Source organism: Hyphomicrobium sp. 2TAF46 (assembly GCF_052114865.1).
In the GTDB taxonomy this organism is placed as follows: domain Bacteria; phylum Pseudomonadota; class Alphaproteobacteria; order Rhizobiales; family Hyphomicrobiaceae; genus Hyphomicrobium_B.
Genome location: NZ_JBFRFO010000011.1, coordinates 1 through 55,711, shown reverse-complemented (window position 1 = coordinate 55,711; position 55,711 = coordinate 1). Strand labels below are relative to the sequence as shown.

General features: G+C 58.7%; 57 protein-coding genes (1 of these 57 cut by a window edge). 33 read left to right on the top strand and 24 right to left on the bottom strand.

Annotated features, from left to right (window positions below):
• Both AB4Z24_RS20115 and AB4Z24_RS20110 read left to right on the top strand, forming a co-directional pair.
• Positions 1-549, top strand: partial view of a response regulator gene (locus AB4Z24_RS20115; RefSeq protein WP_441711055.1) — the 3' portion only. Its footprint begins 156 nt before the window's first position; 549 of the gene's 705 nt are visible here — the last part of the coding sequence; the start codon falls outside the window, past its left edge; it ends in the stop codon at positions 547-549.
• A complete protein-coding gene (locus AB4Z24_RS20110) occupies positions 546-1,010 on the top strand; it encodes a PTS sugar transporter subunit IIA (RefSeq protein ID WP_441711053.1) in 465 nt (154 codons plus the stop codon). Before AB4Z24_RS20115 ends, AB4Z24_RS20110 begins: the two co-directional genes overlap by 4 nt.
• A 25-nt stretch (positions 1,011-1,035) precedes the next feature.
• Here AB4Z24_RS20110 and AB4Z24_RS20105 read toward each other — a convergent pair whose 3' ends face one another.
• Both AB4Z24_RS20105 and AB4Z24_RS20100 read right to left on the bottom strand, forming a co-directional pair.
• Positions 1,036-2,574: an acetolactate synthase large subunit gene (locus AB4Z24_RS20105; protein ID WP_441711051.1), complete on the bottom strand. Its 1,539-nt coding sequence runs from the start codon at positions 2,572-2,574 to the stop codon at positions 1,036-1,038.
• Between the two features lie 211 nt (positions 2,575-2,785).
• The gene (locus tag AB4Z24_RS20100) at positions 2,786-3,112 is read right to left on the bottom strand and encodes a hypothetical protein (RefSeq protein WP_441711049.1); all 327 of its coding nucleotides are present in this window, start codon (positions 3,110-3,112) and stop codon (positions 2,786-2,788) included.
• Positions 3,113-3,166: 54 nt separating this feature from the next.
• On the opposite strand from AB4Z24_RS20100, the gene AB4Z24_RS20095 reads away from it, so the two are divergent.
• The 5 genes from AB4Z24_RS20095 to AB4Z24_RS20075 are packed head-to-tail and all read left to right on the top strand — an operon-like array spanning position 3,167 to position 6,417.
• Positions 3,167-3,508 carry an ArsR/SmtB family transcription factor gene (locus AB4Z24_RS20095; protein ID WP_441711047.1) on the top strand — a complete coding sequence of 114 codons (342 nt, stop codon included), beginning with the start codon at positions 3,167-3,169 and terminating at the stop codon, positions 3,506-3,508.
• Positions 3,505-3,960 (top strand): SRPBCC family protein, encoded by a 456-nt coding sequence (locus AB4Z24_RS20090; protein ID WP_441711045.1) that lies wholly within the window; start codon positions 3,505-3,507, stop codon positions 3,958-3,960. Before AB4Z24_RS20095 ends, AB4Z24_RS20090 begins: the two co-directional genes overlap by 4 nt.
• Positions 3,961-3,994: 34 nt before the next feature.
• Positions 3,995-4,231, top strand: a complete 237-nt coding sequence (locus tag AB4Z24_RS20085; RefSeq protein WP_441711043.1) for a hypothetical protein — start codon at positions 3,995-3,997, stop codon at positions 4,229-4,231.
• The gene (locus AB4Z24_RS20080) at positions 4,231-5,745 is read left to right on the top strand and encodes a sodium:solute symporter family protein (RefSeq protein WP_441711041.1); all 1,515 of its coding nucleotides are present in this window, start codon (positions 4,231-4,233) and stop codon (positions 5,743-5,745) included. The genes AB4Z24_RS20085 and AB4Z24_RS20080 overlap by 1 nt, the downstream gene beginning before the upstream one ends.
• A gap of 18 nt (positions 5,746-5,763) precedes the next feature.
• A complete protein-coding gene (locus AB4Z24_RS20075) occupies positions 5,764-6,417 on the top strand; it encodes a pyridoxamine 5'-phosphate oxidase family protein (RefSeq protein ID WP_441711039.1) in 654 nt (217 codons plus the stop codon).
• Positions 6,418-6,463: 46 nt separating this feature from the next.
• Here AB4Z24_RS20075 and AB4Z24_RS20070 read toward each other — a convergent pair whose 3' ends face one another.
• From AB4Z24_RS20070 to AB4Z24_RS20050, 5 genes are all read right to left on the bottom strand, one after another.
• Positions 6,464-6,901 carry a DUF3617 domain-containing protein gene (locus tag AB4Z24_RS20070; protein ID WP_441711037.1) on the bottom strand — a complete coding sequence of 146 codons (438 nt, stop codon included), beginning with the start codon at positions 6,899-6,901 and terminating at the stop codon, positions 6,464-6,466.
• A gap of 13 nt (positions 6,902-6,914) precedes the next feature.
• Positions 6,915-7,559: a hypothetical protein gene (locus AB4Z24_RS20065; protein WP_441711035.1), complete on the bottom strand. Its 645-nt coding sequence runs from the start codon at positions 7,557-7,559 to the stop codon at positions 6,915-6,917.
• A gap of 78 nt (positions 7,560-7,637) precedes the next feature.
• Positions 7,638-8,327, bottom strand: coding sequence for a response regulator transcription factor (locus AB4Z24_RS20060; protein WP_441711033.1), 690 nt, complete (start codon positions 8,325-8,327; stop codon positions 7,638-7,640).
• Positions 8,324-9,808, bottom strand: coding sequence for an ATP-binding protein (locus AB4Z24_RS20055; RefSeq protein ID WP_441711032.1), 1,485 nt, complete (start codon positions 9,806-9,808; stop codon positions 8,324-8,326). The genes AB4Z24_RS20060 and AB4Z24_RS20055 overlap by 4 nt, the downstream gene beginning before the upstream one ends.
• A 4-nt stretch (positions 9,809-9,812) precedes the next feature.
• Positions 9,813-10,316, bottom strand: coding sequence for a hypothetical protein (locus AB4Z24_RS20050; protein ID WP_441711030.1), 504 nt, complete (start codon positions 10,314-10,316; stop codon positions 9,813-9,815).
• A 387-nt stretch (positions 10,317-10,703) separates the two neighbouring features.
• On the opposite strand from AB4Z24_RS20050, the gene AB4Z24_RS20045 reads away from it, so the two are divergent.
• The 13 genes from AB4Z24_RS20045 (at position 10,704) to AB4Z24_RS19985 (ending at position 22,898) form a co-directional block, all read left to right on the top strand.
• On the top strand, positions 10,704-12,563 hold the full coding sequence (locus tag AB4Z24_RS20045) for a methanol/ethanol family PQQ-dependent dehydrogenase (protein WP_441711232.1): 1,860 nt from the start codon (positions 10,704-10,706) through the stop codon (positions 12,561-12,563).
• Positions 12,564-12,782: 219 nt separating this feature from the next.
• The gene (gene moxJ, locus AB4Z24_RS20040; protein ID WP_441711028.1) at positions 12,783-13,691 is read left to right on the top strand and encodes a methanol oxidation system protein MoxJ; all 909 of its coding nucleotides are present in this window, start codon (positions 12,783-12,785) and stop codon (positions 13,689-13,691) included.
• Between the two features lie 54 nt (positions 13,692-13,745).
• Positions 13,746-14,327 carry a cytochrome c(L), periplasmic gene (moxG, locus tag AB4Z24_RS20035; protein WP_441711027.1) on the top strand — a complete coding sequence of 194 codons (582 nt, stop codon included), beginning with the start codon at positions 13,746-13,748 and terminating at the stop codon, positions 14,325-14,327.
• Positions 14,328-14,427: 100 nt separating this feature from the next.
• Complete coding sequence (locus AB4Z24_RS20030) at positions 14,428-14,733, top strand: methanol dehydrogenase (protein ID WP_441711026.1); 306 nt, start codon at positions 14,428-14,430, stop codon at positions 14,731-14,733.
• 169 nt (positions 14,734-14,902) lie between these two features.
• Positions 14,903-15,961 carry an AAA family ATPase gene (locus AB4Z24_RS20025; RefSeq protein WP_441711024.1) on the top strand — a complete coding sequence of 353 codons (1,059 nt, stop codon included), beginning with the start codon at positions 14,903-14,905 and terminating at the stop codon, positions 15,959-15,961.
• Positions 15,958-16,815, top strand: a complete 858-nt coding sequence (locus tag AB4Z24_RS20020; protein ID WP_441711022.1) for a DUF58 domain-containing protein — start codon at positions 15,958-15,960, stop codon at positions 16,813-16,815. Before AB4Z24_RS20025 ends, AB4Z24_RS20020 begins: the two co-directional genes overlap by 4 nt.
• Positions 16,815-17,795, top strand: a complete 981-nt coding sequence (locus AB4Z24_RS20015; protein WP_441711020.1) for a nonribosomal peptide synthetase MxaA — start codon at positions 16,815-16,817, stop codon at positions 17,793-17,795. The genes AB4Z24_RS20020 and AB4Z24_RS20015 overlap by 1 nt, the downstream gene beginning before the upstream one ends.
• Entirely contained in the window at positions 17,792-18,796 is a 1,005-nt protein-coding gene (locus AB4Z24_RS20010) for a vWA domain-containing protein (RefSeq protein ID WP_441711018.1), read from the top strand. The genes AB4Z24_RS20015 and AB4Z24_RS20010 overlap by 4 nt, the downstream gene beginning before the upstream one ends.
• Entirely contained in the window at positions 18,786-19,367 is a 582-nt protein-coding gene (locus AB4Z24_RS20005; RefSeq protein WP_441711016.1) for a hypothetical protein, read from the top strand. The genes AB4Z24_RS20010 and AB4Z24_RS20005 overlap by 11 nt, the downstream gene beginning before the upstream one ends.
• Entirely contained in the window at positions 19,364-20,389 is a 1,026-nt protein-coding gene (locus AB4Z24_RS20000; protein WP_441711015.1) for a vWA domain-containing protein, read from the top strand. The genes AB4Z24_RS20005 and AB4Z24_RS20000 overlap by 4 nt, the downstream gene beginning before the upstream one ends.
• Positions 20,379-20,921 (top strand): SRPBCC family protein, encoded by a 543-nt coding sequence (locus AB4Z24_RS19995; RefSeq protein WP_441711013.1) that lies wholly within the window; start codon positions 20,379-20,381, stop codon positions 20,919-20,921. The genes AB4Z24_RS20000 and AB4Z24_RS19995 overlap by 11 nt, the downstream gene beginning before the upstream one ends.
• Positions 20,918-21,883, top strand: coding sequence for a YVTN family beta-propeller repeat protein (locus tag AB4Z24_RS19990; protein ID WP_441711011.1), 966 nt, complete (start codon positions 20,918-20,920; stop codon positions 21,881-21,883). Before AB4Z24_RS19995 ends, AB4Z24_RS19990 begins: the two co-directional genes overlap by 4 nt.
• Positions 21,867-22,898 (top strand): TraB/GumN family protein, encoded by a 1,032-nt coding sequence (locus AB4Z24_RS19985; RefSeq protein ID WP_441711009.1) that lies wholly within the window; start codon positions 21,867-21,869, stop codon positions 22,896-22,898. Before AB4Z24_RS19990 ends, AB4Z24_RS19985 begins: the two co-directional genes overlap by 17 nt.
• Before the next feature lie 374 nt (positions 22,899-23,272).
• Here the strand turns inward: AB4Z24_RS19985 and AB4Z24_RS19980 are convergent, their stop codons facing one another.
• The 5 genes from AB4Z24_RS19980 to AB4Z24_RS19960 form a co-directional block, all read right to left on the bottom strand.
• The gene (locus AB4Z24_RS19980; RefSeq protein ID WP_441711007.1) at positions 23,273-23,656 is read right to left on the bottom strand and encodes a hypothetical protein; all 384 of its coding nucleotides are present in this window, start codon (positions 23,654-23,656) and stop codon (positions 23,273-23,275) included.
• 213 nt (positions 23,657-23,869) lie between these two features.
• Complete coding sequence (locus AB4Z24_RS19975) at positions 23,870-24,274, bottom strand: EF-hand domain-containing protein (RefSeq protein ID WP_441711005.1); 405 nt, start codon at positions 24,272-24,274, stop codon at positions 23,870-23,872.
• 358 nt (positions 24,275-24,632) lie between these two features.
• Positions 24,633-25,250, bottom strand: coding sequence for a response regulator transcription factor (locus tag AB4Z24_RS19970; protein ID WP_441711004.1), 618 nt, complete (start codon positions 25,248-25,250; stop codon positions 24,633-24,635).
• A 365-nt stretch (positions 25,251-25,615) separates the two neighbouring features.
• Positions 25,616-25,771 carry a hypothetical protein gene (locus tag AB4Z24_RS19965; RefSeq protein WP_441711002.1) on the bottom strand — a complete coding sequence of 52 codons (156 nt, stop codon included), beginning with the start codon at positions 25,769-25,771 and terminating at the stop codon, positions 25,616-25,618.
• A 341-nt stretch (positions 25,772-26,112) separates the two neighbouring features.
• The gene (locus AB4Z24_RS19960) at positions 26,113-26,553 is read right to left on the bottom strand and encodes a group III truncated hemoglobin (RefSeq protein WP_441711000.1); all 441 of its coding nucleotides are present in this window, start codon (positions 26,551-26,553) and stop codon (positions 26,113-26,115) included.
• Between the two features lie 88 nt (positions 26,554-26,641).
• Between AB4Z24_RS19960 and AB4Z24_RS19955 the strand changes: the two genes are divergently transcribed.
• Together AB4Z24_RS19955 and AB4Z24_RS19950 are read left to right on the top strand one after the other, a co-directional pair.
• Positions 26,642-27,079: an Rrf2 family transcriptional regulator gene (locus AB4Z24_RS19955; protein WP_441710998.1), complete on the top strand. Its 438-nt coding sequence runs from the start codon at positions 26,642-26,644 to the stop codon at positions 27,077-27,079.
• A 23-nt stretch (positions 27,080-27,102) separates the two neighbouring features.
• On the top strand, positions 27,103-28,086 hold the full coding sequence (locus tag AB4Z24_RS19950; RefSeq protein ID WP_441710996.1) for an NAD(P)H-dependent flavin oxidoreductase: 984 nt from the start codon (positions 27,103-27,105) through the stop codon (positions 28,084-28,086).
• Between the two features lie 116 nt (positions 28,087-28,202).
• Here AB4Z24_RS19950 and AB4Z24_RS19945 read toward each other — a convergent pair whose 3' ends face one another.
• Positions 28,203-28,508 carry a hypothetical protein gene (locus AB4Z24_RS19945; protein WP_441710994.1) on the bottom strand — a complete coding sequence of 102 codons (306 nt, stop codon included), beginning with the start codon at positions 28,506-28,508 and terminating at the stop codon, positions 28,203-28,205.
• Between the two features lie 547 nt (positions 28,509-29,055).
• A complete protein-coding gene (locus AB4Z24_RS19940) occupies positions 29,056-29,253 on the bottom strand; it encodes a hypothetical protein (RefSeq protein WP_441710993.1) in 198 nt (65 codons plus the stop codon).
• 152 nt (positions 29,254-29,405) lie between these two features.
• Here AB4Z24_RS19940 and AB4Z24_RS19935 point away from each other — a divergent pair, with 152 nt between their 5' ends.
• Complete coding sequence (locus AB4Z24_RS19935) at positions 29,406-30,851, top strand: tetratricopeptide repeat protein (protein ID WP_441710991.1); 1,446 nt, start codon at positions 29,406-29,408, stop codon at positions 30,849-30,851.
• A gap of 94 nt (positions 30,852-30,945) precedes the next feature.
• Here the strand turns inward: AB4Z24_RS19935 and AB4Z24_RS19930 are convergent, their stop codons facing one another.
• Complete coding sequence (locus tag AB4Z24_RS19930) at positions 30,946-31,563, bottom strand: OmpA family protein (protein ID WP_441710989.1); 618 nt, start codon at positions 31,561-31,563, stop codon at positions 30,946-30,948.
• 594 nt (positions 31,564-32,157) lie between these two features.
• Between AB4Z24_RS19930 and AB4Z24_RS19925 the strand changes: the two genes are divergently transcribed.
• Positions 32,158-33,636, top strand: a complete 1,479-nt coding sequence (locus tag AB4Z24_RS19925; RefSeq protein WP_441710988.1) for a hypothetical protein — start codon at positions 32,158-32,160, stop codon at positions 33,634-33,636.
• A gap of 23 nt (positions 33,637-33,659) precedes the next feature.
• Here the strand turns inward: AB4Z24_RS19925 and AB4Z24_RS19920 are convergent, their stop codons facing one another.
• Both AB4Z24_RS19920 and AB4Z24_RS19915 read right to left on the bottom strand, forming a co-directional pair.
• Positions 33,660-36,392, bottom strand: coding sequence for a CHAT domain-containing tetratricopeptide repeat protein (locus AB4Z24_RS19920; RefSeq protein WP_441710987.1), 2,733 nt, complete (start codon positions 36,390-36,392; stop codon positions 33,660-33,662).
• Positions 36,393-36,937: 545 nt separating this feature from the next.
• Positions 36,938-37,360, bottom strand: coding sequence for a MerR family transcriptional regulator (locus tag AB4Z24_RS19915; protein WP_441710985.1), 423 nt, complete (start codon positions 37,358-37,360; stop codon positions 36,938-36,940).
• A gap of 1,048 nt (positions 37,361-38,408) precedes the next feature.
• On the opposite strand from AB4Z24_RS19915, the gene AB4Z24_RS19910 reads away from it, so the two are divergent.
• Together AB4Z24_RS19910 and AB4Z24_RS19905 are read left to right on the top strand one after the other, a co-directional pair.
• Complete coding sequence (locus AB4Z24_RS19910; protein WP_441710983.1) at positions 38,409-39,722, top strand: efflux RND transporter periplasmic adaptor subunit; 1,314 nt, start codon at positions 38,409-38,411, stop codon at positions 39,720-39,722.
• Between the two features lie 14 nt (positions 39,723-39,736).
• Positions 39,737-42,979: an efflux RND transporter permease subunit gene (locus AB4Z24_RS19905; RefSeq protein ID WP_441710981.1), complete on the top strand. Its 3,243-nt coding sequence runs from the start codon at positions 39,737-39,739 to the stop codon at positions 42,977-42,979.
• A 146-nt stretch (positions 42,980-43,125) separates the two neighbouring features.
• On the opposite strand, the gene AB4Z24_RS19900 is transcribed toward AB4Z24_RS19905, so the two are convergent.
• Positions 43,126-43,473: a hypothetical protein gene (locus tag AB4Z24_RS19900; RefSeq protein WP_441710979.1), complete on the bottom strand. Its 348-nt coding sequence runs from the start codon at positions 43,471-43,473 to the stop codon at positions 43,126-43,128.
• Between the two features lie 790 nt (positions 43,474-44,263).
• Here AB4Z24_RS19900 and AB4Z24_RS19895 point away from each other — a divergent pair.
• Both AB4Z24_RS19895 and AB4Z24_RS19890 read left to right on the top strand, forming a co-directional pair.
• Positions 44,264-44,521, top strand: coding sequence for an XRE family transcriptional regulator (locus tag AB4Z24_RS19895; RefSeq protein WP_441710977.1), 258 nt, complete (start codon positions 44,264-44,266; stop codon positions 44,519-44,521).
• A 118-nt stretch (positions 44,522-44,639) separates the two neighbouring features.
• Positions 44,640-46,874: a heavy metal translocating P-type ATPase gene (locus AB4Z24_RS19890; protein ID WP_441710975.1), complete on the top strand. Its 2,235-nt coding sequence runs from the start codon at positions 44,640-44,642 to the stop codon at positions 46,872-46,874.
• 128 nt (positions 46,875-47,002) lie between these two features.
• Here AB4Z24_RS19890 and AB4Z24_RS19885 read toward each other — a convergent pair whose 3' ends face one another.
• Positions 47,003-47,743 carry an acetoacetate decarboxylase gene (locus AB4Z24_RS19885; protein ID WP_441710973.1) on the bottom strand — a complete coding sequence of 247 codons (741 nt, stop codon included), beginning with the start codon at positions 47,741-47,743 and terminating at the stop codon, positions 47,003-47,005.
• 44 nt (positions 47,744-47,787) lie between these two features.
• Positions 47,788-48,570, bottom strand: coding sequence for a 3-hydroxybutyrate dehydrogenase (locus tag AB4Z24_RS19880; protein ID WP_441710971.1), 783 nt, complete (start codon positions 48,568-48,570; stop codon positions 47,788-47,790).
• Between the two features lie 210 nt (positions 48,571-48,780).
• Here AB4Z24_RS19880 and AB4Z24_RS19875 point away from each other — a divergent pair, with 210 nt between their 5' ends.
• A complete protein-coding gene (locus AB4Z24_RS19875; protein WP_441710969.1) occupies positions 48,781-49,962 on the top strand; it encodes a patatin-like phospholipase family protein in 1,182 nt (393 codons plus the stop codon).
• Between the two features lie 155 nt (positions 49,963-50,117).
• On the opposite strand, the gene AB4Z24_RS19870 is transcribed toward AB4Z24_RS19875, so the two are convergent.
• Positions 50,118-50,618: a hypothetical protein gene (locus tag AB4Z24_RS19870; RefSeq protein WP_441710967.1), complete on the bottom strand. Its 501-nt coding sequence runs from the start codon at positions 50,616-50,618 to the stop codon at positions 50,118-50,120.
• Positions 50,619-50,836: 218 nt separating this feature from the next.
• Complete coding sequence (locus tag AB4Z24_RS19865; RefSeq protein ID WP_441710966.1) at positions 50,837-51,124, bottom strand: hypothetical protein; 288 nt, start codon at positions 51,122-51,124, stop codon at positions 50,837-50,839.
• A 139-nt stretch (positions 51,125-51,263) separates the two neighbouring features.
• Between AB4Z24_RS19865 and ada the strand changes: the two genes are divergently transcribed.
• From ada to alkB, 4 genes are all read left to right on the top strand, one after another.
• A complete protein-coding gene (gene ada, locus AB4Z24_RS19860) occupies positions 51,264-52,382 on the top strand; it encodes a bifunctional DNA-binding transcriptional regulator/O6-methylguanine-DNA methyltransferase Ada (protein WP_441710964.1) in 1,119 nt (372 codons plus the stop codon).
• Positions 52,379-53,113: a 2OG-Fe(II) oxygenase gene (locus AB4Z24_RS19855; protein WP_441710962.1), complete on the top strand. Its 735-nt coding sequence runs from the start codon at positions 52,379-52,381 to the stop codon at positions 53,111-53,113. The genes ada and AB4Z24_RS19855 overlap by 4 nt, the downstream gene beginning before the upstream one ends.
• Positions 53,114-53,310: 197 nt before the next feature.
• On the top strand, positions 53,311-53,838 hold the full coding sequence (locus tag AB4Z24_RS19850) for a methylated-DNA--[protein]-cysteine S-methyltransferase (RefSeq protein WP_441710960.1): 528 nt from the start codon (positions 53,311-53,313) through the stop codon (positions 53,836-53,838).
• 6 nt (positions 53,839-53,844) lie between these two features.
• Entirely contained in the window at positions 53,845-54,504 is a 660-nt protein-coding gene (gene alkB, locus AB4Z24_RS19845) for a DNA oxidative demethylase AlkB (protein WP_441710958.1), read from the top strand.
• Between the two features lie 264 nt (positions 54,505-54,768).
• Here alkB and AB4Z24_RS19840 read toward each other — a convergent pair whose 3' ends face one another.
• Together AB4Z24_RS19840 and AB4Z24_RS19835 are read right to left on the bottom strand one after the other, a co-directional pair.
• Positions 54,769-54,936 carry a hypothetical protein gene (locus AB4Z24_RS19840; protein ID WP_441710956.1) on the bottom strand — a complete coding sequence of 56 codons (168 nt, stop codon included), beginning with the start codon at positions 54,934-54,936 and terminating at the stop codon, positions 54,769-54,771.
• A gap of 314 nt (positions 54,937-55,250) precedes the next feature.
• A partial coding sequence (locus AB4Z24_RS19835; RefSeq protein ID WP_441710955.1) for a filamentous haemagglutinin family protein occupies positions 55,251-55,711 on the bottom strand: 461 nt, incomplete at its 5' end.

Below are 55,711 nucleotides of genomic sequence, written 5' to 3'. Positions count from 1 at the left end.
CTGGACCTCGGACTTCCCGACATGCAAGGTCTCGATTTGCTGCGCGAACTGCGCGCGAAAAACGAATCCGTTCCAATCGTGGTGCTTTCAAGCCGAGCCGACGAGGGTGCCAAAGTCCATGCCCTCGATCTCGGCGCAGACGACTACGTTACGAAGCCGTTCGGTATCAACGAGCTTCTTGCGCGCATCCGCGCGGCGCTGCGTCACCAGCTGCAAAGCCAAGGCGAGCGCCCCATTTTTCGCACTGGGGATTTATCGGTCGATCTCGTCCGGCGCATCGTCAAAGTTGGGGAGCGCGAGGTGAAGCTATCGCCGAAGGAATACGACCTGCTCCGCTTGTTCGTTCAACATGCAGGAAAAGTCTTAACCCATAATCTATTGTTGCGGGAACTCTGGGGGCCGTCGGCGGATTCACAGTACGTGCGCGTCTACGTCCGGCAGTTGAGGCAAAAGATCGAAACTCAGCCGGACAGCCCGGAGTACATTCTGACCGAAACAGGCGTTGGATATCGCCTGCGCATCCCCGACGAACTCGAGCAGGCGAAATGACGAACAGCATCTCAAATTTCCTCTCGCCGAGCGACGTGCTCCTCGATTTCCGCGCACCGGATAAACTCTCTCTGCTGCGTGACTTGGCGCGACACGCTGCGCCATCCACCGGCTTGAGCAGCGATGTCATCGTCACGGAACTCATGAAGCGCGAGCAGCTCGGATCGACGGGCATGGGCGGGGGTGTAGCCATTCCGCACGCGCGTTATCTCGGGCTGAAAAAGCCCTTCGGACTCGTCGCGCGTCTGAGGCCTGCGATGGATTTTGAAGCGATCGACAATCTGCCGGTCGACCTGGTTTTCGTTCTGCTCGTTCCAGCAGCCGCCGAAGGCGATCATCTCAATATGCTGGCCGCGGTGTCGCGACGCATGCGCAGCCGCGAGGTTACTCAGAAACTGCGCGTCATTCAGGACCCGAACATTTTTTATCGGCTGATCACGGCAGAGCCAGAGAAGCGGTGACCACGCCAAACCGCGGTTGATTGAGTTACGACATAATCGCTTCGATCAGCCGTGGTCCTTTTCGCGCGAGAGCATTCTCCAACTCGCGTGCGAGGCCCTCGGCGCTGTCGACGGCGACGGACGGCACGCCGAAGCCTTCGCCAATCCTGACCCAATCGAGATAGGGGTGATCGAGCCCGGTCATCGAGCGCGCGATGGGACCGAGCGCCTTCACCCCGGCCCGTTCAAATTCCACATTCAAAATGTTGTAGCTGCGGTTGGAGCCGATAATAGTGACGACATCCAAATTCTCGCGCGCCTGTGTCCAGAATGCTTGGACCGAATACGCTCCGCAGCCGTCGGATTCGAAATTGATGACCTTGCGGCCAGGGCAAGCGATGGCTGCACCCGTTGCCGCTCCGGGCCCTTGGCCGATCGCGCCGCCGGTCAGCATCAGATGGCTGAAGCGCGGAGCACTTTGCGAGGAGTCGAAGTACGCCATTCCGACAGTCAGCGCCTCATCCATAACGATGCCGTTTTCAGGCTGAAGCCGCGCAATGACCGCAGCGACGGACTGCGTGTTCAACCTTCCTTTCGGCATCGCGGGTAACGGTGCGCGCGGGTTCTGAGGAATATCATTGGGCGCGTTGAGCTTCGCGGCCAATGCCTCGAGCGCGCCCAGCACATCCTCTGCGCTGGTCGCCAAGGCTACTGTCTGTTCTTCGCTGGTCAAATAGCTTGGCACGCCCGGATAACCGAAAAAGGCGACAGGGCGGCGCGTACCGGCGAGCACAACGCTTTCGTAGCGACGCGTGAGCGCCAGTGCCTGATCGGGGAAGTAAGGCAGCCTTGTCGCCGTGGGCAAATCGCCGCCGCGTTCCATGCGCGCGAAGAACGTATCGCAGAGGAGATCGGCGCCGGTCGCGACCGCGATTCTGCCGGCGAGCTTCAGACCGGCTTCCGACAGACCTTTGCCCCCTAACAGGATGGCGGACCTGCCTCGCTGCAGCGCCTTGGCCGACTCGCTGACATTTGCCGGCGAATAGCTGCTTTTGGGAACTTGGCGGCACGCAGGCCTCACATCGCCCGCTTCCGCCAACTGACAGTCATGCGGCACGATCAGCGTGGCGACACCGCCGCTGATTGCCGTGGCATTGATTGCATCGGCCAAGTTGACCGCAGTGTTTTGAGCATCGGTGCTTCTCTTCGTAAACACACTGAACGTGTGTGCAAGCGCTTCGATGTTTGATGCCAACAGTGGATCGGCCCGGATGTGCCATGTCGCATGTTCGCCGATGACGTTGAGAAGTGGCGTCCCTGCCCTGCGCGCGTTGTGCAGATTGGTCAGGCCGTTTGCCAGTCCCGGTCCGAGATGGAGCAGGCACATCGCCGGCTTCGACAACATTCTGCCGTAGCCATCGGCAGCGCCGGTCGCGACGTTCTCGTGAAGACAAAGGATACTGCGAATTCCCGGCGTCTCGTCGAGCGCGAGCACCAATGGCAGCTCGGTCGTCCCGGGATTGGCAAAGCAGACTTCGATGCCTTCGCTCAGCGCCGCCGCAATAAGTAATTGCGCACCATTCATGCCGTGGTTCCCTTCTGCTTCGCTCGCCCGGCTTTTCGAAGCGGCGCGCGCCGGAATTCGATACGGGAACACCGCTTTAGAGAAGAAAACGTTACAGGCAAGAGCCAATGCCAGCCGCCCACGTGCATTCGGTGCATGGTGTGTGTGTTGCGGGCGGGATCGTTACAATCGCAACTGTGCATTCCGAAGTCAGCCAGCGGCGGCAACAGCCTTAGGTGACACTTTTGAACAAGTGATCGCCGATCGCCTTTTCTCCGGAGCAGCACGCAATAAGATCATCGCCAGAGATCGACCTGCCATCGCCAAACTGGATCGCGACGTTCGATTGCCCATCGGCAATCAGCCTGCAGGCTTCCTCCAACGCTGCGGAGAGGTCCGGATGTTCACTGCCTATCGGCACCGGCATTGCGCCGAACGTGACGAAATATGCCATGATATATTCTCGCTCCATCAGCCCAACGATGATCCGCCTGATGCGTTCCGGCGCCCTCCACCGGATCAACAAGTTCTGCGCCGGAGGAATGGCCACGTCGGGCATAATGCCTAGCTCTGGCGGCTTGACCCATTTGCGGGCTTCGTATAGTTCAACGATATGGTTGAACGAGACGGACAGACACTCGATCGGGTCTTTCACGCGCTTGCCGATCCGTCGCGACGAGCGATCCTTGGCCAGCTCGCCTCCGGCCAGCGCACGGTGAGCGAACTCGCCGAACCGTTGCCCATGTCGCTGGCCGCAGTTTCCAAGCACATCAGGGTTCTCGAACAATCCGGTCTCATTCAGCGCTCGGTGCAATGGCGCACGCACGTCTGCCGCTTGAACGCGAAGCCGCTCGCAGATGCGCAGAAGTGGCTAAGTTTCTACGAGACATTCTGGAACGAGCGTTTCGATTCCTTAGAGGACCTGTTTCGCGCGAAGAAGAAAAACAAGAAATGAATGCGCCGGCCAATCTCGTTTTCAAACGTCTGATCCCGGGTTCGCCCGAGGAGATCTTCGAAGCATGGACGCAGCCGGAGCTGATGCGGCAATGGCTCGCTCCGGGCGACAACAAAGTCATCGACGCGCGCACGGACGTGCGCGTGGGTGGCCGCTTTCACATTCATTCGACCGCGCCAGACGGCACCTTGCACGCCATTGACGGCACATATCGCGAGCTCGAGAGCGGGCGGCGCATCGTCATGACGTGGAGCTATTCCGGCCCCGTCGAGCTTCTGTGCGAAATGGAAACGCTGCTGGAGATTGATTTTATGGCGGCGCCCGGCGGGCGAACGGCGATGACCGTCGTGCAAACGCGCATCGCCACACCGGAAGCTGCCCACGGCTATCGCGAAGGTTGGCCCACGTGCTTCGAGAAGCTCGAGCGCTCGTTCGGAGTAAGAACGCAATAACAGCAAAAACGAAAATGATTGGGGGGAATGCCGAATGTCGTTGGTCCGGAAAGATCGCCCTGCTGCACTCCCGCGTTGGGTCGCGGCGTGGTTCATCGTTGATGCCATCGTAGCATTAGCGCCGCCCCTATACTGGGCATTCGACGGCGACAGAATACCATTGCTCGGCGTGCCGGCGGCCGTTCTCTACTTCATAGCCGTCTCGACCTGCATCGCGGCCAGCATCGTTGCGGCCTACCTTGCCGAAGTTCGTGTCGAGGAGGCTGGCTGATGCTCATCACATTTGGATGCATCGCGATCTTCTTCGCGCTCATTGTCGTCATTTTGCAGCTCAGCGGCATCCGCGACCGCAACTTTACGGAATATGCCGTCGGCGGCCGATCCTTCGGCGCCAACTATCAGGCGATGTCGTTTCTCAACACATGGTATCCGGGCGCCATGTTCACGGCATTTGGTGGCATGGCCGCAAGCGCCGGCGTCATATCGTTCTACGTTTTATCGTATAGCCTGCTCACCGTCGTGCTGATGTATCTGATGGCGCGGCCCGTGTGGGTGTGGGGCAAGACGTTCGACCTGCGGACACAGCCCGATCTTTTAGCCCTCCGCTTCGATTCCCGTCACATCAAAACCATCGCGGCCGTGATCGGCATCATTTCGGGCATCCCTTGGCTGGTGCTCGGGATGCAGGCGCTCGGCACGCTGTTTCAACAGATGTCGCTCGGCGCGCTGTCATTCTCAGAGGCCGTTATCGTCGGTGTCGCGATCATTGCGCTTCGCCAGATCTGGACCGTGCGCATGGGGATGCGAGGCGTCGTGATCTCGGACATGGCACAGGGCATCGCCGCCTACATCGGCGGCGGCGCGATACTCGTCGGGCTGATCGTCTGGATGATCGTCTCGCAAGGCATCACGTTCGCCTCACTCGATGCCGGTAAATTCGCTATTCCCAGCATCGGTTCGAAGGAAGGGCCGCTTTACGTTTTCAGCCTCATCCTAACCGGCACAATCGGCGGCTGGTGCTGGCCGTATATCTTCGTGCGGCTGTTCACGGCCGACGGCGTCCGCAGTCTCAAGAAATCCGCCGCGGTTGCCGTCCCGTTATCGTTGGTGTTCGGCGTCGCGCTGCTGGTCTTCGGGATGCTCGGCTCGCAAGTCGGTGGCGTCAGCGCAGAACCCAACAATGTCTGGTTCATCGTCAGCAAGGAAGCGGGCGGCCTCTGGCTGCTTGGCCTCGCCGGCGTCGTCGTGCTCGCGGCCTCGATGGGCCACACGGACGGCAACATTCAAGCGACCGGCGCGCAAATCGCCAACGACCTCGTCGGCAACTACAAGAAGCTCGATCAGGCTCAGCTCATCATCATCGCCAAGCTCGGAATGCTGGGGCTGACGCTCCTCTCCTCCTGGCTCGCGTGTCTTGAATTGCCGGCGCTGTTTCAGCTGGCCGTCCTCGCATACCAAGGCATCATTCAGCTCGCCGTGCCGCAATTCCTCGGGATCTTCTGGAAACGCGGCAACAAGTACGGAGCGATTGCCGGGATGACGGTCGGGTTCGCGGTCGCCGTCGTGCTGGAACTCATCTACCCCGGATATTTGCCTTGGGCCTACGGTCTCACATCGGGCGCGGTGGCCCTCGCCGTTAATCTGGCCATTTATGTTGCAGCGGCCTATCTGGTACCGCAATCACGTGAAGAAAAGGAGCGCATCGAGAAACTGTTTCAATTGGTCGAACAGCGCTCCTCCGTTACCGGCGATCTCGTGCCGGGCGCCCCGCCCCAGGTCGCGTAACGCATTGGGAGGACCACGATGAGCGACACGGACATCTACTCCGGCTGCCATCGCGAGATTCAGGCGCGTTATGGCCAGCGTGCGCTGGCCGATCGCACGGCGGAGCTGATTGTTCACTCGGAACTCACCGACCAGGACATCGCCTTTATCGAGGAGCGCGACTTTTTCTTCCTTACCAGCGTCGATCCGGGCGGTTATCCGACCGTTTCGTATAAGGGAGGTGCGCCCGGCTTCGTAAAGGTCGAAAACAACGAGCTCGTATTTCCCTGCTACGACGGCAATGGAATGTTTCTGTCGATAGGGAACATCTCAGCCGACCCGAAAGTCGGACTTCTGTTCATGGATTTCGAGCGGCCGCGCCGCCTACGGGTGCAAGGTTTGGCGCGCCTCGATGAAAGCTCAGCGCGCGATGCATTTCCAGGGGCGTTGCTCCTCGTTCGCATTACGCCGCAGCAGATTTTCGTCAACTGTCCGCGATACGTGCACAAGTACACGCGCACCGAGACGTCCAGATACGTACCGAAGGCGGACGGATCGGCGCCGCTTGCACAATGGAAGCGCTTGCCGGCGGTGTACGATACGCTCTCGCCGGCCGATCAGGCGGAGGCAACGCGAGAGGGCGCAATATCAATCGAGGACTATGGTCGCAAAGTGGACGCTGGCGAGGGTTGAGCGTCGCCGCGATCCGCGTGCATGGTTCGGCGCGCTAGCGATTGGTTCACGGTTTGCACTCAGGCCCCAAATATTTCCCGTCGACGATCACGCCCATGTGGGAAACACCCTGCTCAGGCGGATCAAAGGTCATTTTTGACACGGCGCGATACCACGTCGAGAAATCTCCCGTGAGGACAGTGCTCGTCTTCTCAGATCCGGTATCGGCTTTGCATTCGACATCGACATAGAGTTCGTCGGCGAGCCGCTTGACCTTCGATACGCGGCAATTCTTGTCTCCGACGCCGGGGACGATCCCGTCCGCCGGCGTGACGCAGGTTTCGAACGTTTTCATGCCGATGCTGTCTGCGACCGTCGTCAGCTGCCAGCGTCCCGGCTTTCGAACCGGCAGCTCATCGGCGTGAGCCGACGTCACCGTCGCTGTGGCCGCCGCGACGGAAACGCAGACAACGGCGAGTGAAACGCTGCAAAAGCGTATCGACAAAATCGCGCTCATCTCAGTTTGATGAAACTTTCGGTGGGTCGATCTTGATATTGTGAACGATCATAAACGTCCCGTCGAATAGACGCTTGTCGGGCTCGGTCACCGGCGTCACGATGTTGCGTGCCGGCAAGCCGGTTTCTTTATCGATGTAGACGCTTTGCTGGTTCGGGACGGAAACGGCCGTAAGACGTGGTCCTTTTTCCTTTGAGTCGGCAGCGAGAGGCGTGGCGAGCACGCCTTGATAGACCGCATAGGTCTTGCCCTCGAACTCCTTGTCTCCCGCGCATTTGTATTCGGTCGCTACCTTCGGTGCCTCAGAGACCGTCTCCTTGATCTGATTAGCGACCGTGGCTGAGAACGCTTCGGGAAGCTCGGCCCAGCCGCCACCTTGGTTGGACCAGGCCTGCTTGCCAATGACGATCATCTCCATCGCCGTTCCGTCGCCACCGAGCGTCACCTTCTGATGCATGCGGTCCGGCAGAACGTAGTCCGCACTCATCTTTAGACTTCCGTCGGCGTTTTTGATCGTTGTTTCGAGCCGGAAAGACTTGGCCGCGCGCAACTTCGCGAATGCGGCGTCGACCTGTTCCTTGCAGCTTTGTTCGGCGAAAGCGGGAGCGGAGGTGAGTATCAGAAGAGTGGTCAAAAGCGCGCGCATGGCATATCCAGTTTAAATTATTGAGAAGACCGGCGAAGGAATCGCGCGAAAGCAAATGCCAAGTCATGGCAATTTATTCTACCAATTCTTCCCGACCTTCGATGCGGCGACGGGCCGATCGCCCAGTCTTTGGCCTGCCATCTCTGGCAGGTGGTCAATTGCGATTCGCATGAGTTCAGGAAGCGATTTGACGCCGAGTTTCGCTTTGATCTGCGAGCAGGTGTTGGCAATCGTCTTGTAGCTGACGTTCAGCTCCTCGGCTATTGCCGTATACTGCTTGCCTTGAGCGATCAGCTCCAGCGTCTGAAGCTCGCGCAGCGTCATCACACTCAATGGATTGGTCCGGCCTTTCGTCTCCATCACTGCGATTGCCGATGCGATCGCGTGGCTCAGAAACGGCTTGCCCTGACGGACGGCCTGCAGCGCCTTGACGATGTCGACAGATGATGTGTCCTTCAGGATGTAACCGTTGGCGCCGAGCCGCAGCGACTGGCTGGCGATCATTGGATCTTCGTGCATCGTCAGCACCAGGATGGGCGTGTGCTTGTCGTGGACCCGAAGCCGCCTGATGAAGGTCAGCCCGACAAGAATTCCCTTCTTGATCGCGAGATCGATGATGATCACGTCAGGTGTTTCGCTTCGATAGGCGCGGAATCCTTCGATCAGATTGGAAGCGAGCGTAATGTCGACGATGCCCGCGTCTTCCAGAACCCGGCGACAGCCCTGGAGAACGATCGGATGGTCGTCGATAACGAGAATTTTGGTCATACGGATGCCCTGTTGGCTTCAACCTCGGCGCGCCTTTTAAGATCGCCAGATAATGCCGGAATTTTTATCGATAGAGTCGTTCCATGCGGCTCATGGCCTTCGACGACGAGGCTTCCTCCGGCGGACAGCACCCGCTCGCGCATGGCCGATAAACCGAAACCCGCCTGCGTACCAGGCTTCAATCCGCTTCCGTCATCACTTACGCGGAGGCTGATGAGGATTGGTCTATTCCTGCCGGCCGTATTTACGGTGTCCGGTTCCTCCCTAAGCTCGACCACGATATTCGATGCTTGACCGTGGCGAATAGCATTCGTCAGAGCCTCCTGCGTCGCGCGATAGACGATGAGATCAGTTTTGTTGCCATCGGCCTTTGCGAAATCACCCACGGAGGAAACAATACGCACGTCCGGATGACGGCGTTCGAAATCGCGGATCAAATCCTGGATCAGGGCTGGCAACGGCACCTTGCCGATGGAAACCGGATGCAGACGTTTGAGCAGCGCCCGGTTCATCACCTTCAATCGGTCGGCTATCGATAAGATCTCGTCCGTTCGCTTGGCGATCTGACTTCCGTCTTCCTTGCTCAATCGGCTCGCGAGCCTCGCGACCGATTCCGCATTCGCCGTGATTCCAAAGAGGCACGGTCCCGCTTCGTCATGGAGTTCGCGCGCAATCTCGCGTCGTTCCTCCTCCTGAACGGACTGAATTTGGCGATAAAGCTCGCCATTTTCCGCGCGCGCTTGATCGAGCGACGCAGCAAGAGAATTGAACTTTCGCGCTATGTCTGCGACCTCTCCGACCCTCGGAACGTCGAGACGCTGAAACCGCTCGCCTGCTTCGAGGGCCACCAAGCCGCGAGCGAGCGCAACGAGCGGATCGAGGATCCAGCCGAGGACGAAATAGAAAACTGCCACGAGCAACACGATGGCGACGATCGCGACAATGGCTAAGGCGGAGAGCTCGCGCCATTTCTCGGCAATCTCATCGTCGGGATCGCCCTTGAGAATGAGTGATCTCTCGCCTTTCGGTATGAGGATCAAGCGAGAGTGGTCGTTGCCACCCTTCGGCATCATCAGGTCTTCGAACCAGTCAGGCGTCCGGTCGAGTGTTGGATCTTCGTCTTCCAACGTCCGTTCGGGCTTCAGTAGCCTCGGTGCGACGCCTGGATCTTGCACGTAGACGCGCGCATGCCGCAGATGCTGCACCTCTCGGGACACCAAGTAATCGAGATCGGCCAGCCTATTCTCAGCTGCGATGCGCTGAACCAGTTCACGAAGATAGCCTTCCGCAAAATCGATCGATGCGTCGATTTCAATGTCGACGGCTTTGCGTCCGTTGAAGACAGCCACTGTACCCGCGACGATCGAAGCAAGAACAAGCAATGTCGAAATTGCGAGCACCACCTGGTTGCGGATAGAGTGGCCGAGCCACACCTTGTCGGATAACCGGCCGACAAGAGCGGCTGGCGATGGCGTAGACATAACTTTAGCCTCCCGCGCCGTAGCGTTTGGAGAGTTCGTCGAAAGCGCGTTCGCGGCTTAATCCGGCTTTTCGCATGTTGACGTATTGCTGTCCGGCTGCGCCGAAACTCTCGATGCGTCCGGGCGCGACGACCCTGGTGAGCCCGGTAATCAGCACGCTCGCGGTTTCGTCGCTCCCTTCCTCCTTCAGCATCCGTTCGAGCTGAACGGCGCGGTTGGCAATCATCCGCGGGGAATCCTTGAATCTGGCCGATGCTTCCGCGAGCGACTGGCGAAGTTTATCGGCATCGTCCGGGGCGAGCTTCGCACCCGATTTCTTCTCGCGCGCGATCAACCAATCTCCCGGGGCAGTCTCGTCCTGCATCGAGAGCCAATCCGTTTGCTCGACTTTCGTGAGACCGGATTGCTTTTCGCTGCTTTGCTGGCGTGGCTGCTCGTCGCTGCAGCCGGAAAGAAGCAATGCGAGGACGATACCTGAGAGCCTCAGAGCTGCCGGCGCCACGTTCACGATGGAGGTGCTTTCAAAGCTGATTGAGCCTAAGGCGGTGACTTATGGCAGACGGGCCCGGCAACATCCAGGTCAACATCTGCAGCGTTCTTTGCCAAATCTTCCCGCCCATATTTGCCGCTCAATCTGAAGACCACTCGTAGTTACATCGTTACGGTCCGGCCCCGTGCTGAATGCGAAAGTATCGGACCACCAGCGATCCGGACGCACGGTACGAATCGAAGGGTGGAAAAGGGGTCTCGATCGCCCGTTATCCGCTCGAGCCTCAAGGGATCGCGCCGGTACGAACCCTCACAGGGTTAACCGGCACTATCCGAAAAGAAAAAGCTGGGTTTGGAAACGCGAGGTTAAATGGGCATGAAAAAAGTCGTTGGCACATCGATGCTGATGTCGGCGTCCTGCATGGCGATCGCAGTCGCGCTGCAGCTGGGCGTTGCATCCAGCGCTCACGCAAATGACAAGCTTATCGAGCTCTCAAAGAGCAAAGAAAACTGGGTAATGCCGGGTCGGAACTACGACTCGAACAACTACAGCGAAGACACTCAAATCAACACCGAGAACGTCAAGCAGCTGAAGCACGCGTGGTCGTTCTCGACTGGCCTGCTCCACGGCCATGAGGGTGCCCCTCTCGTCGTCGATGGCGTGATGTACGTTCACACCTCCTTCCCGAACAAGACGTTTGCTCTCGACCTCAATGATCCGGGCCATATCCTCTGGCAGCACAGCCCGAAGCAAGATCCTGCTGCTCGCTCGGTCGCATGCTGCGATCTCGTGAACCGCGGTCTCGCCTACTGGCCGGGCGACGGCAAGATCCCCGCTCTGATCATTAAGACGCAGCTCGACGGCCATCTTGTTGCACTCAATGCAAAGACGGGCGAAGAGTACTGGAAGGTTGAAAACGCTGACATCAAAGTCGGCCAGACCGAAACTCAGGCTCCCTACGTCGTGAAGGACATCGCGATCGTCGGTTCGTCGGGTGCGGAACTCGGTGTTCGCGGCTACACGACCGCATATAACATCAAGACTGGCGAACAGCTCTGGCGCAAGTACGCGACCGGTCCTGATAACGAAGTCGGTATTGGCGACGATTTCAACAGTGCCAACCCGCACTACGGCCAGAAGGGCCTCGGAACGGCAACCTGGGAAGGCGACGCCTGGAAGATCGGCGGCGGCACCAACTGGGGCTGGTATGCTTACGATCCGGCTGTGAACCTCATCTATTACGGGTCGGGCAACCCCGCTCCGTGGAACGAAACGATGCGCCCGGGCGACAACAAGTGGACCATGACGATCATGGCTCGCGATGCCGACACCGGCCAGCTGAAGTTCGGTTATCAGAAGACGCCCCACGACGAATGGGACTTTGCAGGCGTCAACGTCATGATGCTCTCCGAGCAGAAGGACAAGGATGGCAAGGCTCGCAAGCTTCTGACCCATCCGGATCGCAACGGCATCGTCTATACGCTCGATCGTGAAAACGGCGACCTGATCTCGGCCAACAAGCTCGACGATACGGTCAACGTGTTCAAGACGGTGGACCTCAAGACCGGTCTCCCTGTTCGCGATCCGGAATATGGTACCCGTATGGATCACAAGGCGACGGAAGTCTGCCCGTCGGCCATGGGCTACCATAACCAGGGCCACGACTCCTACGATCCGACCAAGCAGTTGTTCTTCATGGGCATCAACCACATCTGCATGGACTGGGAGCCCTTCATGCTTCCGTACCGCGCAGGCCAGTTCTTCGTTGGCGCAACGCTGTGGATGTACCCGGGTCCGAAGGGCGACCGTCAGAACTATCTGGGTCTCGGTCAGATCAAGGCCTACAACGCCATCACCGGCCAATATAAGTGGGAGCACATGGAGCGCTTCTCGGTCTGGGGCGGCACGCTCGCGACCGCAGGCAACCTTGTGTTCTACGGAACGCTCGATGGCTTCATCAAGGCTCGTAACTCCGACACTGGCGAACTGCTTTGGAAGCACAAGCTGCCTTCAGGCGTGATCGGCTACCCGATGACGTATGAGCACAACGGCGTCCAATACATCGCGATCATGTCGGGTGTGGGCGGTTGGCCGGGCGTCGGTCTGGTGTTCGACCTTCAGGATCCGACGGCTGGTCTCGGTGCAGTCGGCGCCTTCAAGAACCTCCAGAACTACACGCAGATGGGCGGCAGCGTCGAAGTGTTCTCACTGGATGGCAAGAACCCCTATGACGACGTGAACGTCGGCGAGTACTCGAAGGGCTAAGTGAAGTTCGCGGTTGCGGCATCCGATTGTTCATCCGATGCCGCAACTGCCTTCCCACTGTCTTGATATCTGAGACGTGTGCCCGGGCTAGACGGCGGTTGACGATTTCCGCTCAGCTACGGCGCAGACACTCTGCAGGAAGAGCTCGTAAGCCACACGATTCCGACTGTTCGATCGTTGTGTTGCGGCGACCTCCGAAGTTGAAAGGTCATTGTCATCATGAATCGCCCGCTCCAAAGAGATCATCGCATCGGCCGCGTACTCACGAGCGTCCAGCTCACGGCGGCAATCGGCATCACCGCCTTCGCAATTTTCTCTGCGGGACCCTTGCGCTCTGAGCAAGCGGCCGTCCCTGCCGCCGGCAATGCATCAACGCTTCGTATCTGCGCGGCGGCGAAAGAGCTGCCCTACTCGGCCAGCGACAAATCAGGCTTTGAAAACAAGATTGCTGAAACTCTTGCCACTGCGATGGGACGCACGGTGGAGTTCGTATGGTCGGATAAGGCGGCGATCTACGCCGTGCGCGACCAACTCGACAAAAAGCTTTGCGACGTCGTTATCGGCGTGGACACTGGCGATGAACGTGTCCTGACCTCACGTGCATACTATCGCGCGCCTTATGTCTTTGTTCAGCGCAAGGATTCCCCGCTGAAGATCGAGGACTGGAATAGTCCCGACCTCGCGAAGGCACATCCGATCGGCTTCGTGCAGGGAAGTCCCGCCGAGGTCATGATCACCAAGCTCGATCTTTACAATGACAATATCAACTACGTCTCGTCATTGACGAACTTCAAGGACAAGCGAAACACATACACGCGTATTCCACCTGAGCGCATGGTTGGCGAGGTCGCCGACAAGACTGCAGCTCTTGCCGTTGCATTCGCGCCCGAGGTCGCTCGCTACGTCAAAGCCAATGATGCCCTGAAAATCGTAGTCATTCCGGACAACAACGTTCGGTCGGATGGACTGCGCGTGCCGCATCACTTCGATCAGTCCTTTGCCGTGCGGAAGGACGACAAGGATCTCCTTGCCGCCATCGATGCGGCTTTGCCGAAGGCTCAGGCGCAGATCGAGACGATCTTGAAAGACGAAGGTGTCCCCTACGTGCCGCCGACGCCGCGTACATAATTCGTTTTCGGCGATGGTCGCCGGTGTTCAAGGGAAGTGGAAGAGAAATCACATATGAAATTTGCGGTCATGGCAGCGGGGATTGCTGTCTGGGTATTGGTGGCGGGCGGACAAGCGGCGTTCGCACAGCAAGACTTCAGGAACACGGTGACAGGTGATGTTCTGGACGTCGACGGCATCGCGCCGAAAGAGGGAAGAGACACGCCGGCGGTTAAGAGCTTCCTGCAGACGGGCGTCGACCCCTACGTGGAGGTCAAAGGCTGTCTGCCGAAGGGCGAAGAAATTTATCTCGAATCCTGCTCGGGCTGCCACGGACACATCGGAGAAGGAAAAGTCGGACCAGGCCTCAACGACGCCTATTGGACGTATCCGAAGAACACGACGGACAAAGGCATCTTCGAGACCATCTTCGGAGGCGCGCAAGGGATGATGGGCCCGCACGGCCAAGATCTCGAACTGGATGACATGCTCAAGCTCATCGCCTGGATCCGGCACATCCAGAAGGATGACGTCAAAGATGCCGACTGGCTGACGCCGGAGCAGAAGAAAAATTTCAAATCATTCCACATCGAAGAATGGGAAAAGACGGGCCGCCCGGCCGCGCAAAAGGAGCAATGCAAGATTTCCGGAAACTAGCACAACAACCGACGCAGCGCTGTCTCGTGGGTTGGCTGGTACGGAACAACAAGGGTGAGTGAAGCCACCCGATCGTAAATAGAAAGATGGAGGAAAGCCTATGAAGACGATTGCACTCCCATTGATCGCCGGCACTGTCCTTGCCTTTGCAGGCCTTGCTGGAGCTATGGCGCCCGCAGCTCTTGCCTACGACGGCACGCACTGCAAGGCGTCGGGAAACTGCTGGGAACCGAAGCCTGGTTTCCCGGAAAAGATTGCAGGCTCGAAGTACGATCCGAAGCACGATCCGAAAGAACTGGCCAAGCAGGGCAACTCGATGAAGGCTGCTGAAGAGCGCAACAAGCTGCGCGCCGATAACTTCAAGAAGACCGGCCGGTGGGTCTACGACGTCTCGAAGATCCAGTAGGCAGAGCCGGAACTAATCCTCGGATCTTGCTACGCTTGCAGGACCGTCACTTCCTCTCCGAGGTAACTGGGGTGCTGTTTCGGCAGCACCCTCCTTTTTAGGTTGTGAAATGACGTCCCGCCGCTCGGCCGGCCGGAGCACGTCTTGTTATGTTTGGGAAGCAATAATAATGAATCGCCCAACCCTTGACCGGCCAGATACAGACGACCGCATCGGACCGCTAGATCTCGATGACTGGCGCAGTAGCGCTTTGAATTTCGAACGCGAGATTGCGAAAGCAGTCGTCGGTCAAGAGCGCGCCATTCGATTATTGACCATCGCCGTTTTCGCGCGCGGCCACGTTTTGCTCGAGGGCGATGTCGGCGTCGGCAAGACGACGCTCCTCAGGGCTGTCGCCCGCGCACTTGGCGGTGCCTATGAGCGCATCGAAGGCACGATTGATCTGATGCCTTCCGACATGATCTATTACACATTTCTTAATGAGGACGGGAAGCCACGCGTCGAGCCCGGACCGGTGCTGCGCCACGGCAGCGATCTCTCTGTCTTCTTTTTCAACGAGATCAACCGCGCACGTCCGCAGGTGCATTCACTGCTCCTCAGATTGATGGCCGAACGCAGCATCACGGCTTTCAATATGGAGCATGTGTTCCCGTATCTGCTGGTCTTCGCAGATCGCAACCGTATCGAGCGCGAAGAAACATTTGAGCTCCCCGCTGCTGCGAGAGACCGCTTTTTGATGGAAGTGGCCATCTCGGCGCCGTCGGATGAAAAATCACGGCGCGATCTCATTTTTGCGACGCGGTTCCATGATGTCGATACGCTGATCGCGTCGCTCAACGACGGTGTACTCGACTATCGCCGGCTCAACACGCTCGCCAACGTCATCCAGAACACGATCATCGTGAGCCCCGCTCTCGAGCGCTATGTTCTCGATCTTTGGAAAGCCATCCGCGAACCCGCATCGGCCGGCATTCAGATTGCCAATGTCGATATCAACAGGCTGATCGCGGGCGGAGCGAGTCCCCGCGGCATGAGCTATCTCATTCGCGCGGCGCGCGTCTCAGCTTGGCTTTCCGGCCGCGACATGGTCGTGCCGGAAGACATTCGAGATATCTTCCACGAGTGCATGGCGCATCGCATATTCCTCACGCCCGTATACGAGCTGAGACGCGAGGAAATCGTACGATCCCTGATCGCCGATGTCTTTGCCAAGGTCCCGGCGCCATGAACGATGAGGCTAAAGATCTAGCCTATAGCATCCCGTGGCGGACGAGCAGTATTCGCGTGGGTTCGCACAAAAGCTTCCTATCGGGGAGCGGCGGCTTATTTCGCGATATCGTGCCGCTGTCGACCTTTCCCGATCCGCGCCGCATCGCCATTCGGGCGTCTCTGAGCGATCCGTTCGAGCGGCTTCTTGTCCGCCGGGCCGAACAGCCGAGTGCCATCGACATCGCCGTTCTTGTCGATGTCTCCGCGTCGATGGCATTCGAGGGCCGGTGCGATAAGATCGCTCTCGCGGCGGATATCGCTCAAGCATTGGCCATCTGTACGGAGCGCGCAGGTGATACCTTTGCGCTCTATCCGTTCGACAAGGTTCTTCGGCAAGATCTTCTGTTGCGCAAGACGTTGTCCCGCGCCGCGCACGCTGACGCGATCGAACGCCTTCGTCTGTTCGCGCCAGTTCAACCCGGCGTCGAGGGCCTGGCGGAAGCCGGCGCGGCAATAGCCGGATCAAAGAAGCTCGTTTTTCTCATTTCTGATTTCTTATGGCCGCAGGAGGCGGCGCAGACGGCGGCAGAGGCGCTCGCTTTCCACGATATCGTTCCGATCGAGATCAGGGACAGCCTCGAACTCGACGGTCTTCCCGAATGGGGTCTCCTCAATCTCAAAGATCTTGAAACCGGAAGGCATCGGCTCGTGGCCATGAGACCGACGCTTAAGGCCCGGTGGCGGGCGCAGAGGAACCAGCAGCGCCGGGGCATTTTTCAAGCGTTACACGCGGCGTCGCGCGAGACGTTCACAGTCAACGATAAGATCGACTGGATGTCGTTCACGTCGTTTCTGCTGCACGGAGCGGCCTGATGCGCAGCTGGCTCGCCATCGCATTCCTCCTTCTGAGCGTTGGAGGAAGTTCAGCTGCCATCGATGCCGTAAACGTCTATGAGCCGCGAAAGTTCGGGCACTTTCTCGGCGATACGCTGGAGCGGCGGGTCGAAGTCATCACGAGCGGCAATACCGAGCTTTTCACGGCAGCGCTGCCGCGGCCGGGAGCCCTCACATATTGGTTGGATCTCATCTCCATCGATCATCGCGAGCGCGAAGAGGACGGGCGCAGAATTTATGATATCACGTTAAAATACCAGATTTTCTATTCGGCGCTCGAGGCCAAGCAGCTCGACATTCCGTCGTTTCCGTTGAGGTTCAAGAACCCAAATAGCGTCGCGCCCGACGGCACAGCACCCAGCGAGCCGTCCGCCGCTTCTCAGCCCGGCAATTATACGGCGACGGTCCCGGCGCTTCGGCTCGTGATTTCTCCGCTCCGCGACATCGTCCTCGATGACTTGATGCCGGAGAAGACCGGCGACATATCCGACGTCATGCGGCCGGATGCGGTCCCGCAAGAGATAAGCGTTGCTTCAAGGGAACGGTTGCTCTGGGTTTCCGCAGGCGCGCTCGCCGGTTCAGGTCTCCTGCTGCTTTGGCATTATGCAATCTGGCCCTTCGCACGCCGCGCCAAGCGCCCGTTCACGCAAGCTGATCGGCAAATCAGGAGCCTTCAGTCTGCGGGAGCGGGCGAAGCCCCCTATCGCGACTCCCTGCTCCTTCTCCATCGCGCGTTCGATCAATCCGCCGGGCGCCGGGTCTTCTCGGCGGACGTTCCGGAATTCGTCGCCCAGCATCAGCGCTTTTCGAGCCTGTTGCCGAGGCTCAAGTCGTTCTTCGAAAGCTCGCAGCTCTACTTCTTTTCCGATGACCGACGTGCGGCGGAAGACCGCCTTCCAATCGGCGATCTGGCGCGGCTCGCGGCTGACCTCGCACGCGAAGAGAGGTCATCTGCATGATCTTCACGAATTCGATCGCGCTCTACCTCCTTCCGCTCGCACTCATTCCGCTTTTTCTCGGAATGCAGCGGCAGGAATCGTATCCCTCCCTCGCCGGGCTCGAACCAGACAGGCTTTCCCGGGCGATAAGCTGGGCGCTCCGCCTCGCAGGCGTTGCCGCAATCGCTAGCCTTATTCTCGGCATGGCTGGTGTCGCATTGCGCGAACGGACTGTCGAGCGCTTCGGTCAAGGTGCGCATATCGTTTTGCTGATCGATCGCTCGGCGAGCATGAACGACACCTTCGCCGGCAGGCAGCCGAGTGGAGCAGAAGAATCCAAATCGTCGGCCGCCAAGCGGCTGATCAAAGAATTCGTCGTCGAGCGTGAGCACGACCGGTTCGGCGTCGCCGCGTTTTCAACGGCACCGATGCACGTTGTGCCGATCACCGATCATAAGGACATCGTGCTTGGTGCTATCGATGCGATCGATCGTCCCGGGCTCGCCTTCACGGACGTCGGACGCGGCCTCGCAATGGCGCTCAGCATGATCGAAGAAGACGTGCATCAAGGCTCGCGCGCGATCGTACTGGTTTCCGACGGCGTGGCTGTAGTCGGACGAAGAATCCAAGATGCTCTCAGAATGGAATTCGCACGCAGACCGGTGCATCTCTATTTTGTCTATCTAAGGACTGAGGGCTCCAACAGCATGTTTGCGGAGCCCGCCCCCGGCGTCGAGGACACGCCACAGGCACTGCCGGAGCGGCACCTGAATAAATTCTTTCAGAGCCTGCGCATTCCCTATCACGCCTATGAGGCCGAGAACGCGGCAGCGATAAAGAGCGCGATCACCGATATCGGCAAGCTCGAGCAGACGCCGCTCGTCTACACGGAACGCGTCCCACAGTACGATTTGTCCCGGTGGGCCTATGTGCTGGCTGCGCTCGCTCTCGGTCTTCTGCTTGCGGCAAAGCTTTGCGAACGCACTCTCAAGCTTCCGGGGGCGCCTGGCCATGCGGCTTAATTCGATCCTGACGTTCCTGGCTTCGCAGCGCGGCACTGCAATTTGGATTCTGGCTGCTGCGAGCGTGCTGTGGTTTGGATACGCGGTTGACAGTCTGATCAGCGCTAGGCGCTCAAACGATAACATCCGCCAGCTTGTCGAGCGTCACGACGTTCCGGTCGACATCAAGCGCGCGCATCCGCAAGAAATCCTGGCGCGCATCGATGAATCGGTGCGCCGCGATCATATCGATGACGCGCAATCAATTCTGAGCATCGCAGGAGAGCGCCTTCCTCCGACCGTACGCGCATCCGCGCTCTACAATATCGCGAATACCAGGACACGCTTGGCGGCGGAGGCTGTCCGCAGAGGCGACATCGACAGCGCCACGGCGATGATCAACCTCGCAAAATCCGAATACCGGCTGGCGTTGAAACTGGATTCTGAGAACTGGGATGCTCGGCATAATCTTGATGTTGCGATGCGCGTCGTTCGCGATTTTCCTCAAGCCGACAATCCGGATCTTTCCTCGCCCGATGCGCCGAAGAAGCTATGGACGGATCTTCCCGGCATCCCAAAGGGATTGCCATGAATTTCCTGGGCGTCAACTTCGACCGGCGCATGCTTTTGCTGCTTGGTGCGCTGGCTGCGACGATCGTGGCGATCATCGGTATTCACATCATTCGCAATCAGCGTATCGCGGATGTTCTCGCCATCGTTGATATCACCGGCAGCATGAATACGCGGGACATGGGCAACCCTCGCGGGTCGCTCAACCGGCTGGAAGCGGCGCGCCAGGCTCTCATCGACATGATGCAGGATCTGCCGTGCCAATCGCGCCTCGGGCTCGGCATCTTTTCCGAACGGATTTCGTATCTGCTTCTCGACCCGGTGGAGATCTGCCGCAACTACGATGCACTCGAGGGTGCCGTCTCGGGGCTTGACTGGCGTATGGCCTGGCAAGGCGACAGCTTCATTGCCAAAGGGCTTTATTCTGGAATCGACATCGCAGCGAGCCTGAAATCCGATCTTATCTTCCTCACCGACGGTCATGAGGCACCGCCGCTTCCATTTACCGGCGTCCCGGAGTTCGACGGTAAGCCCGGCGCGGTGAAGGGCCTGATCGTCGGCGTCGGCGGCAACGAAAAGACGCCGATCCCGAAGTATGACGACGAGGGCCGCCAGGTCGGCGTCTACAGTGAAAAGGACATTCCGCAGGACAATCGCATCGGGGCGGCGCCAAATGATGCCGAAACCCGTGAGGGTTACAACCCGAGGAACGCTCCGTTTGGCGCCATGCCGGCTACTGGCGACGAGCAGCTGTCCTCCGTCAAGACTGCGCATCTTCAGGATCTCGCTTCGCGTACGGGTCTCGCCTATGTCGAACTGCAAAACGTCAGTGCGATAGCGCCGAAGCTTTTGTCGTCTACCGAACCGCGCATCGTCCCCGTCAATACAGACATGGCCTATGTGCCGGCGCTGTTTGCGCTTTTGTCGATGCTCGCGCTTTACGCGCTGCAGCTGTTCGAAAGCCTACCGGCGCGTCGCAGCCAACGCCGCGCCTCCCCTCTTGTCAATTCGACCCTCAAAGGAGCGTTCGTGCATGCCCATTAAGTTTCGTCTTCTTCTAGCGTTTGCGGCCTTATCGGCTTGCGCAGGAAATGCCTCGGCCCACGGCCCTACTCCTCAAAAGGTTGAAGAGAAGATCGCGATCTCGGCTCCCCCAGCCGCCGTATGGCAACTGATCAAGGATTTCGGGAGCATCGGCACGTGGCATCCATCTGTCGCGAGCGTGAAAAGCGAAGGCGGCAATGGCAGCGGTGCGACGCGCACGCTGACACTCAAGAGCGGCGGCGGCGAGCTCGTCGAAAGCCTCGACGACTATCAAGAGAAAGACATGTCGTACGGCTATCGGCTCGCGACCGAAAATGACGACGCTTTCCCGGCAAGCTTCTATTCCGATACGATCCAAGTTGTACCCGCGTCCGGTGGCAGCGAAGTCGTCTGGGGCTCGCGCTTTTATCGCGCGGACACGACGAACGAGCCGCCTGAAAACAAGAACGACGAAGCCGCGATCAAGGCGACGGAAGATTTCATCAAAGCCGGGCTCGCCGGCATCAAGGCGAAAGCCGAGGGCAAGGGATGAAAGCTCTCGTAGGCCTTGCTGTCGCTCTTGCTCTCAATGCTGTCGCCCTCGCCGGCGCAACAACAGCGAGCGATGCGGAGCAAAAGGTCTACGTTCTCAGTCAGGACGACGGCGTGCTCTCCGTCATCGACACCGGCACGGATGAGATCGTCGGGAAAATCAAAATTCCCGGCAAGCCTGCATCCTTCACAATCAGCCCCGCTTTCGGCGAAGCGTTCGCGACGCTTCCCGAGAGCGGAGAAATTGCCGTTGTCGATCTTCGCCAACAGAAACTCACAAGGCGTTTGAAGATCGGCGGTCAGCCCTTCGGTATAGCCAGCGCTGGTGGCCGGCTTTTCGTTGGAGATTGGAGCGCCAATTCCGTCTCGGTCGTCGATCCGCAATCGGGCGATATCATCAGAAAGTTATCCGCCGGCCGCTCGCCGGCTCATCTCGTCGTTACACGGGATGGATCCAGGTTGTACGTCGCCGATCGCGAGGCAGACAGCGTCGCGGTCATCGACACGCGGCGTTTCGAAGTGCTGAAGGAAATTCCGGTCGGGCGCGCGCCCTTCGCCCTCGCCTTGAGTCTCGATGAAAAACAACTCGTCGTCGCCAATGTGCAAGCGGCGACGCTGTCGATCGTCGATACCTCAAAACTGCAAATCGTGTCGTCGCCGGCGACACGCGCAATGCCATATGGCGTTGCGATAACGCACAACGATGCCGAGATCCTCGTCTCCAACCAACAGGGAGGGAGCATATCGGTCTTCGACGCCCAGACGCATGCACCTCGCGCTGAAATCAAGGTCGGACGCTATCCCGAGGGTTTGGTTGCACTGAAGAATGGGAGCAAAGCTTATGTCGCGAACTGGTTTTCAGCGAGCGTTTCAGTTCTTGATCTCAAGACCAATACTGAAATCAAGCGCATCATTTGCCCCGAAGGTCCACGAATGGTTCTGGCCGGTGCGACGGAGCACTAATCGACTTCTCGCATGGACTGCGGCTGCGGCAGCGCTTGCGGCAACTGCCCAATTCCCGCTTCTCGCCTCCGCGAATGACGGATCGAACGATCTCTGTTCGCCGACCAGCGTTCTCTACGAGATCGATCACAACAATCGCCCACGCCTCGAAAAGATTCTCGACGATGCCAGCCGCGTCGCAAACGGCGATGCCGTGCTGTGGCGGGTCGAGAAGCAAAGTAAGCCAGACTCCTATCTTTTCGGGACGCTTCACGTCATCAACGACACCTTGCAGGAAATCTCGCCGGCGACACGGGCGGCCATCGATCAATCGAAAATCGTCGCCGTCGAGTCTGCGGAGGCATCGCGGAGTGCGTACTCAAACGCCATGGCGCAAGCCGCACCGCTGATGGTCTCCATGGACAAGGAACTTCAAAGTATCCTGGCCGAGGACGAAATCACCGTCGTGGAGAAAGCCATTACGAATGCGGGATACGCGCCGCAACTCGCGCTCGCGCTGAAGCCGTGGGTAGCCATAATGTTTCTCGCGGATTCCGCGTGTCAGAAAAAACTTCAAGAACGCGGCTCGAAATCGATGGACGCGCTCGTCGTCGATCGGGCAACCGCAAACGGCCTACCGGTCGTCGGCCTCGAGACGATGCTCGAGCAATACCGGTCGCTCGCGATGATCTCCCAAAAAGTGCAGGTCGCGTGGCTGAAGGCAAGCATCGAGCTCTACCCGCGCGTCGACGACATATCGCTGACCATGGCTGAACTTTACCGCTTCCGGCGTCTCGATGCCGTTTGGCCGCTGACGCAGGAATTGGCGCCCAGCGCGGGCCTGGACGATGCGACCTTGCAGTCGCTGCGGTTCGAACTCGTCAGCAAACGTAATTTGCGGATGTTGGAAAGCGCGTTGCCCTTGTTCGAGAGCGGCGGCGCTTTCGTCGCAATCGGCGCCATGCATCAAACCGGACCTGATGGGCTCGTTGCACTGCTCCGTCAGAGAGGTTTCACAGTGACGGCAATTGAATGAGGTTCATCGTGGCATTAACGCGGTACATAGTCGCGACAGTCGTTCTCACAACTCTCGCGATGAGCGGGGCGCCGATCGTGCCAGGCATGACGACTTCTGCTTACGCGGGTAAATTCTGCGGCCCGGATACGCAAAGCGGTGAGGCATCGGGCAAGACCGAGGCGGAAGCGAAAGATGCCGCTACGGCATGGTGGTCGTCGCGCGCAGGTTCGCTCGGCAAGGGCTACGAATTCTGGGACCAAGCGATGGACAAAAACGTGAGCTGCCATCCCGGACCGTTCGGTACGGTCAAATGCAAAGCTTCCGGAAAACCTTGCCTGCGCGAGGGGCAGCTGCCCGACGACGGACACAGGCAAGATCTTTTAGCGGCAGCTCTAAAGCTCGCTGTATGTTTTCGCCGATTGCATGGATCCGAAGTAGGTCCCGGTCCAGCGCTCAACTTTTTCGGGCAGAAAAATAAAGCTCTGCACTTTGTAAACCACCCCGCCACTTATGACGGTCTGATCGTTCGCGGCAATCGCATGGGCCGGCAGGAAGAAAGCGCAGGACTGTTTTCCGACGACCTTATTGACGGTGTTGGCGGCGATCTCTTCGCTGTCACCCGCGGCTTCGCGTTGGAGGAAAGCAACTTGATCGCTCTTTGCACCGCAGAAATATCCCGAAACCCGTATGGGATCGTCAGCGCGTGCCGTGGCAAAGGCGGAAGCGATGACCGTGGCGAGAAGGCAAGAGGCGCGCCAAATGTTCGTCCAATGCATCGGACATCTCCAAAGGCAGATGGTTCATACCCGTGTGAACCCAACCTCCAAGCGTCCCTCCGAACCTTTCTTCTCGATTTCCGAAAGCGTGAGGGAAAACTCGGTAGACCTCAACTGCGGCGGAGCCACACATCCCCGTAAAAAGCCGGATCGTCACAAGAGAAAAGGGCCGCCTGGACTGCGACTTGCTTACAGACCAGGCGACCAAGAAGACTATTCGACGAGAAGCAGGAAAGACTTCCCGGCGTCGGTTGAGAGTTCCTTGTCGTCGAGCGTGCCGTCGCCATCGGGATCGGCGGCCTTGAAGCGTGCTTCGACGAGCGTCTCGTATTCCTTTTGATCGAGTGTTCCGTCGCTGTCGGGATCCGCTGTCTTGATAGCGGCAGCATCGACGCGACCCGAAAGCTCCTTCGCATCGAGAGTGCCGTCCTTGTCAGGGTCCAGCTTCGCGAAGACCGCCGCAGCAGCAGATTTCGCTTCCTTCAAATCAACTGTCCCATCCTTATCGGGATCGAGAGCACTCAGACTCGTGGACGCCGCCAAAAGCGGGCTCGTATGGCCGAGGCTTACGAGCCCAGTGACCACGAGGGCAGCTGCACCCAGTAATTTCGATTTCATTCTAATAAACTCCTCTTGGATTGATCGCGCCGGTGCGGCATGAATTCGCCTGCTAACCGACAGATAAATTCCCGATACGCGTGACTTGTTGCAGCGTATCAGAGGATAATTTCCAAGCTTAAGGTGATATTTTGGAAGAAAAATCGGGAAAAATTCCTATTCTCTTGTTTGCGGTAGGGGATTCGCAGCCAGACGCGTTCAATATTTAAGAGCTTTCGCTGCTCTCATTGCCCCGCAGGGTACTGTCCAGGCGTGGTCGCCGCCCAGGCTTCGCTGGCGGGATTCGAGATCTACTCTCCGGAAAACGAAAATCGCCAGCGATCGTTCGCCCTGAGCGCTCGCCGAGTTGCAGTCAAGCTCAGACGAGTTTTAGCTCGACGGCAATGCGGACCATTTCCGAGGACGTGCGCGCGTTGAGCTTCGTGCGCAACATCGCGCAATCGGCCGCGACGGTCTTGTATGAGACGGAAATATCGTTGGCGATTTCAGCCATGCTACGCCCCCGGGCCAGCATCCTGAGAACGACGTGTTCGCGGTCGCTCAGCAATGCCGTCGTTCCGCCGGCACGAGATCTGATCAGCGCCATCTCCTGGATAAGGTCATCGGATATCCAGGAGCCCCCGCGTGCAACCGCGAGAACCGCATCTCTCAAGTCGAACGGGTTGCCATTCTTGCTGACATAACTTTTTGCCCCGCATTCGATTGCCTGAATGGCCAGCATCGGGGTGTCGCTCATCGAGAAAACGACGACCCGAGCGTTGGGATCATTAGTGACAAATTCGCGAGTGAGGTCGAGGCCAGAGCCATCGGGAAGATTGATATCGATGACGGTGACGTCGGGCGCCTCATCTTTCATCGCGATGCGTGCTGCGGACGCTGTCCGCGCTTCGATCATCGTCACTCCGTCATCTCCCGAAAACAAAGCCCGGCAACCGGAGATGACGATAGGATGGTCCTCGACCACGAGAAGCTTCACGTTGGCTCGCGCTCACCTTGACTACCAGATTAACTTTGGTTCTAGCGGGCGATGATCGATTATCAATGCCCATTTTTTGGGAACTTTTCCCGATTAAATTGCAAACTTTGCCAAGGTCCAATCATTACGGTCGACGTGTCTCAGCAGCGTGACGACGTCGTCGAAGTGAGCGTGCGAGATAACGGCCGCTGGCGAGACGATTTGTCAATTGACGGATTTGTCTTGAAAGCGAGGCGCGAGCGCGTCAACGCGCTCGCGGGGCCCTTGCTCTGCCCTCAACCGCCGACGGCGGGACTCTTCTGGACAATCGCTTGCCGGTTACGGCTACGGCACCTAAAGAACGCGAGACGCCGGCGCTTTAATTCCTATCCAAACATGCGGTAGATGATGCCCGGTGGATAGATGAATTCTCTCTTGCCCAGCACGATTGCGTAGTGGCGCCCGACACGAGGACAGACTCCAACGTAATAGTACACGCGGCCCCATTCGTCTTTGATCGAGTCATAAAGAGGTCCATCCATAAATTGGCCGATCCTCGCGCCCACCGGGCGCATATTCCGTAGGATGCAGAATTCCTGGCGTGCGTTGTCATCAATCCTGAGATCAAACGGCATCGCTCGCCCCGCATTTTGCCGGCGCTCTTGAGATGCACATTTTTCTGAAACCGGACACCATGCCACCTCCATTGAGATGGGGCCGTCCCCGATGGGTCACAAACGCCGGTCGTCCAGCGCGTCCTTGTATTCAGTTTATGCCAAGGCCGCGGCCACGGCAATTGGCCAAGGCCTCATGGCTGCCAGCTGAAAATTCAGCAGCCAACGCGGCTAGTTGGCGCGTCGAGCCAATACCCAGAATCGCGTGACTAACTTCTTTCCACGCGACGAGGCGCGTTGAGGACGGAATCGTCGCCACGACTGAGGGCTATGCCGAGACGAAGCGATTCGGCGATCCGCTCCGACCGGTCAATGAACAGCGCTGCAGCCTGAGGCGGGCAGACGTTCCGGGCAGTTTCTCTGAAAAGCGCCAGCCAACGTTCAAAATGTAGGTCCGATATCTCCGCGATTGCCGCGTGCACCGGCATCGGACGGCCTTTGTAACGGCCGGTCATCAAGACGACCGACGACCAGAATTCGCGCAGCTTTGCAAGGTGCTCGGTCCAGTCGGCAACGCGTGCCGCGAAGACAGGACCGAGAAGCTCGTCCTTTCTGACAGCCGCATAAAACGTGTCGACGAGAGTTCCGATCAGTTCTTCATCGATACCTGCGGCCACGCCGGGGGCATTGGGTCGGGGCGCAATGTGCATGATGTGACCTTTGACGATGGCTTGAATAAGATGTACGAACTATACATCTTATATGCCTTGCATCAAGGCGACACTTGCGGGAGTGGGCATGCGACTGACCGTCCTGTCGGATTATTCGCTCCGGGTGCTGATGTACCTCGGCACTCATGACGATCGGCTTTGCACGATCGCGGAAATCGCGCAGTCCTACGGAATTTCCGAAAATCATCTGATGAAGGTGGTGAACCGGCTCGGGCAATGCGGGTTCGTCGAGACGATGCGCGGACGTGGTGGCGGTCTGCGTCTCGGCCGTGAGGCGAAGACAATCACGATCGGCGAGGTCTTGCGGGCGACCGAAGATGATTTCCAGCTCGTGGAATGCTTCGGCGAAGACAGCATGTGCCGCATCAGCGAACCTTGCCGGTTGAAGCAGGCACTGCGGCGTGCGCTCAAAGCCTACTTCGCAGAGCTCGATAGCTGGACGCTGGCCGATATCGTCGGCAATCGGAAAGCGCTCAGCGCCATTCTCGATCATGCGCCGACCTGATCGCGTTAAAGGGGGAGCCCAACTTGCTAAGGACCAGACTTACAGAAAAGCTTGATCTGCGCCTTCCCGTCATTGGCGCGCCCATGGCGTTTGCCGCGGGAGGAAGGCTTGCGGCCGCGATCACCGACGCTGGCGGCCTTGGTCTTATCGGTGGCGGTTATGGTGATGCGGACTGGCTTTCGCAGGAGTTTGCCGCTGCCGGAAACCGGCGTGTCGGCTGCGGTTTCATTACGTGGGCGCTGCGCAAAAAGCCTGAGCTTCTCGATCTTGTGCTCGAACATCATCCGAAGGCCGTTCTCTTGTCCTTCGACGACCCGTCACCATTTGCCGCTCGCATCAAGGATCGGGGCATAACGCTGATCTGCCAGATTCAAACGCGGCGCGATGCCGAACACGCGCTCGATTGCGGCGCCGACGTCATTGTCGCCCAGGGCTCCGAGGCGGGAGGTCATGGTGAAAAACGTGGCACGTTCTCGCTCGTTCCTGAAATTGCGGATTTGATTGCCAAGGTGTCGCCCCCAACGCTCCTCTGCGCTGCTGGCGGCGTTGCGGACGGCCGAGGACTTGCGGCCGCGTTGATGCTTGGGGCCGACGGCGTTCTTGTCGGCTCACGCCTTTGGGCTTCGGAAGAAGCCAACGTCAGCACGCGAATGCACCAAGCGGCGCTTGGCGCGACGGGCGACGATACTATCCGATCGCAGGTCATGGACTTGGCACGGAAGCTCGATTGGCCGGCCCGATACAGCGCCCGCGTCCTCAAGAACCGCTTCATCGAACGGTGGCATGGACACGAAACAGAACTCCGCGCGGTCGCTGATGAAGAAGCCGTCAAATATCTCGCAGCTTGGGCAGCGGGAGATCCTGAGAATAGCAACACGTTCGTCGGTGAAGCAGCTGGCATAATCCATGAGATAGAACCCGTTGCGCGGATCCTGGATCGTATGGTGCAAGACGCGGAGCACCTGTTGTCGTCAGGGGCCAGCGCGAGCCGCCTTTCGCCAGCATGACTGACGAGATCCATGTCGTGAACACTTAGCGGGCGGGCGACAAGCGATCCGCACACTCGAAACCCGGAAGTCTCCTACCGGGTTTCGAGCTGACTTATGTCGTACTCAAGACAGCCTTAGTACTTCTTCGGGCACCAAGATTCCGTCGAGGATTTGCATGCCTCGGGGAAGGCCTTCGCCATTTTCTCCGCCGCAGCCCATTCCTGCGGATCGATGCTGTTGTTCACGTCCGTGTCGATCGCTGTAAACGTCGGCGCCGGATCGAGCTTCAACTTGGACACGTTCGCTTCGTACTCCGTGCGACTGATCGTGCCGTTGCCATCGGTGTCGAGTATCTTGAAATTGTCAGCCCAGCTGCCAGCAACGGCCGCTGTGCCCGAAAGCAGTAGAAACGAAGCGAAAGCGACCCATTTTTTGGTCATTGCGTCTTCTCCCTAATATTTCGTTCTATCGTCATGACGTCGTTGGCCTTGCGGCCAACGATTCTGCCGCCGGTTTTTGGCGGCCCCCAACGGGCGCCTTCTGGCCAATCTTAATCAATGGCAAGCCTTCCAAATCCAGGCGGGACATTCTGGCAGGCGCGTCAGGACGACGGAGTTTTGCTTTTGGCCCCTGGCGAAATGAGACGTGCGCCTCGCTTTGCGACGCTCATGGGGGCAACACGGGCAACAATTCGTTTCAACGCCGCGAAGAAGGCGCGAGGCGTTGCGGAGGCAGCGGGCGGCAATCCTTAGAGAGCGTCACTCTGCGAAAGCGAAGGTCGCGAGGAGGCTGCCGCTGACGAAAGGAGGACTAAGCTGCTGGACGAGATTCCAGCACCCTGCTTCCGAACCCAATTGGGCTTCCTCTAGATTGTGGATCTAGAGGTCTCGACCTCTCCCTTACCAAGAAAGTGCTCTACCGACTGTGTGGCCTAGATAGTGCGCTTCGAGAGAGAGGTCGCTAGCCAATCGAACCAACAACGGACGGCTACTCAGCCATTCTCAGCATTCGGTGCTTGAGCTCTGGGTATCGCTCTTTCCTCTTTTCTTCGATGAGAAACGCTGCCAGCAGTTCGAGGCTTGTTTCGATCATCTCGCCCTGAAACGTGTCGCTAACTTTCGGGCTCCGCTTAAGCTTTTTCCCAGTCCGCTTCTTCGTCCGAAATCTGTCGATCACGGCGGTCATTGTCATACTGCTGCATATTTATCAGCGCCATTGACGCGTGCCGATGCAACATTTTAACGGCGACAAAGGAGTTTTCTGTCCCGCCCCTGACAGGCGCCGGGCTTTCGTAGTACGTTGACGACGTAATTTGGCAAATGGACCAGGAACCGCAGTTGAGACGCAAGATAGCTGCCATCCTCGCAGCCGATATCGCAGGTTATAGTCGCCTGGTCGCTGAGGACGAAGAAGAGACGCTGCGCCGCCTTGCCGTCTATCGCGGCGTCTTCGAGGACTTCGTGTCCCGTGCCGGAGGCCGCGTCTTCAACACGGCCGGTGACGGATTTCTTGCCGAGTTTCCCAGCGCTGTCGACGCCGTCCGCTGCGCGATTGACGCTCAGGAGAGCTTGAGAACGCGAAACCTGGCCTATCCGCCGAGCCGGCAGATGGCATTCCGCATGGGGCTGACGATCGGCGATGTGGTCGATCGCGACGGCGACCTTCTCGGCGACGGCGTCAATATCGCCGCCCGACTGCAGACCCTCGCCGAACCGGGCCGCATTTGCATATCCAAATCCGTCTACGATTCAGTGGCCAACAAGCTATCGGTGCAGTTCACCGACCTCGGCCCGCAGCAGGTGAAAAACATCCCGAGCCCGGTGCACGTCTTCGGTGTCGCGACCGGCGAGGTAGCGCCGCCCAAGTCGGCCCAGATCAAGCTTTCGGGCAAACCGAAGGTCGGGCCGGTCACGGCGGCGGCCGCAATAGTGGGCGCGTTGCTGGCCGGTGCGACGATCGCGATGTTGACGAAGACCGTCATCGAGCCCGCAAAGAAGACAACCGCGGAAGAAGCAACAAAGCCCGCGGCAGTTGAGGCGTCTCAGCCGGATGACGCAGCGAAGGCGCGTTCCGGCTCGCAGATCGAGGCGACGAAAGCGCCGGCAGCCGAACCCGCCGCGGCGGCTAGCATTACCCCGGCGACGACATCCCAGCCGACGACCGAAACAGCCGCCAACAATCCAAAGCCCGTGACGGCCAATCAGAGCGACGACGTGGCCTCGATGGGCCGATTGCGGCCGCGCTGGTGGAGTGAATGCAAGGGTGACGATCGTGCGGCGGCGATACGCGCCTGCCGCCGGCTCATCGATAACGGCGGGATCGAAGGGACGGATCTGGCGCTCGCGTACGAGAAGCTCGCATACGCGCAGCGGCAGGGCGGACAGCTCGACGATGCCATCACCTCTTTCACGACCTCGATAAGCACCGCGGAATCGGCCAGTGCCTATAATGAGCGCGGCACGGCCTATTTCCTAAAAGGCCAATTGAACGACGCGATGGCCGATTATGACCGCGCCATCGCTCTCGACGGCACCAATGGCAATGCGTTCAACAACCGTGCCTGGGTAAATTACAAGCTCGGCCGCATCAAGGAGGCCAAGGCCGACGCCGACAGGGCGCAAAGTCTGAGCCCCGCCAAAGCCGACGTCTATGATACCCGAGGCCACATCTTCGAAGCTCTGGGCGATCGGGCAGCGGCGATCAAGAGTTTTGAAAAGGCTCTTTCGCTCGACTCCACACTGCAATCCAGCGAAACGGCACTGAAGCGGTTGGGAGCGCGATAAAGGATAAAGGAAGAGCCCGGCAATCAAACCGGGCTCGATATTCCTTTCATCAATGCTCAATGCGACACCGAATACGGTTCGCAGTTACCTAATTCTATTCACCGAGATTGACGATTTGCACGCGGCGGTTCTCGGGCGCGTACGGGGCTTTCGGGTTTTTCGGCTGTTCCGGTCCATAGCCGACGGCGATCAGCTGATCATTCGTAAGATTGAACTCTTTGACCAGCGTTTCACGAACGGACTGCGCCCGCCGCTCGGAAAGCGACTGGTTGTAGCTCGGGCTGCCCGTCGCATCGGTATGTCCGGCAAGCAGGAAGCTTGCGCCTTTGAGCTGCGCGTTCTGCAGTGCATGGCCGAGAGCGTCGATCGCCGGGCGGGCGCTCGGAGAAATCTCCGCAGAGTTCAGCTCGAAGCGGATTTCCATGTCGTAGTTCGGCATGGACTTCGCAGCATCCGACAGGAGACCGCGCTCCTCCGCCGTGATCGCAATTCCCCGCGACGATTTCTGTTTCAGCGACTTGATCAGATCAGCAGTGGCGTTGTTGACGACGCCGCGCGTCGGACCTTTCGCCTTCAATGCGTCGACAAGGCTTGCGGCGCTCGGAGCGCTGGCGGATTCGCCGAAGGCAATACCGGTAGTCAAAACGAACGCGGTGCAGATCGCAGCCGCCGCGGTCACAAATGGGCGCGACCCCGATTCAAATCCGATCATGACGATGCATTCTCCCAAAGATCGACGCAAAATCTAACCAGCCCGAAGCCGGTCAGCAATGACAGTTCGCGAAAGCCGCGCCGAATTCGACTGCCCGCCTTAAGCGGGGCCGGCACTGGCCCGACTTTAAGCCGTACACCACCGAACTCTCATCCGGTCCAAACGCTGCGATAACGGACGGATTTCGAAATGATGGGAATAAGCTCCCCAAAATTCTCCATCCGATTTTTCATTTCCGTAGCGAATGCCGGCACCGCTGCCTGTTCCGAGCGGAACTCAACGCCAAACGCCTTTCGTAAGGGCGAATTAATTGCCCCCTCCATATGGAGGGGTGAATTCATTAAATTCCTGGATATTGGAGGATTTTTCTCAGTAAACAACATTCAAATGACGGGCGGAAATTCAGTTCCATTGTCTGTACGCAACACTATTGAGCAAACTGTGCCTAAGCGACCTGCAGGGGCTCTGGCGTAATAGCCGAATCATTACAAACAGGGTCTAGAAAAATCGGATCTCACTTTTCAGTAAGGGCGCGTGGCCGCGTCTTCTCCAAAGAGCGGCGCCCTGTCGAAATGGCAAGTTTGGGAGAATACGATGCCCGGCACTCCACGCCTCTTACCGCCCTCCGATAATTCGCTGCCCACCAATTCGGCGGTAAATTCGCACTCGATCCGGACTTCGCTGTTTCGCGCCACCGTCGGTGTACTGATGGCAAGTTGCTCAGCTTCGGCCGTCAACGCCGCAAACTGCGGAGCCGCCGCCCTCGGGGGTGGCGCAGCCGGCCCGCCCTCTATCTCCGCAACGGAATCTTCGACGACGCAGGTGCTGGAGGAAATTCGCCGCCGCACGCAGCTCGCGCAGCAGCAGGCCCAGCCGATCCCGGCGAGCTTCACGACAACCGCGCCCGCTCAATCAGAGGCCGCGGCGAGCGGTGGCTCGAGCGCCGCCAAGGCCCCATCCCAGCCGGCAGCGTCAGCTCCTCAGAAAAAGGTAACGCTGACAAAAGTCGCCTCCGCCGAGGCCACCAGCGAATCCTATGAATCCCAGGACCAATTCAATAGCGATCGACGGATCACGTCATCGTGGGGCCAAGCCTACCTCGATTACGAATTTCACGACAACATCGCGCCGGGCACGCAGGAAAACCGCGCCCGCAACTCGAGAACGGCTGGCGCGTTGTCAGGTACCGATTGGACCTGGATCAAGGCGGGTTCCGTTCCCCAAGCCGTTCAGTTCGGCATCTTCAGCGGCTATCAGGGGCAGTGGAATACATTCTCCAACACTAACTTCGACGCTCCGCAGACAACGAACGACAGCGGCCTGGATAACTTCAACCGCACCAACAATCATCAGGACATCACAGGCGAATTCTACGGTGCCTATCTCGCGGCGATTTACGGCAGGTCGACGTTCGACCTCGCATTCAAGGCCGACGATTTCGATCTCAATCAGAAGAGCCTGTTGACGCAGACGAACGGCACGTGCGGACCCGGCACGGTCCCAACCGCCTTCGAAGTCGGCGGTGCGTCGGTCAACAATTACACGATTTCGGGCGAGGCTTCTTATCGTCACCCCGTTTCGCCTTCGAGCTGGCTCGAACCCACCATGGGCCTGCGGTTCACCTGGACCGATTACGGCAATGATCCGACGCACCTCGTCGCGACTGGAGCGTCGGGAACGCTTCCCATTCTGCCGCAGGAAGTTTCGGGCAGGCTTGGTCTTGAAGACGGCACGGTATTGCGTCTAACGGCCGGCGTTAGAGCCGGTCACGAAGTGCCGTTGCCCGATGGTGGGCTATGGACCCTCATAGGCGGTGCCTACCTCTACAGCGATGTTGCCATCAGTGGCTTCAGGTACAATCCGCCTGTCGTGCCGAATGAGGGCACAGTGTCTCCCGGCGTCGCGGGCACGTCGGTCTTTCCGGTCGATGAAGGCAAGGTCCGCGGCCTTGGCCAGATCGTCTCGACCTGGGATTATGCCAACGGCTGGACGTATTTGCTGGCGGGCGAAGTCCGGGGCGGCGAGGATGTATTCGGCGTCGGCGGCCGTGCCGGTGCCCGCTACAAATGGTGAGGTGAAGCGGCCGCTGGCCGCCCCTAAGAGCCGTCTCCGACGACTGAGAACGGCGCCCAGAAAGCGGGATATGCGTCCCACAATTGCGCTGGCGTTGCCGGCGTTTTTGTTATCTGCAGCAGCATTGCCTCGCGTAGCGCCTCCGAACGCCCGAGGGTCGGGTCCTTCGCCCTGATACCGAACGTCGATGTCGTCAACGTCGCCGCCGCCTCTGAATCGACGCGCCAGTGCGAGACCAGGATGGCGCGCGCCCCGGCATGAAAGAACGCCTTGGCAAGGCCCGAAAGCGCCCGCGCGCCGGGCTTCGATTCCGCCGCCGTGTTGCAGGCTGCCAGCACCACCCAATCGGCATTGAGGTTGAGCTGCGAAACCTCCGAAGCGGTCAAAAGCCCATCATCGTCTTCGGTCGGATCGTCGGGCGGCGTCATCACCAGAGCCGGCTCCGACAGACCGGGCACATCGTCGGCTACCAGACCGTGCGTCGCGAAATAGACCACGTTGAACTTACTGAGATCGGCATTCTTGACTGCGCTCTTGGTCGCTGCTGCCCCGAGATGCAAATCGGTTTCGGGCGCGCCCAGGTCTTTGGCCACCGTCCGCAATTCTTGCTCCGCACCCGGCAGATCCGGCAGACGCCGCAGAATGTCCATCACCTTGTCCACCATCGAAGCGGAAAGACCGCGCGATTTGGAATTCTTTGCGCGATCGGCTGCGCCGCGTGTCGCAGCTTCCGACTTCACGCCGCCGAGCTGCGGATTGCCGAAGCCGACCATCGGTTTGCGGTTTTCGGCGAACTTCGGCAGCGTCCGAAGAGCCTTCAGGCTCGTGACGGACGGCAGGACGGTGATGGCATGTTCGCGGATGATCCAGGCCGTGTCGCGATACATCGCCAGATCTTCGAGGACAGGCCGCAAGACCTTGGGTTGCTTGGTCACCAGCACCTGAAACGGCAGGCTGGTCAGCGGCCCGGACGGCACGATGATCAGCTTCGCCTTCGACGAAAACGTAGGTTCGAGCGGCGCCAGCAGCTGCGAATAGAGTTGATAGGAAAGCCCGAGGTCAAATAGTCCGCTGGACGCTGTAATGTTGCGCTTCAAATCCTCGGTATCGAGCGTCGCCCGGAGCGTCTTGATCGCGTTCTCGAGCCAGATCTTCGAGACGTTGGCCTCGTGCCAGGCGAACCCCTGTTTCGTCAGCGCCCACACGTATGTCCGATCGGCGCCGGAAACGATCGTGATCAGCGCTTCATCGCCCTTGATGAACTTCACCGCATCGTCCATCGTCACCGAGCTCGCGTTGACGAGATCGAAATATTCCGGAAATGCCGATTTCACCTCGTTGTTGATCTCGATGCGCTTCTTCTCGTAGTCGTCGAGCTGTTTGCGAATGTCCGTCTCGCGCTCTTCGGGTGGCTTTGCGAGGTCGTCGGTCAGATGCCGTTCCAGGACCGTCTGCGTTGTTTCGATCGTTTGCAATTCGCTGACGAGCTTTTGCAGGCGTTCGTCCTGCGTCGCAAAGCGCGCGGCCATGCCGGCGACTGCGCGTGCGGTTTCGCTCTGTTCCGCGTTCTGCCCGATCGTGAACCCTTCGTCGAAATCGGCTTTGTGATCGGCTGTTTTGATCGCGTCCGCCGCAGACAGAATCTGCAAATGCTCGGTCAGATGCTCGACCGCCTTTTCGCGGCGATTGGCTCGCGCCAGCACGATCGCCGTGCCCTTGCGGATCGATTCCAGGGCCTCGGCAGTACGTCCCTCGTGAAGCTGCGCCCTCGCGAGATAGCGATAGGACTCCGCGAACTGGTCCGCCGTCGGCGCAAAGACTTCCTTTCGAATCTCCAGCGTTTCGAGCAGCAGCTTCTCGGCTTCCTCGGGCTTGCCTTGCTCGATCTGATTGAGCGAGAGGCCGACCAGCGTCGAGGCAATATCGGGATGATGCGGCGGCTGCGACGCGCGCCGAAGTGCCAACGCCTCGCGGAAGCGCTTCTCGGCCTGCTTGTATTTTCCCTGGTTGAAAAGATTGGTCGCCAGCTTGCTGAGCGTCCCGGCGATTTCAGGATGATCGGCCCGTTGCGATGAACGGCGGATTTCGAGAGCCTTTTCCAAAAGCTTCTGCGCTTCCTCGAAAGAGCCGCGACTCGGGTCGGTTTCGAGTGCGCCAGCAAGGTTCTGGAGCGTTCCGGCAATGATCGGATGATTTGGCGGCAGGCTTCGCGTGCGGATTTCCAAAGCCCGGTTGAGAAGCGGCACAACCTCGTCCCACCGTTCCTCGGACTTGTAGAGCTCTGCCAGATTGTTCAGCGAGTCGGCGATGGCCGGATCGTTTTTCGGAAGCACGCGCTCGCGAATGTCCAAAGACCGCCGGTATAGGACTTCCGACTGACGAAAATCGCCGATCTGACAGTAATAGAATCCCAGATTGTTAAGGCTGGTCGCGAGGTCCGGATCGTCGGGCGGCAGGATCTTTGAATAGATCTCGTACGCCTCGCGAAACAGCGCGCCCGAAGCCGTCACCTCTCCCTGCACCTGATGAAGAAATGCGAGCCAGGACACAGCTTCCGCATAGTCTTTCGATTCCCGGTTGGTGCTCTTGGCCGCGTCGGCAAGCTTCTGCGCAATGACCATCGCCTCGGGGTAACGGGCATCGCGCGCGAGGGCCGAAAGCTCGGCCTTGAGGGCCGCCGTGTCATCGGCGCGCAGCGGCACACCGGTGACCACCAGCGACAGGCAAACGGCGATTAATCGGATTTGGCGTCGCACAAGATGTTCCTGACCGTGAATTAGGACGTTGGCTGCACAAGAGAGCAGCCGCGTCTATCGATCGTCAACGAGGCGGAGCTGGAAATCTGTAACCTAGGTGACCGGCGGCGTCAGTCTGCTTCGGTAGGGACAGAGATTTTGACCACTCCGCAGGCCTGCCGCGACCTGATCGTTAATGATGGACGAGATGCGCTCGAGAATGTGCCGGGCCATCTCCGGTGTGGCCGACCAGATTGACACAATACCGGCGCGGGTTCGGCCTCGCCCTCCCGAAAGGCCTTCTTCATCGAGCTTGGCAGCGGCCTCGAGTTGTATGCCTCCCCCAACGTTCGCGCAGCCCAAGGATCGGACGCAATCGGAGCAATCGCCCTTCCCGCCCCTGGCGTTGATGTCCTCGCTTCAAAAATCCAAATGACGCTGCTGAGTGGCGATCCTGTGCGCAAGGATAAGACGCAAACGATGCGTGACAGCATTGGAGGCATGATGCGGGACACGTAGCCTCGACTGAACACCTCGAAGGTCAGAATGTGCAAATCTAATTTTTTTCAGTGATTATCGTGCATGCACTTTGAATGGTTAGCCAGAACCTCGATGACACGACACTGGCTCACATGACCGTGAGTGCAGCCGTCGATCATGCGCTTTAGTTCCTTTTGCAACGCTTTGAGGCTGCGCAAACGCCGCTCGACCTCACCCAATCTCTCTTTCGCAATCGCATCGGCGGCTTCGCATGGCTCTTTTGGATTGTCCTGAAGCTTGAGCAGCGCGCGGATCGCATCCAGCTCAAAACCAAGCTCACGGCAATGACGGATGAAAGCCAACCGGCGGAGATCGCTGTCGGCAAACAGACGGCGATTTGCGTGGGTTCGCGCGGGGCGCGGCAACAATCCGATCTCTTCATAAAATCGAATGGTGGGTACTTTGACCCCACTGATCCTGGCGGCGTTCCCGATCGACACCTCTTTCATTTCAATTTGCTCCTCTAGTTATTGGAGCATGTAGCGGCGGCGGAGCGTGGGTCAAGGCACGAAATTCAATGCACCCAATCGGAAAATGCCTCTTGCTCCTCTAGCTACTTGAGGAGCTAGCGACGGTGAGCGCGCCGCGCATGATCCTGCACACTGATGAAACCAATGATGGCGACGAGTTTCTTGTGAGCCTTCACATAACAACACATGCGAACGGCCGAGATCAAACTTCTCGATGGAATGTGCGGATCGACATCATGGGAAAGCTGAGCTTGATCCGACGACGCACTTTAAAATTGACAGCGGTGGTCAATTAAATTGACGGCAGTTGTCAATTCTCGCCGCACTATACATTTGAACAAAGAGTTGCATGAAATAAACATACCCTGGTTCATCGAAAATACCGGCCAATTTATCGCAATTGAGAGCCGCTATCCAACTTGACTTTGCCATCATCAGAAATCACCTTCGGCGCCATGAACGGTTCGACACACGCAAGCTTGCGACTCCCAAGCGCCGCGCGCGATTTGCGGGAGCCAACGCGTGCACGTGCGAATGTGTCATCCTGGGCTAGCCGATCTCTAAAGGTTTTCTTGGTTGCGCTTGTCTTCTTCGCATCCGCGCCGATCTGTATCTCGCATGCAAAGTCGCACTTCGCTCGTAATTGCTCGGAGTCTCAGCTCACAGCGGTTGCGACTGATGTTGCCGCTCTGTCCGAGCAGGATGACGGCAGCGCCGACACGATTTTATTCGGCGGGCTCGAACATCATAATTGGTGTGGCTGCCCATACATCGACGCGTCTCCTTCACGATCTTGCTATAAATCTGCGTACCTTGACGGCCAACGCGTGCGCTATCCCGCGTATCTCGATGCGCTCGCGGCAAAGTTTGAACCAGCGCCACTCCAGAAACCTCCGCGTTTGGTAAGCGGCGCTTAAGCGCCCGCATCCGCCCGCATTTTGCGCGCTGATGGTTCCTCATTCTCAATAAATTGAAGCTTGGACGTGCGCTTTGAAACGGCGTGCTGTCCGGCGTGGATTGTCCTGTCATGAAGCGACTTGGTCTCGTCGCCGGCTGCCTCCTCGTGGGCACGGTCGTCGGTGCATTCTTCTTTCATACCGAGGGCTTTGTGCCCCCCTTGAGCAAACTTTTCGGGCTCGATTCGCACGCCGAAGTAGCTCATTCCGCAAAGGAAGGCGCGACGCAGAGCGCCAAGCACGAGCATGGGCATGCGCATGAGTCGGAGAACCACTCGGCCGAGCCGGCGGGAGCTGACAAAGAGGGAGGCGAACACAAAGAGACCGAACAGCTCGCGATGGCCGCAGAGCAAATCGATCGGTCTAAAATTGCGGTTAGCTCTGCTCAATCCGGTCTTCTAAGCAAACGCTTGCGCGTCCCGGGAAGCATCATACCGGATCGCAATCGCGTGGGCCGCGTTCCCTCGAAGGTCGTTGGCACAGTCGTGGAGCTTCGAAAAGGCTTGGGTGATCCCGTAAGCGCCGGGGAAGTCATCGCCGTCCTCGACAGTCGCGAGGTCGCGGATGCGAATAGTGAATTCATCGCGGCTCTGGTCAATTTCGGGCTTCAGGAAACGCTTTACCAGCGCGAAAAGACGCTTTGGGAAAAGCAGGTGTCGTCCGAGCAGCGCCTTTTGAAGGCGGAGGCAACGTACCGGGAGGCGCTCGTTCGCCGCGACGTCGCGAAGCAGAAGCTTTCCGCGCTTGGCGTAAGCGAAGCCGCGATCTCGAAGCTCGCAGACAACGGCCAAGTCGCAACCGGCCTTGAGCGGTATGAGATAAAGGCCCCGATCGGCGGTCGCATCGTCGAGCAGTTCGTGGATATTGGCACACCCATGGGAGGAGAAGGCCAAGCGCATGAGCTGTATGCGATCGCCGACCTTTCAAAAGTTTGGGTCGAATTGACGGTCTCCCCGCAGGATCTTCCGCAAATCGAGGAAGGTCAGCGCATCTCGATCGAGGGGAGTTCTGGGCCGCACGGGACCATTATCTTCACCAGCCCGGTTCTCAATCAGGAAACCCGCTCCGCTCGCGTTATCGCATCGATCGATAACACTGATGGTGTCTGGCGTCCCGGATCATTCGTTACGGCCGACATCGCGGTTTCCGAGGCAAAAGCCGATCTCGTCATTCCGAAATCGGCCCTCCAGACCATTGAGGGGGCGACGCGCGTCTTCGTCCGAACGCCAGAGGGCTTCGAGGCCCGTCGAGTCACGATCGGCACTGACGATGGCGACGCAGTGGAGGTGATTTCCGGTCTCGAGACCGGCGAGCAAATCGCCATCGCGAACACATTTTTGCTCAAGGCCGAGCTCGGTAAATCCGAAGCCGAGCACGCCCATTGACCTAGGAATTTACAATGATTGCCCGCCTTCTCTCCTTTTCTGTTCATCAGCGCTGGCTCGTCGTGATGCTTACGGTGGCGGCGGCGGCCTACGGCATTTATTCGCTCAAAAAGTTGCCGATAGATGCCGTGCCGGACATCACAAACAATCAGGTGCAGATCAACACGCTTGCGCCCTCGCTCTCACCCGTCGATGTCGAGAAACAAATCACTTTTCCGGTCGAGACCGCCCTCGCCGGCATTTCCGGACTTGAATACACGAGATCCTTGTCGCGGAACGGGTTTTCCCAAGTCACTGCGGTTTTTTCCGAGAAGACGGATATCTACTTCGCCCGCCAACAAGTGGGAGAGCGCCTGCGGGATGCCGAAAAAAATCTTCCCGACGGAATTGCGCCCAAGCTCGGTCCGATCTCCACTGGGCTCGGCGAAATCTACATGTGGACTGTGCAGTACGCGCCGGAGGCAGCCGCGCACGTGGAAGACGGCAAGCCGGGCTTGCAAAGCGATGGCAGCTATCTCACAGCCGAAGGTCAGCGGTTGACGACCGAGATTGAACGCGCCGCGTATCTGCGGACGGTCCAGGACTGGATCATTCGCCCGCAGATGATCACGGTGCATGGTATCGCGGGCATCGACGTCATCGGAGGATTCGAAAAGCAGTATCTGGTTCAACCGGACCCGGCGCGGCTCACGGCGCTCAACCTCTCTTTCGCCGATGTGGCGCAGGCGCTCGAACAAAACAACGTCAACCGAGGTGCGGGTTACGTCGAGAAAAACGGCGAAGGCTTCGCGGTGATGAGCATCGGCCGCCTCGCGACGCCGGAACAAATTTCAAACGCCGTCATCACGACACGCAACGGCGTCGCGATCCGCATCAGAGATGTTGCCGAAGTGCGTGTCGGAGGGGAAATCCGAACCGGCAGCGCCAGCGAAAATGGTCAAGAGGTGGTGGTCGGAACGGCCCTCATGCTGATCGGCGGCAATAGCCGTACAGTCGCCGCCGCCGTCGACGCCAAGATGCAGGAGATACGGAAGAGCCTTCCTCCCGGCATCGAGGCGCAAACGGTTCTCGATCGCACCCTCCTGGTGGATGCGACGGTCGCAACCGTGAGTAAGAACCTCGCCGAAGGTGCGCTTCTGGTCATCGTCGTGCTGTTCCTGCTGCTCGGTAACTTCCGCGCCGCACTGATTACGGCATGCGTCATTCCGCTGGCGATGCTCCTGACGATGACAGGAATGGTGCAGGCCGGGATCAGCGCCAATCTGATGAGCCTCGGCGCCCTCGATTTCGGGCTTATCGTCGACGGCGCGGTTATCATCGCCGAGAACACGCTCCGCCGCATAGCGGAGCACCAGCACGACATCGGCCGCAAACTGAGGCTTGAGGAGCGGCTGCAAACGGTCATCCAATCTGCGGAGGAGATGATCAAGCCATCGGTCTACGGCCAGGCGATCATCATCCTTGTTTACGTTCCCCTGCTAACCTTCACGGGAATCGAAGGCAAAATGTTCGAGCCCATGGCTCTGACGGTCATCATTGCGCTCGTCGCTGCATTTGCGCTCTCACTGACATTCGTTCCCGCTGCAATTGCGATCGCGCTTTCCGGTCGCGTTGAGGAAAAGGAGAACGTGTTGGTTCGCGTTCTCAAGAGCATTTACGAGCCGGTTCTGCGTCGGGCGCTTCTTCGCCCGACCGCCTTCATTTTGATCGCTATTGCTTTGCTGGCCGTCGCTGGATCGCTGTTTTCGAGGTTGGGACAGGAATTCATACCGACGCTCGATGAGAAAAACCTCGCGATGCAGGCAATCCGCATCCCAAGCACATCTCTCTCTCAATCCCAAAAAATGCAAAGCGAGCTGGAAAAAGTTGTCAGCACATTTCCCGAGGTCGCGTTCATCTATTCGAAGACAGGCACGGCAGAAGTTGCTTCCGACCCCATGCCACCCAACGCATCGGACACCTTCATCATCCTGAAGCCGGCGAAGGAATGGCCCGATCCAACCCTAAGCAAGGATGCTCTTGTCGCGAAAATCCAAGCTGCCATCGAAAAGCAGCCCGGCAACAATCTCGTTTTTTCGCAACCGATACAGATGAGGTTCAACGAACTTTTAGCGGGTTCGCGAGGCGATCTCGCTGTCAAAATCTTTGGCGAGGATTTCGAGCCGATGCTGCGCGCCGCGAGCCAGGTCGCATCTATTTTGCGCGGAACGCCAGGCGCGACAGACATCAGCGTCGAGCAGGCGTCGGGACTTCCCTTTCTTGCGATCAAGATCAATCAAGACGAAATCGCGCGCTTCGGTCTCAGCATCATGGCGGTTCAGGACGTGATCGGCGCCGCGATCGGCGGCCGGCAATCCGGCGTGGTGTTCGAAGGCGACCGCCGTTACCCGATCACAGTCCGTCTTCCCGACGGCATGCGCGAGGATCTGGAAAGGCTCAAACACCTGCCGGTGACCTTGCCGCCTGATCGGAACGGCAAGAGCTCGTCTGTGCTGTTGGAGCAGGTGGCGAGTTTCGAATTCACCGAAGGGCCAAACCAGATCAGCCGTGAGAACGGCAAGCGGCGTGTCATCGTGACCGCCAACATTCGCGGACGCGACATTGCTTCCGTCGTCGCGGAGGCGCGGCAGAAAGTTGCCGATCAGGTCGCAGTGCCGTCGGGCTATTACATTTCCTGGGGCGGCCAATTCGAAAACCTGGCAGCTGCGCAGCAACGCATGTTGATCGTCGTGCCAGCGTGCTTCTTCCTGATCTTTTTGTTGCTCTATTCGGCGCTTGGATCGCCTCGCGATGCGCTGTTGGTATTCTCGGCCGTGCCGCTTGCCTTAACCGGGGGCGTGATCGCCTTGTGGCTACGGGACATGCCGTTTTCAGTATCAGCGGCGGTCGGCTTTATCGCGCTGTCCGGTGTGGCGGTTCTCAACGGTCTCGTGATGATGACGAGCATCCATCAGCTCGTGGAGCAAGGCGTGCAGCGTCGGAAGGCCATTTTCGCCGGTGCAGTAATGCGCCTCAGACCGGTGATCATGACAGCACTCGTCGCTTCGCTCGGATTTGTTCCGATGGCGATTTCGACCGGGACGGGCGCGGAAGTGCAAAAACCACTCGCGACGGTCGTTATCGGCGGGCTTGTTAGCGCCACCATCCTCACACTCATCGTTCTGCCCGCTCTCTGCGCGAAGTTTGGGAGCAAGTCCGCCGCGCGGGAGGAACGCGAAACGCAAATACCGGAACTCGCGCCGCAGAGGGCCGCATGACCTCCAGATTTCGAATGCATGAGACAACGACGGAGGTATCTCGATCAAGCGCCCATCGCTGCGCGAAGGTGCGCGTAAATGCGATGAGGAGCCGGATCATTAACCGCAAGCCGTGGAATATTCGGCTTTTGGCGGCGCTTGTTCTTTCAGTGATGTTGCCAGCCGCCGTACTCGCCGCACCGCTGCGCTACTGCATTGGTCAGAATGGGCATCGCGGCATCGAATTCCTTCACGCCAAAGACTGCTCGCACGCGAATTCCGGCGTGAAGGCTCGTCTGCACGCAGCTGAACTTTCTGTTGGCACACTGCATCACCTCGGCTCGCATTGTGAGGATAGACAGCTGCTTCCCGCCGCTGCCAAGTGCGCCGCATGCGTCCTCGCAGTTCCGGTTCATCAGCCGGTTCTCAAAACGCTTCATTGCAGTCACATAAAGTCTGACGCCAAGGAGCAGGTCACGCCACCTGTCTTCCTGGCCGTTTTGCATTTTCGTCATCCCGACCCTCGCCTGGTTTCTCTCAGGACCGTCGTGTTGCTGAACTAGATCGGCACCGAGCAGGATAAGGCCAGCTTCCCACCATCAGAGGGCAATGCGCCCAGAAGGTATCGCGCCACGCGAGCGGTGCGGCTGATTCCTGCTGTCTGCTTCTCATTTCTATCCAGCGATTGGTGCAGGCCCTCCGTTGCCTGCCAGACGCTGAAGACAGGAAACCTCGTCGATAAGGACATTAAAAATGCTTGGAACCATTAGGTCTTCATCTCTTCGCTTTCTCATGCACTCGACGGCCGTTGCCACGTTCATCGGAGTAAGCGTCAGTTCGGTTGCGGCACAGAGCGCCGAGAAGGTTGTCAGCTCATTCGGATCTCTCGTCGTTGCCGATGCGCATCCCTATCGGCACTGCCACAATCTTCCTCGGAGAACGTATTGCCATAAGGCCGATCGGTTGCCGCAAAACTGGCCGCCGAATACCAACACGCCCCACAGCTCAGGAGCGGAACGCGACACGCAACGAGATTGCGTGCCGGGCTCACGCGGCTGCGTCCCGATCTCCCGAGACGCCAAAGGATGAGATGGCGAAGCTGCCGAGGTGCAGTGAGCGCCTCGGCAGGCCCCGCTGCGCAAAAAACAACGAAAGCATTGATCGATTATTGTTCGGAGCAGGCATTTGACGATGAAAACGCAAAGCGCCGTGGCCAAGCTTCGCGCCAATCCCAGACGATCCGCATTCAAACCCAATCATACATCATCGTTCGAAGCGGACACCTTTGAGCCATGGAGTTTGGATATGGACCAATCGCGAAAGGTCGTCGCCGCTCAAATCATCGACTCCGTCAGGTGCAAATGGGGCACGGCAGTCGCGCTACAGGCCGCAACGGGAATTTCGCAAACGGAAATTTCTCGCCTTCGGCATGGAAAGTTCGAACGGTTCTCTCTGGAGCGATTGGTGCGCTTGCTTCGGATTATCGATCCCGAAGTTGAGATCAAGCTTCAGGTTACGGTAACGCGGACCTCCCGAACGTCAAAAATTGGAGAAGTTCCGTAGGACGGTATCGTCCATCCAAATCTGTTCGATTGTTTCAGTTAAAAAGGCCCGCGAAATTCCCCTTGCTCCTACAGTCGCTAGAGAAACTAGGCTTGCTCCTGAATGAGAGGTTCAAGCCATGACGACCCATGAAATCCGCTATCGCATCGACGGGATGGATTGCGGCGCCTGCGCGGCAAAAATCGAAACGGCGGTGCGCCGCTTGGCGGACGTCGCGGAGGCCGACGTCAACTTCGCATCGGAGACGCTGACTGTCCGTCATCGGGGCAGCGCGGATCTGCCGAAAGCCATCGAGAAAATTATCAGAGGTCTCGGTTTCACAATTGAATCCAAGCCTCCGTCGAAATCATTGAGCTTAGAAATTCCGGCAGCCCCGGACTCGTGTTGCGAGGGTAAACTCGCACAGGAAGAAAATGGACACGAACACGCACTTCGTGGGGCCGTTGACCATAGCCATGGACACGACGAGCGACCAAAGCAGCGAGCGTGGTGGACATCGGACAAAGGCCGGTTGACGATTGCCTACGGTCTGGCGCTTTCAATGGCGTGGGCCGCTGGCCAATTGCTTCCGCAATTGGAAGCTTGGTTCTTCAGCGCTGCCATGCTGATCGGGCTCGTTCCGATCGCGCGGCGCGCAGTAATGGCTGCGCGCACGGGCACCCCTTTTTCAATCGAGATGCTGATGTCGGTCGCTGCAGTCGGCGCGGTCATCATCGGCGCGAGCGAGGAAGCCGCCGCTGTCGTATTTCTGTTCCTGATCGGCGAATTGCTGGAGGGTGTCGCCGCCGGAAAGGCGCGTGCCAGCATCCAATCGCTTACCGAGCTCGTACCTAAAACGGCGCTTCTCGAAGAAAATGGCCAAACGCGTGAGGTGCAAGCCGAAAGCCTTATCGTCGGCTCGACGATCCTCGTGCGGCCCGGCGATCGCATTCCCGCTGACGGCATCGTTCTCTCGGGCGAAAGCGCAATCGACGAAGCACCGGTTACCGGAGAGAGCACGCCTGTGCGCAAAGGCGCCGGCACAGCCGTCTTCGCCGGCACCATAAATGGCGAAGCGGTCCTGCGTATCCGCGTCACCGCTGCCGCTGAGGACAATACGATCGCGCGCGTGGTGAAGCTTGTCGAGCAAGCACAGGAAGCTAAGGCACCCACGGAGCGGTTCATCAATCGTTTCGCAAGCTATTACACGCCGGGCGTGGTTGTTGTCGCGGCTCTGGTCGCGCTCGTGCCTCCCCTCTTTTTTGACGGAAGTTTGAGCGGGTGGACCTATAAGGGTCTCGCCATCTTGCTGATCGGCTGTCCTTGCGCCCTTGTCATCTCGACGCCTGCCGCAATCGCAGCGGCACTTTCGTCCGGCGCTCGTCGCGGCTTGCTGATCAAGGGCGGCGCCGTTCTTGAGCGTCTCCGAGACGTCACAGCCGTGGCGCTCGACAAAACAGGCACGCTGACGGCGGGGAAGCCGCGTGTAACGGACGTCATCGCCTTTGGACGCAGTGAAGCCGAGGTCTTGCGGCTAGCGGCGGCCCTCGAGATGGGATCCAGCCATCCGCTCGCAAAGGCTATTCTTGATCGTGTTGCGGACCACGAAATGGAAGTCCCGCCCGTCTCCAACGCAAAAGCCATCGGAGGTAAAGGCGTAAGCGGACTCGTCGAAGGGGTCGACACGTTCTTTGGCTCGCCGCAGGCCGCTGCTGCCATGGTGGCGCTTAGCCTCGACCAGTCGGCCAAGGTAACGGTGCTTAACGAGGAAGGAAAAACCGTCTCGATTCTCGTAGCCAATGGCTGCATCGCCGGCATGTTGGCAATGCGCGACGAGCCGCGTGCCGATGCGCTCTCCGGCCTGCGGGCGCTCACCGCCAGCGGCATCAAGACCGTCATGCTCACCGGCGACAACCGGCGCGCCGCCGAAGCCATCGGGCGGCAACTGGGGATCGAAGTCTATGCCGAGCTCCTGCCGGAGGACAAACAACGCATCGTCGGCGAACTTCGCGAGAAGGGATTCGTGGTTGCAAAGATCGGCGATGGCATCAACGACGCGCCGGCGCTTGCCGCAGCAGATGTCGGCATCGCTATGGGCGGCGGCACGGACGTCGCACTCGAAACGGCGGATGCGGCGATACTGCACGGCCGCGTCGGGGATATCAAACAGATGATTGCGCTGTCCAAAAAGACCATGGCCAACATCCATCAGAATGTCGCCATCGCTCTAGGTCTTAAGGCGATATTTCTAGTGACGACGATAATCGGCGTTACCGGACTATGGCCCGCAATTCTCGCCGACACAGGTGCGACTGTGTTGGTCACAGGCAATGCGATGCGGCTGCTGCGCACGAAACCCGACTCGAAGGTATAGACGCGGCCGAGAATCCCAAAAGCACGGCGCGATCTGTTGCCGGCATCTGGGCTGGCCGAGCAGAGTGCCGCGGAAACGTGCGTGGGCCTGTGCTAGCCGTTCAGTTCAACTATGCATGCGGCCGGATGCTAGAGATAATCGTGCAAGACGCGTCCGAACGGCAATGTGAGATCGGCAATGAAGTGGCGTGCGCCAACAATCTTGCGCACCGGCAAATCAGCCACCGGTGCATTGACGTGAGGCACGAGATGCAATCGCCCCGGCCCCATCCACGAACCTTTGATCGAAATCTCGGTCAAGTTATATGCGACGAGCTGGCAGATTTGCAGCTTTCCGTCGACGCCGGGGATCACCTTTAGATTAACCTGCGTCTTCGATAGGATCGCGGTCGTAGCCGCACCGTTGCCCGCCATTGAAAGGTGTTTGTAGCCCATGGTGCCCATGGCAACGAGCTGGCCCGCGTATTCCAGTGTGCCTGTCAGTGTGTCTTTGACCACCTCGAGCTTCGGGTGAGCGTACTTCTTCGGAAAGCCCCAGATTTCACGACCCGCAACAATTGGCGGATCGTCGTCCAGGTACATCTGGGCGACGAAATTCATGTCTTCGCCATTGTACCGGCATGGAATGACGAGGCCGGATTCGGTGTAGCTGCCAAAGCCCGAGGAATCCGGCATCGCAATCCATTCGTAATGCACGATTGGCGTTTCAATCGGCTCCAGCGGTTCGGGCAACTGCTCGCGGATGAGCGCCGGGTCCGTTTCGTACGAAATGATCATGTATTCGCGATTGACGAAGCGATATGGACCGGCCGGATAGCTCGGGCCAGCGAGCGGCATTGAAGGCAGGGTGCGGATATCTTCGGCGCGCATCTCAAAAGTCCCTTGTTCAGCGAATTGCCGTGGCGTTCCGACCGTCAGTGAGCAGTCCACCCACCGTCAATTGGAATGATCGCGCCGGTGATCGAGGCCGTCTGCTCTCCGGCAAGAAAAGCCGCGAGAGCCGCCACTTCTTCTACGGTTATGAACCGCTTCGTCGGCTGCGCGGCGAGAAGGACGTCGCGAATGACTTCGTCCTTCGAAATGCCGCGCGCGTGCGCCTGATCGGGAATTTGTTTTTCAACGAGAGGCGTTAGTACGTATCCGGGGCAAATTGCGTTGACAGTCACGCCGTGTTCGGCGGCCTCGAGCGCGACCGTTTTCGTCAATCCGGCAATGCCGTGCTTGGCGGACACATACGCTGATTTGAACGGTGATGCGATGAGTGCATGGGCGGAGGCAACATTGATGATACGGCCGAAGCCACGCGCTTTCATGCCGGGGAGCACAAGGCGAATAGCGTGGAATGCGGCAGCGAGATCAATGGCGATGATGGCGTTCCACTTTTCGATCGGGAAATCTTCGATTGGAGAAACGAACTGGATACCGGCGTTATTGACTAGAATGTCGATTTCGCCGAGTTCGGTTTTCGCCTGATCGATAGCGCCTGCGATAGCCTCGGCTTTGCTCACGTCGGCGTTGCTGTAGACCACCTTGACGTTATATGTCGTCGCAATATCAGCCTTCAGATGCTCGATTTCCTCGCGGTCGGCGAAGCCGTTTAGCATAACGTTGTGACCGAGCGCGGCGAGGTGACGTGCGATGCCGAGACCGATGCCGCTCGTTGATCCGGTAATTAACGCGTTGCGTTTGACGGCCATTTCCACTCCCCGAGGCATTTTCAAATTGGCGAAGCCGTCGACGGCCTTTGAAGCATGGAGATTTAACCTGTGTGACAGGCGAGCCACTTTCGAATTGCGAAGGCGAATTGATTTGTTTGGCGAACGGCCAACGGAGTTCTGGTCGAACTTGCGTCACACGCATGCAACAACGCGTGCCCTAGACTTTCGCATCTGCGGAAGGACATGCCGATGGACGCGAAAGTCGCCGACAGGGTCAAGGAACACGACTTCTCCCGACAGCCCGGAGAAGAGCACGCATGGCGGCCGCGCGGATGCGGCCGCGTCGCTCTCATATTTCAGGGCGGCGGCGCGCTAGGTGCCTATCAGGCTGGCGTTTATCAGGCATTGTCGGAAGCGGGCGTCGAACCAGATTGGGTGACCGGCGTCTCAATCGGCGGCATCAACGCCGCCATTATTGCAGGCAACAAACCAGGTCATCGCACTGAAAAGCTTCGAGAGTTCTGGCGACGCGTCACTGATCGCCGGATTTGGTCATATACGCCGGACGGCGATATTTTTCGCCAGATGCGCAACATGACCAGCGCGATGGTGACGATGACGCAAGGTCAGCCGGGTTTTTTCCAACCCCATAAATTGAACGCCTGGATGAGTCCTGCCGGCGCTGCTACGGCGACAAGCTTTTACGATTGCTCGCCGTTGAGAGAGACACTTCTCGATCTCGTCGATTTTTCTCTGATCAACGAGCGGCGGAAGCGTTTCTCCGTTGGTGCGGTCAACGTGCTCACTGGAAATTTCATATACTTCGACAATCGCGATGAAGAAATCGGTCCTGAGCACGTTATGGCGAGCGGCGCGCTGCCCCCCGCATTTCCGATGGTGAAGATTGGCACCGACTATTTTTGGGACGGCGGTATCGTTTCAAACACGCCGTTGCAGCACCTTCTAGAGCAGGAAGATCGAGTCAACACGCTGGTTTTCCAAGTCGACCTATTTTCGTCTCGGGGGGCTCTTCCGCGCGATATGGGTGACGTGCTCGGGCGGCATAAAGATATCATGTATTCATCACGCACCCGGTATAACACCGACGTTTATCGGCGTTTGCACCGGCGCAAGAGCCAGCTTTACGCCGCCCTATGTCGGATACCCGAGGCGGATCTGACCAACGATGAACGTAAGCTCAAAGAAGAGCTTTCCAATCTCCCGCAGTTCACCATCATGCAGCTCATCTATCAGCAGAAGTCCTACGAGGGGCATGCCAAAGATCACGAATTCTCGGCGACGTCGATGCACGAGCATTGGCAAAGCGGCTATGAAGATACAAAACGAAGCCTGAAGCAGAGAAGCTGGCTTGAGCTTCCGAGCCCCGAAGAAGGCATCGTCGTTCACGACGTGCATCGGCGTCCGGATTGAAGTTATTGCGTTCGTTGCTCGATCCAGTCGGGTAATCACTACCCTCGCCGTTGAGCAGCGAACTACGTCTTCATGAGTGCAGGCCCTCCACAAGTTTTTCATGAAGGCTCATTCGAGCCTGCAAACAATTTGTAAACTCCAAGTCCCAGACGTTTTCACCACGTGGACAGTGCCTTGTCGGCTTGGCGGCAAATACGCGGTGTGACTAGACAGCGTTCATGTACGTGACGGCTTGCTTTGATTCCTTCTGTCCGGACAGGATGTTGCTTCTTGCCGTTACCAGCAAACGAGCGGTTTTCTTCAGGACGGTTTCGCCGTTCGGCGCTTGCTCTGCCGGAGGCGTGGGCAAAGAGTTTTCTTTCGAGCCTCTTCGGAGTGCATTGAACGCCGGCCCGGAAACTGGCAATCTCGCCATGAGCGACGGGGCGAAGATATCGCTCACTGTACTGCAGAAAATCATATTTCCAAAATCTGGACTTGCTTACTCCGCCCTGTGAACTCGAAGCATTCACCTGCGCGAAAGGCACGAAAAATTCAGAACAATTTTTTGGGGAGGTGATTTCATGGCTGAGTCTGCTCTGGGCATTTTGCAACGTGAGGGTGAGCAGCGTGGCGCTTCGGGGCATGTTCCCGACACCCAAGATTTTGACGAACATGTGCGCTTCTACCAAAGCGCCCTGCGGATTGTGAGAATGTTCCTAGCATTCATGGTGGTACTCCTGCTGGGAATGTATTTCTTTCTCGTCAGATAAACTCCGATAGCTGCGCTTGAACTCGCGCTTCGCTTTCCTTTCCACATTGGATGGCGGGATGGGCACATGCTTGCCGTTGAGATCGTGAGGACGGAGCAACGAGACGCCGCAATAGGAAGAGTTTAGCGGACCTCCGGCGCGGCGAAGAGCGCAACAGCATGATCCCATTTGCGGAAGCCGGGTGGCATGCGAGTGGCGCCGACGGACACGCAACGCGACGCAAGTGATGAAGCGGCGCGTAGTGCATCGAAGCCAGCCGAAACGAGAATGAGGTCGGGCCGGAAATCGTCGAGCACGGGTAAAATCGGCCACATCATGGGGGCGCGGAAATGCGCGGACCCGTCACCGGCCTTGAGTGGCGCGCTGGAGATATTCCCGACGCTGGGTCTCCGTGACCGCCCCCGTGCCAATCAAGCATCTGCTCAATGACAAGGCATGCTATTGCGTTGTGCTGGACATGTCGGCGTCGGATGCCGACAATCTGAATTTGACAGCAAGGACCGGAGTGAAGGGACGGGGAGCACCGCTTATTTTGCGGAGGATGACACAATGAGGAAAGCACGCAAGATGATCCCTGTTTCCCACGCCCCGGCTGCGAGAACCAAAACAGCTCGATTGGTCGGCACCGATACCGAAAAGACCTATTGGAATGCCGTTAAGGCTCGTGACCGGAACTTTGACGGCACGTTCTTCTATTCCGTCGCAACAACCGGCGTCTATTGCCGTCCGTCGTGCGCGGCCCGCCTCGCGAACCGGGAGAATGTTGCGTTTCATGCCTCCTGCAAGGATGCCGAGCGCGCCGGTTTTCGTCCGTGCAAGCGTTGCAAGCCGAATGAGCCGTCGCTCCATGAGCGCTATGCCGCCAAGGTCGCGGAGGCCTGCCGATTGATTGCCGAGGCAGAAGAGCCACCGACGCTCGACGATCTGGCTCATACCGCGCGCCTCAGTCCGTATCACTTCCATCGGGTTTTCAAGACGATCGCAGGCGTCACGCCGAAGGCTTACGCTGTCGCGCACCGCCAAAAACGTGTGCGAGAAAATCTGAAGAAATCCCGGTCGGTGACGGAAGCGATCCATGAGTCGGGTTTCAATTCGAGCGGCCGCTTCTACGCAAATTCTGCCGAGGTGCTCGGCATGACGCCGACCGACTTTCGGTCGGGCGGCACGAACGCGGACATGCGCTTTGCGGTCGGCGAGTGCTCGCTGGGCTCGATCCTCGTCGCCGCCAGTGAAAAAGGTATCGCCGCAATCCTTTTCGGCAACGATCCCGAAGTGCTGATCCATGACCTCGAGGACCGCTTTCCGAAAGCCAACCTGATCGGCGGGGACAGTACCTTCGAAGACGTGATGGCGAAAGTCGTGGGCCTGATCGAAGCGCCGGAAGCTGGCCTCAATCTCCCCCTGGACATGCGCGGAACGGCCTTCCAGCACCGTGTCTGGGAGGCGCTCCGCGAAATTCCCGTCGGAACAACCGCCACCTACAGCGAGATCGCGGAGAAGATCGGGATGCCGAAGGCCGTTCGGGCGGTCGCCGCCGCCTGCGCCGCCAACAAGATCGCCGTCGCGATACCGTGCCACCGCGTGGTGCGCAATGACGGCTCGTTGTCCGGCTACCGCTGGGGCGTAGAGCGCAAACGCAAGCTCATCGCGCGCGAGGCAAAATCATGAGTGGCCTGACATTGAGCAAGGGCCAAGAGGCCGGTGCGGCGACCGCCAACATCGATTGGCCGCGCGTAGAGCAGGACCTCGATGCCCATGGCTTTGCGCGGTTGCCGGGGCTTCTTCGACCCGAACGTTGTAACGGTATTTCTGCGCTCTATGACAAGGATGCGGGTTTCCGCAGCCGGATCGTCATGGCCCGACATGGGTTTGGGAAGGGAGAATACAAATACTTCTCCTATCCGTTGCCGCCGTTGGTTGGAGAGCTACGGACGGCGCTCTATCCCGATCTCGCACGCATTGCCAACCGTTGGAACATGGAAATGGGAGTTGACGTCCAGTATCCAAAAAATCACGCGGCTTTTCTCGATCGGTGCCACGAAGCGGGCCAGATGCGGCCGACACCGCTGCTCCTCAAATACGAAGCCGGCGATTACAATTGCCTGCATCAGGATCTTTACGGCGAGCACGTGTTCCCGTTGCAGGTGGCAATCCTTCTCTCGGAGCCCGGACAGGATTTCGAAGGCGGAGAATTCGTCCTGACCGAACAACGCCCGCGCATGCAGTCGCGTGCGGCGGTCGTTCCGCTCAAGCAGGGCGACGCTGTCGTGTTCGCGGTCCATCACCGTCCGGTGCGGGGTACACGCGGCACATACCGTGTCAACCTCCGCCATGGTGTGAGCGAGATCCGCAGCGGCCACCGCTACACCGTCGGCATCATTTTTCACGATGCCGAATAGCTGAACGGATGATGGGAGAGACGATACGATGCCCACCGAATTCTCCACATGCCCCATCACTGCCACCACGGCCGCGAAGACGGCCCTCAGCAATCTGCGTGCCCGTCACGGGGACATCATTGTTCACGTCACCGGTTGCTGTTGCTATGCGCGCACGCCACTTTGCCTTCCCGCGCCAAATGAAAAGGGCACGAGCCATGCCGACGGCGTATAAGTCCATCTCTTCGCCGGTGGGGACGCTGAAGCTGATTGCGAGTCCGGCAGGGCTTGTCGCGGTTCTTTGGGAAAATGACAAACCAGAGCGCGTACGGCTCGGCGAACTCCACGAAGAGCTCACGCATCCCATCTTGCGGAAAGCGGAAAAGCAGCTCGGTGAGTATTTCTGCGGCGACAGAAAAGAATTCTCAGTGCCGCTCGATCTCAAGGGCACTGAGTTCCAGACAAAAGTCTGGAGCACATTGCTGACGATTCCGTTCGGGGAAACGCGCAGCTATGGCGAAATCGCCCGGCAAATCGGCGTGGCAAATGGATCACGGGCCGTCGGCGCTGCCAATGGGCGCAATCCCGTATCGATCATCGTTCCTTGCCATCGCGCCATCGGTGCCAACGGTTCGCTGACGGGTTTTGCTGGCGGGCTTGAGACGAAACGCTTCCTCTTGGACCTTGAACGCAGTGGTGGAGAACGATCGCGTGGCCGAGAAGAACAACAACGGCTTGATCTCTAGGCTGACATGGCAACGTTTTCATCCGTGCCCGATCTTTTCGCCCACGCCGAGCCTTCGCGCGTCAAACTTGGCCACGGCGCCGTCCTGCTGCGCGGCTTTGCGCGTGACAAGGCGGAGCAGCTTTTGGAAGCCATCGAGAATGCAATCGCCGTCGCGCCTTTCCGGAATTTCGTGACGCCCGGCGGGCATACGATGTCCGTGGCGATGAGCAATTGCGGCAGCGCTGGCTGGGTGGCGGACCGGCGCGGCTATCGCTACGACCCTCTCGACCCCTCGACACAAATGCCCTGGCCCGCGATGCCCGATGTGTTCACGGACGTGGCGCGCCGCGCCGCCGCAGAGGCAGGATTTGACGGCTTCGCGCCCGACGCCTGTCTGATCAACCGCTATGATCCCGGCGCCCGTCTCACGCTGCATCAGGATAGGAACGAGCGGAACTTCGGGGCGCCAATCGTATCGGTCTCACTCGGACTGCCGGCCAAGTTTCTGTTCGGCGGCTTGACGCGTACGGACAAAGTATTGCGCCTCGTGCTCGAACACGGCGACGTCGTTGCGTGGGGCGGCCCGTCCCGTCTCGCGTTCCACGGCGTCGATGTGCTGAAGGACGGTGTGCATCCCGCTACCGGCCGTTGCCGCATCAATCTCACGTTCCGCGAGGCCCTGTGAGCGCGCGCCGGCGAGAACAATTCCCACCTGAAAGCTGATCGATAGGCTGCTTCGACTGCATTCCTTCGCGCGCTGAATTGCGATTGGAAGCGTGGCATCGCCGCGATCGGGCCATGCATGCACGAGCCAAAGGCGGCGCGAATCCCCGCTTTTTAGGTAGGATTAGGTTTCCCTTTCAGAATACCTCGATGGTGGGATGCGGTAACGGCCGGCAGCGGGCTGAAGAGCCCCCGAGTCCGATGCCGGCCGATTGGAAGCCTCGTCTCACGCGGCCAATCTGACGTTGGCCTTAGGGGCTCCTGAGTGCTCGGTCGCGCTGTTTACCTTCGCGCGTGATTGTCCCCAGCTCCAGGCGTTGGAGGCCAGGGCTATTGCGAACACGGCGAATGCCGCGAGGCACAGCACGAGGTAGTACATTTCGAATGTCGTCATTGTTGCCTCCCTTAAAGAAGTGAGGCGAGTTTAAAGCGGCGCACAATTGACGAATTGACTCATGTCAATTGCGTGAAATATTCGTGCTCACCGAGCCGCTGCCAGCGAGCGCACCGACGCATATCAGAAGTGAGTTCCGAACTTGGCCGAGTTGAGCCGATGCTGGTGTCCACTCTTGCACTGGCAGCGCATCCTGCCTCGTGGCGAGTTCGCACGAGGCGTCGCCACGGCCAAGGCTTGCCATTTGGTCCGCGCCGAGCGACACGCCGATCGTCAACGAGCACAAAAGCTCGCTGCGCAGAAAGAGCCTCCATTTATCTTGCCGGCAGGTTTCTGGCTTCCGTTGTGGTCAATGCACTCCTTTGCGCCTCGGTCAATTCACCCGCGCCAACCAATTGAAGCACGCTGTTTGAATTGTAGCTTCCCTGCTTCTGGCCCTGCGTCCGGCGCTTGCGCTCCTCGTCGTCCGCACCATCGTCACCGCCACCGAAGCCGATGACCTCGACGATGATCACCGACGGTTGCTCCGACGCTCCGGACTGGGCCGGGTTGGCCGCTGACTGGGCCGCCGCCCCCGACGCATTCGACGCCTCCGTCAGGCCGCCGATGTTCGGCGCCTGGATCGTCGGCACACCGGTCGTGCTGCCTTGTGCGGAGATGTTCGCCGCATTGACGATATGCAGCGCCGCGATGTTGACGTTGAAGCCGCTGACGCCGGCTTCGCCGACATCGACCGTCCCCAGCGGCGCAATCAGATCGACGTTGCCGCTCGCAG

Excerpts from the sequence above, each read along its gene's own strand:
- AB4Z24_RS20110 (WP_441711053.1), top strand. The coding sequence starts at position 546 with ATGACGAACAGCATCTCAAATTTCCTCTCGCCGAGCGACGTGCTCCTC.
- AB4Z24_RS20105 (WP_441711051.1), bottom strand. The coding sequence starts at position 2,574 with ATGAATGGTGCGCAATTACTTATTGCGGCGGCGCTGAGCGAAGGCATC.
- AB4Z24_RS20100 (WP_441711049.1), bottom strand. The coding sequence starts at position 3,112 with ATGCCCGACGTGGCCATTCCTCCGGCGCAGAACTTGTTGATCCGGTGG.
- AB4Z24_RS20095 (WP_441711047.1), top strand. The coding sequence starts at position 3,167 with ATGGTTGAACGAGACGGACAGACACTCGATCGGGTCTTTCACGCGCTT.
- AB4Z24_RS20090 (WP_441711045.1), top strand. The coding sequence starts at position 3,505 with ATGAATGCGCCGGCCAATCTCGTTTTCAAACGTCTGATCCCGGGTTCG.
- AB4Z24_RS20085 (WP_441711043.1), top strand. The coding sequence starts at position 3,995 with ATGTCGTTGGTCCGGAAAGATCGCCCTGCTGCACTCCCGCGTTGGGTC.
- AB4Z24_RS20080 (WP_441711041.1), top strand. The coding sequence starts at position 4,231 with ATGCTCATCACATTTGGATGCATCGCGATCTTCTTCGCGCTCATTGTC.
- AB4Z24_RS20075 (WP_441711039.1), top strand. The coding sequence starts at position 5,764 with ATGAGCGACACGGACATCTACTCCGGCTGCCATCGCGAGATTCAGGCG.
- AB4Z24_RS20065 (WP_441711035.1), bottom strand. The coding sequence starts at position 7,559 with ATGCGCGCGCTTTTGACCACTCTTCTGATACTCACCTCCGCTCCCGCT.
- AB4Z24_RS20060 (WP_441711033.1), bottom strand. The coding sequence starts at position 8,327 with ATGACCAAAATTCTCGTTATCGACGACCATCCGATCGTTCTCCAGGGC.
- AB4Z24_RS20055 (WP_441711032.1), bottom strand. The coding sequence starts at position 9,808 with ATGTCTACGCCATCGCCAGCCGCTCTTGTCGGCCGGTTATCCGACAAG.
- AB4Z24_RS20045 (WP_441711232.1), top strand. The coding sequence starts at position 10,704 with ATGTCGGCGTCCTGCATGGCGATCGCAGTCGCGCTGCAGCTGGGCGTT.
- moxJ (WP_441711028.1), top strand. The coding sequence starts at position 12,783 with ATGAATCGCCCGCTCCAAAGAGATCATCGCATCGGCCGCGTACTCACG.
- moxG (WP_441711027.1), top strand. The coding sequence starts at position 13,746 with ATGAAATTTGCGGTCATGGCAGCGGGGATTGCTGTCTGGGTATTGGTG.
- AB4Z24_RS20030 (WP_441711026.1), top strand. The coding sequence starts at position 14,428 with ATGAAGACGATTGCACTCCCATTGATCGCCGGCACTGTCCTTGCCTTT.
- AB4Z24_RS20025 (WP_441711024.1), top strand. The coding sequence starts at position 14,903 with ATGAATCGCCCAACCCTTGACCGGCCAGATACAGACGACCGCATCGGA.
- AB4Z24_RS20020 (WP_441711022.1), top strand. The coding sequence starts at position 15,958 with ATGAACGATGAGGCTAAAGATCTAGCCTATAGCATCCCGTGGCGGACG.
- AB4Z24_RS20015 (WP_441711020.1), top strand. The coding sequence starts at position 16,815 with ATGCGCAGCTGGCTCGCCATCGCATTCCTCCTTCTGAGCGTTGGAGGA.
- AB4Z24_RS20010 (WP_441711018.1), top strand. The coding sequence starts at position 17,792 with ATGATCTTCACGAATTCGATCGCGCTCTACCTCCTTCCGCTCGCACTC.
- AB4Z24_RS20005 (WP_441711016.1), top strand. The coding sequence starts at position 18,786 with ATGCGGCTTAATTCGATCCTGACGTTCCTGGCTTCGCAGCGCGGCACT.
- AB4Z24_RS20000 (WP_441711015.1), top strand. The coding sequence starts at position 19,364 with ATGAATTTCCTGGGCGTCAACTTCGACCGGCGCATGCTTTTGCTGCTT.
- AB4Z24_RS19995 (WP_441711013.1), top strand. The coding sequence starts at position 20,379 with ATGCCCATTAAGTTTCGTCTTCTTCTAGCGTTTGCGGCCTTATCGGCT.
- AB4Z24_RS19990 (WP_441711011.1), top strand. The coding sequence starts at position 20,918 with ATGAAAGCTCTCGTAGGCCTTGCTGTCGCTCTTGCTCTCAATGCTGTC.
- AB4Z24_RS19980 (WP_441711007.1), bottom strand. The coding sequence starts at position 23,656 with ATGCATTGGACGAACATTTGGCGCGCCTCTTGCCTTCTCGCCACGGTC.
- AB4Z24_RS19975 (WP_441711005.1), bottom strand. The coding sequence starts at position 24,274 with ATGAAATCGAAATTACTGGGTGCAGCTGCCCTCGTGGTCACTGGGCTC.
- AB4Z24_RS19965 (WP_441711002.1), bottom strand. The coding sequence starts at position 25,771 with ATGGATGGACCTCTTTATGACTCGATCAAAGACGAATGGGGCCGCGTG.
- AB4Z24_RS19960 (WP_441711000.1), bottom strand. The coding sequence starts at position 26,553 with ATGCACATTGCGCCCCGACCCAATGCCCCCGGCGTGGCCGCAGGTATC.
- AB4Z24_RS19955 (WP_441710998.1), top strand. The coding sequence starts at position 26,642 with ATGCGACTGACCGTCCTGTCGGATTATTCGCTCCGGGTGCTGATGTAC.
- AB4Z24_RS19945 (WP_441710994.1), bottom strand. The coding sequence starts at position 28,508 with ATGACCAAAAAATGGGTCGCTTTCGCTTCGTTTCTACTGCTTTCGGGC.
- AB4Z24_RS19940 (WP_441710993.1), bottom strand. The coding sequence starts at position 29,253 with ATGACCGCCGTGATCGACAGATTTCGGACGAAGAAGCGGACTGGGAAA.
- AB4Z24_RS19930 (WP_441710989.1), bottom strand. The coding sequence starts at position 31,563 with ATGATCGGATTTGAATCGGGGTCGCGCCCATTTGTGACCGCGGCGGCT.
- AB4Z24_RS19925 (WP_441710988.1), top strand. The coding sequence starts at position 32,158 with ATGCCCGGCACTCCACGCCTCTTACCGCCCTCCGATAATTCGCTGCCC.
- AB4Z24_RS19915 (WP_441710985.1), bottom strand. The coding sequence starts at position 37,360 with ATGAAAGAGGTGTCGATCGGGAACGCCGCCAGGATCAGTGGGGTCAAA.
- AB4Z24_RS19910 (WP_441710983.1), top strand. The coding sequence starts at position 38,409 with ATGAAGCGACTTGGTCTCGTCGCCGGCTGCCTCCTCGTGGGCACGGTC.
- AB4Z24_RS19905 (WP_441710981.1), top strand. The coding sequence starts at position 39,737 with ATGATTGCCCGCCTTCTCTCCTTTTCTGTTCATCAGCGCTGGCTCGTC.
- AB4Z24_RS19900 (WP_441710979.1), bottom strand. The coding sequence starts at position 43,473 with ATGACGAAAATGCAAAACGGCCAGGAAGACAGGTGGCGTGACCTGCTC.
- AB4Z24_RS19895 (WP_441710977.1), top strand. The coding sequence starts at position 44,264 with ATGGACCAATCGCGAAAGGTCGTCGCCGCTCAAATCATCGACTCCGTC.
- AB4Z24_RS19890 (WP_441710975.1), top strand. The coding sequence starts at position 44,640 with ATGACGACCCATGAAATCCGCTATCGCATCGACGGGATGGATTGCGGC.
- AB4Z24_RS19885 (WP_441710973.1), bottom strand. The coding sequence starts at position 47,743 with ATGCGCGCCGAAGATATCCGCACCCTGCCTTCAATGCCGCTCGCTGGC.
- AB4Z24_RS19880 (WP_441710971.1), bottom strand. The coding sequence starts at position 48,570 with ATGGCCGTCAAACGCAACGCGTTAATTACCGGATCAACGAGCGGCATC.
- AB4Z24_RS19875 (WP_441710969.1), top strand. The coding sequence starts at position 48,781 with ATGGACGCGAAAGTCGCCGACAGGGTCAAGGAACACGACTTCTCCCGA.
- AB4Z24_RS19870 (WP_441710967.1), bottom strand. The coding sequence starts at position 50,618 with ATGTTCGTCAAAATCTTGGGTGTCGGGAACATGCCCCGAAGCGCCACG.
- ada (WP_441710964.1), top strand. The coding sequence starts at position 51,264 with ATGAGGAAAGCACGCAAGATGATCCCTGTTTCCCACGCCCCGGCTGCG.
- AB4Z24_RS19855 (WP_441710962.1), top strand. The coding sequence starts at position 52,379 with ATGAGTGGCCTGACATTGAGCAAGGGCCAAGAGGCCGGTGCGGCGACC.
- AB4Z24_RS19850 (WP_441710960.1), top strand. The coding sequence starts at position 53,311 with ATGCCGACGGCGTATAAGTCCATCTCTTCGCCGGTGGGGACGCTGAAG.
- alkB (WP_441710958.1), top strand. The coding sequence starts at position 53,845 with ATGGCAACGTTTTCATCCGTGCCCGATCTTTTCGCCCACGCCGAGCCT.
- AB4Z24_RS19840 (WP_441710956.1), bottom strand. The coding sequence starts at position 54,936 with ATGACGACATTCGAAATGTACTACCTCGTGCTGTGCCTCGCGGCATTC.